Source organism: Pseudomonas sp. CP-1, assembly GCF_021213715.1.
GTDB lineage: Bacteria > Pseudomonadota > Gammaproteobacteria > Pseudomonadales > Pseudomonadaceae > Pseudomonas > Pseudomonas aeruginosa.
On sequence record NZ_JAJQKY010000016.1, the window covers coordinates 57,403 to 114,165 of the forward strand.

Annotated in this window: 49 protein-coding genes (1 of these 49 only partly in view); 28 read left to right on the top strand and 21 right to left on the bottom strand. The window is 68.8% G+C overall.

Features of this window, described 5'->3' with window-relative positions; translation table 11 throughout:
- From LT948_RS25155 to LT948_RS25185, 7 genes are all read left to right on the top strand, one after another.
- Positions 1 to 567 carry the 3' end of an ABC transporter substrate-binding protein gene (locus tag LT948_RS25155; protein ID WP_003105362.1) on the top strand. The gene continues 744 nt to the left of window position 1, outside the view, so only the last 567 of its 1,311 coding nucleotides appear in the window; its start codon lies off the left edge, out of view; its stop codon occupies positions 565 to 567.
- A gap of 75 nt (positions 568 to 642) precedes the next feature.
- Positions 643 to 1,575 carry a carbohydrate ABC transporter permease gene (locus tag LT948_RS25160; protein ID WP_003105364.1) on the top strand — a complete coding sequence of 311 codons (933 nt, stop codon included), beginning with the start codon at positions 643 to 645 and terminating at the stop codon, positions 1,573 to 1,575.
- Between the two features lie 10 nt (positions 1,576 to 1,585).
- A complete protein-coding gene (locus tag LT948_RS25165; RefSeq protein WP_003105365.1) occupies positions 1,586 to 2,419 on the top strand; it encodes a carbohydrate ABC transporter permease in 834 nt (277 codons plus the stop codon).
- A gap of 39 nt (positions 2,420 to 2,458) precedes the next feature.
- Positions 2,459 to 3,571: an ABC transporter ATP-binding protein gene (locus LT948_RS25170; protein ID WP_003089446.1), complete on the top strand. Its 1,113-nt coding sequence runs from the start codon at positions 2,459 to 2,461 to the stop codon at positions 3,569 to 3,571.
- Between the two features lie 22 nt (positions 3,572 to 3,593).
- Positions 3,594 to 5,069 carry a mannitol dehydrogenase family protein gene (locus tag LT948_RS25175; RefSeq protein WP_023095593.1) on the top strand — a complete coding sequence of 492 codons (1,476 nt, stop codon included), beginning with the start codon at positions 3,594 to 3,596 and terminating at the stop codon, positions 5,067 to 5,069.
- Positions 5,066 to 6,574, top strand: a complete 1,509-nt coding sequence (xylB, locus tag LT948_RS25180; protein WP_073657437.1) for a xylulokinase — start codon at positions 5,066 to 5,068, stop codon at positions 6,572 to 6,574. The genes LT948_RS25175 and xylB overlap by 4 nt, the downstream gene beginning before the upstream one ends.
- 41 nt (positions 6,575 to 6,615) lie before the next feature.
- Positions 6,616 to 7,548: a carbohydrate kinase family protein gene (locus LT948_RS25185; RefSeq protein ID WP_023095591.1), complete on the top strand. Its 933-nt coding sequence runs from the start codon at positions 6,616 to 6,618 to the stop codon at positions 7,546 to 7,548.
- A 30-nt stretch (positions 7,549 to 7,578) separates the two neighbouring features.
- Here LT948_RS25185 and LT948_RS25190 read toward each other — a convergent pair whose 3' ends face one another.
- Positions 7,579 to 8,814, bottom strand: a complete 1,236-nt coding sequence (locus tag LT948_RS25190; RefSeq protein ID WP_015502896.1) for an NAD(P)/FAD-dependent oxidoreductase — start codon at positions 8,812 to 8,814, stop codon at positions 7,579 to 7,581.
- 418 nt (positions 8,815 to 9,232) lie between these two features.
- Here LT948_RS25190 and LT948_RS25195 point away from each other — a divergent pair, with 418 nt between their 5' ends.
- From LT948_RS25195 to LT948_RS25225, 7 genes are all read left to right on the top strand, one after another.
- Positions 9,233 to 10,468 (top strand): SfnB family sulfur acquisition oxidoreductase, encoded by a 1,236-nt coding sequence (locus LT948_RS25195; protein WP_003089455.1) that lies wholly within the window; start codon positions 9,233 to 9,235, stop codon positions 10,466 to 10,468.
- Between the two features lie 10 nt (positions 10,469 to 10,478).
- On the top strand, positions 10,479 to 11,696 hold the full coding sequence (locus tag LT948_RS25200) for an SfnB family sulfur acquisition oxidoreductase (RefSeq protein ID WP_003089457.1): 1,218 nt from the start codon (positions 10,479 to 10,481) through the stop codon (positions 11,694 to 11,696).
- Between the two features lie 17 nt (positions 11,697 to 11,713).
- Positions 11,714 to 13,102 carry an LLM class flavin-dependent oxidoreductase gene (locus LT948_RS25205; protein ID WP_023091765.1) on the top strand — a complete coding sequence of 463 codons (1,389 nt, stop codon included), beginning with the start codon at positions 11,714 to 11,716 and terminating at the stop codon, positions 13,100 to 13,102.
- 31 nt (positions 13,103 to 13,133) lie between these two features.
- A complete protein-coding gene (locus tag LT948_RS25210; protein ID WP_003139343.1) occupies positions 13,134 to 13,928 on the top strand; it encodes a MetQ/NlpA family ABC transporter substrate-binding protein in 795 nt (264 codons plus the stop codon).
- On the top strand, positions 13,925 to 15,034 hold the full coding sequence (locus LT948_RS25215) for a methionine ABC transporter ATP-binding protein (protein WP_073657436.1): 1,110 nt from the start codon (positions 13,925 to 13,927) through the stop codon (positions 15,032 to 15,034). Before LT948_RS25210 ends, LT948_RS25215 begins: the two co-directional genes overlap by 4 nt.
- The gene (locus tag LT948_RS25220; RefSeq protein WP_003111646.1) at positions 15,018 to 15,671 is read left to right on the top strand and encodes a methionine ABC transporter permease; all 654 of its coding nucleotides are present in this window, start codon (positions 15,018 to 15,020) and stop codon (positions 15,669 to 15,671) included. The genes LT948_RS25215 and LT948_RS25220 overlap by 17 nt, the downstream gene beginning before the upstream one ends.
- A gap of 177 nt (positions 15,672 to 15,848) precedes the next feature.
- Positions 15,849 to 16,976 (top strand): glycerophosphodiester phosphodiesterase, encoded by a 1,128-nt coding sequence (locus LT948_RS25225; protein ID WP_003122702.1) that lies wholly within the window; start codon positions 15,849 to 15,851, stop codon positions 16,974 to 16,976.
- A gap of 65 nt (positions 16,977 to 17,041) precedes the next feature.
- Here LT948_RS25225 and zapE read toward each other — a convergent pair whose 3' ends face one another.
- The 12 genes from zapE to LT948_RS25285 all read right to left on the bottom strand — a co-directional run bounded on the left by zapE (position 17,042) and on the right by LT948_RS25285 (position 31,788).
- Positions 17,042 to 18,196 (bottom strand): cell division protein ZapE, encoded by a 1,155-nt coding sequence (zapE, locus tag LT948_RS25230; protein WP_073657435.1) that lies wholly within the window; start codon positions 18,194 to 18,196, stop codon positions 17,042 to 17,044.
- 126 nt (positions 18,197 to 18,322) lie between these two features.
- The gene (locus tag LT948_RS25235) at positions 18,323 to 19,453 is read right to left on the bottom strand and encodes a sigma-54 interaction domain-containing protein (protein WP_003131577.1); all 1,131 of its coding nucleotides are present in this window, start codon (positions 19,451 to 19,453) and stop codon (positions 18,323 to 18,325) included.
- The gene (locus LT948_RS25240) at positions 19,450 to 20,634 is read right to left on the bottom strand and encodes an acyl-CoA dehydrogenase family protein (RefSeq protein ID WP_003089464.1); all 1,185 of its coding nucleotides are present in this window, start codon (positions 20,632 to 20,634) and stop codon (positions 19,450 to 19,452) included. The genes LT948_RS25235 and LT948_RS25240 overlap by 4 nt, the downstream gene beginning before the upstream one ends.
- Positions 20,635 to 20,663: 29 nt before the next feature.
- A complete protein-coding gene (gene ssuD / locus LT948_RS25245) occupies positions 20,664 to 21,809 on the bottom strand; it encodes an FMNH2-dependent alkanesulfonate monooxygenase (RefSeq protein ID WP_003104713.1) in 1,146 nt (381 codons plus the stop codon).
- 9 nt (positions 21,810 to 21,818) lie between these two features.
- Entirely contained in the window at positions 21,819 to 22,379 is a 561-nt protein-coding gene (gene msuE, locus LT948_RS25250) for an FMN reductase (RefSeq protein ID WP_003089470.1), read from the bottom strand.
- Between the two features lie 159 nt (positions 22,380 to 22,538).
- Complete coding sequence (locus LT948_RS25255; RefSeq protein WP_003089476.1) at positions 22,539 to 22,805, bottom strand: hypothetical protein; 267 nt, start codon at positions 22,803 to 22,805, stop codon at positions 22,539 to 22,541.
- Between the two features lie 235 nt (positions 22,806 to 23,040).
- Positions 23,041 to 24,126 carry a sigma-54 interaction domain-containing protein gene (locus tag LT948_RS25260; RefSeq protein ID WP_012614153.1) on the bottom strand — a complete coding sequence of 362 codons (1,086 nt, stop codon included), beginning with the start codon at positions 24,124 to 24,126 and terminating at the stop codon, positions 23,041 to 23,043.
- A 109-nt stretch (positions 24,127 to 24,235) separates the two neighbouring features.
- Entirely contained in the window at positions 24,236 to 25,336 is a 1,101-nt protein-coding gene (gene tssA / locus LT948_RS25265) for a type VI secretion system protein TssA (RefSeq protein WP_031634405.1), read from the bottom strand.
- Positions 25,333 to 29,148 carry a type VI secretion protein IcmF/TssM N-terminal domain-containing protein gene (locus LT948_RS25270; RefSeq protein ID WP_073657434.1) on the bottom strand — a complete coding sequence of 1,272 codons (3,816 nt, stop codon included), beginning with the start codon at positions 29,146 to 29,148 and terminating at the stop codon, positions 25,333 to 25,335. The genes tssA and LT948_RS25270 overlap by 4 nt, the downstream gene beginning before the upstream one ends.
- Complete coding sequence (locus LT948_RS25275) at positions 29,145 to 29,903, bottom strand: DotU family type IV/VI secretion system protein (RefSeq protein ID WP_031692931.1); 759 nt, start codon at positions 29,901 to 29,903, stop codon at positions 29,145 to 29,147. The genes LT948_RS25270 and LT948_RS25275 overlap by 4 nt, the downstream gene beginning before the upstream one ends.
- Before the next feature lie 17 nt (positions 29,904 to 29,920).
- Positions 29,921 to 31,252: a type VI secretion system baseplate subunit TssK gene (tssK, locus tag LT948_RS25280; RefSeq protein ID WP_023094023.1), complete on the bottom strand. Its 1,332-nt coding sequence runs from the start codon at positions 31,250 to 31,252 to the stop codon at positions 29,921 to 29,923.
- Between the two features lie 59 nt (positions 31,253 to 31,311).
- Complete coding sequence (locus LT948_RS25285; protein ID WP_003089492.1) at positions 31,312 to 31,788, bottom strand: hypothetical protein; 477 nt, start codon at positions 31,786 to 31,788, stop codon at positions 31,312 to 31,314.
- 207 nt (positions 31,789 to 31,995) lie between these two features.
- On the opposite strand from LT948_RS25285, the gene tssB reads away from it, so the two are divergent.
- The 11 genes from tssB to LT948_RS25340 all read left to right on the top strand — a co-directional run bounded on the left by tssB (position 31,996) and on the right by LT948_RS25340 (position 44,668).
- Entirely contained in the window at positions 31,996 to 32,541 is a 546-nt protein-coding gene (gene tssB, locus LT948_RS25290) for a type VI secretion system contractile sheath small subunit (RefSeq protein ID WP_003089493.1), read from the top strand.
- Between the two features lie 22 nt (positions 32,542 to 32,563).
- A complete protein-coding gene (gene tssC, locus LT948_RS25295) occupies positions 32,564 to 34,048 on the top strand; it encodes a type VI secretion system contractile sheath large subunit (RefSeq protein WP_019486281.1) in 1,485 nt (494 codons plus the stop codon).
- 73 nt (positions 34,049 to 34,121) lie between these two features.
- Entirely contained in the window at positions 34,122 to 34,619 is a 498-nt protein-coding gene (locus LT948_RS25300) for an Hcp family type VI secretion system effector (RefSeq protein WP_003089495.1), read from the top strand.
- Between the two features lie 12 nt (positions 34,620 to 34,631).
- Positions 34,632 to 35,057, top strand: a complete 426-nt coding sequence (gene tssE, locus LT948_RS25305; RefSeq protein WP_073657433.1) for a type VI secretion system baseplate subunit TssE — start codon at positions 34,632 to 34,634, stop codon at positions 35,055 to 35,057.
- Positions 35,041 to 36,834: a type VI secretion system baseplate subunit TssF gene (gene tssF, locus LT948_RS25310; RefSeq protein ID WP_073657432.1), complete on the top strand. Its 1,794-nt coding sequence runs from the start codon at positions 35,041 to 35,043 to the stop codon at positions 36,832 to 36,834. Before tssE ends, tssF begins: the two co-directional genes overlap by 17 nt.
- Complete coding sequence (tssG, locus tag LT948_RS25315) at positions 36,798 to 37,814, top strand: type VI secretion system baseplate subunit TssG (RefSeq protein ID WP_003114517.1); 1,017 nt, start codon at positions 36,798 to 36,800, stop codon at positions 37,812 to 37,814. The genes tssF and tssG overlap by 37 nt, the downstream gene beginning before the upstream one ends.
- Position 37,815: 1 nt before the next feature.
- Positions 37,816 to 40,365 carry a type VI secretion system ATPase TssH gene (tssH, locus tag LT948_RS25320; RefSeq protein WP_003104929.1) on the top strand — a complete coding sequence of 850 codons (2,550 nt, stop codon included), beginning with the start codon at positions 37,816 to 37,818 and terminating at the stop codon, positions 40,363 to 40,365.
- Between the two features lie 73 nt (positions 40,366 to 40,438).
- A complete protein-coding gene (locus LT948_RS25325; protein WP_003089506.1) occupies positions 40,439 to 40,972 on the top strand; it encodes a hypothetical protein in 534 nt (177 codons plus the stop codon).
- Between the two features lie 38 nt (positions 40,973 to 41,010).
- The gene (locus LT948_RS25330) at positions 41,011 to 42,078 is read left to right on the top strand and encodes a M91 family zinc metallopeptidase (protein ID WP_022580990.1); all 1,068 of its coding nucleotides are present in this window, start codon (positions 41,011 to 41,013) and stop codon (positions 42,076 to 42,078) included.
- Between the two features lie 36 nt (positions 42,079 to 42,114).
- Positions 42,115 to 44,121: a type VI secretion system tip protein VgrG gene (tssI, locus tag LT948_RS25335; protein ID WP_073657431.1), complete on the top strand. Its 2,007-nt coding sequence runs from the start codon at positions 42,115 to 42,117 to the stop codon at positions 44,119 to 44,121.
- Between the two features lie 10 nt (positions 44,122 to 44,131).
- Positions 44,132 to 44,668, top strand: a complete 537-nt coding sequence (locus tag LT948_RS25340) for a toxin-antitoxin system YwqK family antitoxin (protein ID WP_023103147.1) — start codon at positions 44,132 to 44,134, stop codon at positions 44,666 to 44,668.
- A gap of 22 nt (positions 44,669 to 44,690) precedes the next feature.
- On the opposite strand, the gene LT948_RS25345 is transcribed toward LT948_RS25340, so the two are convergent.
- Complete coding sequence (locus LT948_RS25345; RefSeq protein WP_003089513.1) at positions 44,691 to 45,086, bottom strand: DUF4280 domain-containing protein; 396 nt, start codon at positions 45,084 to 45,086, stop codon at positions 44,691 to 44,693.
- A gap of 275 nt (positions 45,087 to 45,361) precedes the next feature.
- Here LT948_RS25345 and LT948_RS25350 point away from each other — a divergent pair, with 275 nt between their 5' ends.
- Positions 45,362 to 46,003, top strand: a complete 642-nt coding sequence (locus LT948_RS25350; RefSeq protein ID WP_003110901.1) for a LuxR C-terminal-related transcriptional regulator — start codon at positions 45,362 to 45,364, stop codon at positions 46,001 to 46,003.
- 200 nt (positions 46,004 to 46,203) lie between these two features.
- Positions 46,204 to 47,409: an ABC transporter substrate-binding protein gene (locus tag LT948_RS25355; protein ID WP_170869329.1), complete on the top strand. Its 1,206-nt coding sequence runs from the start codon at positions 46,204 to 46,206 to the stop codon at positions 47,407 to 47,409.
- Positions 47,410 to 47,825: 416 nt separating this feature from the next.
- On the opposite strand, the gene LT948_RS25360 is transcribed toward LT948_RS25355, so the two are convergent.
- From LT948_RS25360 to LT948_RS25370, 3 genes are all read right to left on the bottom strand, one after another.
- Positions 47,826 to 50,141 (bottom strand): xanthine dehydrogenase family protein molybdopterin-binding subunit, encoded by a 2,316-nt coding sequence (locus LT948_RS25360; protein WP_031692923.1) that lies wholly within the window; start codon positions 50,139 to 50,141, stop codon positions 47,826 to 47,828.
- A complete protein-coding gene (locus LT948_RS25365) occupies positions 50,138 to 50,608 on the bottom strand; it encodes a (2Fe-2S)-binding protein (RefSeq protein ID WP_003089521.1) in 471 nt (156 codons plus the stop codon). Before LT948_RS25365 ends, LT948_RS25360 begins: the two co-directional genes overlap by 4 nt.
- A 265-nt stretch (positions 50,609 to 50,873) precedes the next feature.
- The gene (locus LT948_RS25370) at positions 50,874 to 51,110 is read right to left on the bottom strand and encodes a hypothetical protein (protein ID WP_003104944.1); all 237 of its coding nucleotides are present in this window, start codon (positions 51,108 to 51,110) and stop codon (positions 50,874 to 50,876) included.
- 294 nt (positions 51,111 to 51,404) lie between these two features.
- On the opposite strand from LT948_RS25370, the gene LT948_RS25375 reads away from it, so the two are divergent.
- Positions 51,405 to 51,647, top strand: coding sequence for a DUF1654 domain-containing protein (locus LT948_RS25375; RefSeq protein WP_003089526.1), 243 nt, complete (start codon positions 51,405 to 51,407; stop codon positions 51,645 to 51,647).
- 66 nt (positions 51,648 to 51,713) lie between these two features.
- Here the strand turns inward: LT948_RS25375 and lldA are convergent, their stop codons facing one another.
- The 4 genes from lldA to pvdQ form a co-directional block, all read right to left on the bottom strand.
- A complete protein-coding gene (gene lldA / locus LT948_RS25380) occupies positions 51,714 to 52,865 on the bottom strand; it encodes an L-lactate dehydrogenase LldA (protein ID WP_003104946.1) in 1,152 nt (383 codons plus the stop codon).
- 96 nt (positions 52,866 to 52,961) lie between these two features.
- Positions 52,962 to 53,882: a LysR substrate-binding domain-containing protein gene (locus LT948_RS25385; RefSeq protein WP_003114511.1), complete on the bottom strand. Its 921-nt coding sequence runs from the start codon at positions 53,880 to 53,882 to the stop codon at positions 52,962 to 52,964.
- Between the two features lie 41 nt (positions 53,883 to 53,923).
- The gene (locus tag LT948_RS25390) at positions 53,924 to 54,247 is read right to left on the bottom strand and encodes a transcriptional repressor (RefSeq protein ID WP_003089535.1); all 324 of its coding nucleotides are present in this window, start codon (positions 54,245 to 54,247) and stop codon (positions 53,924 to 53,926) included.
- Between the two features lie 180 nt (positions 54,248 to 54,427).
- Positions 54,428 to 56,716 carry a bifunctional acylase PvdQ gene (gene pvdQ / locus LT948_RS25395; protein WP_023125922.1) on the bottom strand — a complete coding sequence of 763 codons (2,289 nt, stop codon included), beginning with the start codon at positions 56,714 to 56,716 and terminating at the stop codon, positions 54,428 to 54,430.
- Positions 56,717 to 56,763: the final 47 nt, after the last annotated feature.

The following is a 56,763-nucleotide window of genomic DNA, read 5'->3' on the forward strand; positions in this document are numbered from 1 at the left end:
GCGCTGTTCAACAGCGGCAAGTGCGCGATCTGGGTGGACGCCAGCGTCGCCGGTTCGTTCGTCACCGACAAGAGCCAGAGCAAGGTCGCCGACGCCACCGGCTTCGCCTTCGCCCCCCGGGAAGTCACCGACAAGGGCGCCTCCTGGCTGTATTCCTGGGCCCTGGCGATTCCCGCCAGCTCGCGCGCCAAGGACGCGGCGAAGGCCTTCGCCACCTGGGCCACCTCGCAGGCGTACGGCAAGCTGGTGGCGGACAGGGAAGGCGTAGCCAACGTGCCGCCCGGCACCCGCGCCTCGACCTACAGCGAGGCCTACCTGGCCGCCGCGCCGTTCGCGCGGGTCACCCTGGAATCGCTGAAGCGCGTCGATCCCAACCATCCGACGCTGAAGCCGGTGCCCTATGTCGGCATCCAGTTGGTCACCATCCCCGAGTTCCAGGCCATCGGCACCCAGGTCGGCAAGCTGTTCTCCGCCGCCCTCACCGGGCAGATGAGCAGCGACCAGGCGCTCGCCGCCGCGCAGCAGAGCACCGCCCGCGAGATGAAGCGCGCCGGCTATCCGAAGTAGTCCGCCGCCGGGCGCAGCCGCGCCCGGCGCGGCGCTGCTCGAGCGCTTGCCCTTGAAGATCCAGACGGAGTCGCCATGAACACCTCGGCCCTCGATACCCCGCTCCCGGCCCGTCCCGCCCGCCGCCGTCTCCAGCGCCGCCGGCGCGGCCCTGGCTGGCTCCTGGTCAGCCCCTCGGTGGCGCTGCTGCTGTTGTGGATGATCGTGCCCCTGGGCATGACCCTGTATTTCTCGCTGATCCGCTACAACCTGCTGTATCCCGGCGAGAATGCCTTCGTCGGCCTGGAGAACTTCACCTTCTTCGTCACCGACGCCGGCTTCCTGCCCGGCGCGCTGAACACCCTGCTGCTGGTGGGCAGCGTGCTGGCGATCAGCGTGGCGTTCGGCGTGCTCATCGCCGCGCTGCTGGAGGCCGGCGAGTTCTTCGGCCGCGGCGCGGTGCGGGTGTTGCTGATCTCGCCGTTCTTCATCATGCCGACGGTGAGCGCGCTGCTCTGGAAGAATCTGATCTTCCACCCGGTCTCGGGCATCCTCGCCGCCGTCTGGCGCCTGTTCGGCGCCGAGCCGGTGGATTGGCTGGCGCACTATCCGCTGCTGTCGATCATCCTCATCGTCTCCTGGCAATGGCTGCCCTTCGCCATCCTGATCCTGATGACCGCCATGCAGTCCCTCGACCAGGAGCAGAAGGAGGCTGCCCGCCTCGACGGCGCCGGTCCGCTGGCGATCTTCTGGCACCTGACCCTGCCGCACCTGGCGCGGCCCATCGCGGTGGTGCTGATGATCGAGACGATCTTCCTGCTCTCGGTGTTCGCCGAGATCTTCACCACCACCAGCGGCGGCCCCGGCTACGAATCGACCAACCTCGCCTACCTGATCTACAACCAGGCGCTGCTGCAGTTCGATGTCGGCATGGCCTCGGCCGGGGGCCTGATCGCGGTGCTGATCGCCAATATCGCCGCCATCGTGCTGGTGCGGATGATCGGCAAGAACCTTACCGAGCGCAGCTGAGGAACCCGCCATGCTGACACTCAAGCAATCCCGCCGCCTGCGCAATGCCCTGCTCGGCCTGCTCTGCTGGGGCATCGCCCTGCTGCTGTTCTTCCCGATCTTCTGGATGCTGCTGACCAGCTTCAAGAGCGAGATCGACGCCTTCGCCACGCCGCCGCAGTTCATCTTCCAGCCGACCCTGGAGAACTACCTGCACATCAACGAGCGCAGCGACTACTTCGCCTACGCCTGGAACTCGCTGCTGATCTCCTCCTCGGCGACTCTCCTGTGCATGCTCGTCGCGGTGCCGGCGGCCTACTCCATGGCCTTCTTTGAGACCCGCCACACCAAGCGCACGCTGCTCTGGATGCTGTCGACCAAGATGCTTCCGCCGGTCGGCGTACTGATGCCGATCTACCTGCTGGCCAAGCAGTTCGGCCTGCTCGATTCGCGGCTGGCGCTGATCATCGTCTACACCCTGATCAACCTGCCGATCGTGGTCTGGATGGTGTACACCTACTTCAAGGACATCCCCGTGGACATCCTCGAAGCAGCGCGCCTGGACGGCGCCGGCACCTGGCAGGAGATCGTCCGCGTACTGCTGCCGATCGCCCGCGGCGGGCTCGCCTCGACCCTGCTGCTGTCGCTGATCCTGTGTTGGAACGAGGCCTTCTGGTCGCTCAACCTGACCTCCTCGGCCGCCGCCCCGCTGACCGCCCTGGTCGCCTCCTATTCCAGCCCCGAAGGACTGTTCTGGGCCAAGCTCTCGGCCGTCTCCACCCTCGCCTGCGCGCCGATCCTGGTCTTCGGCTGGATCAGCCAGAAGCAGCTGGTACGCGGCCTTTCCTTCGGCGCCGTGAAATGAAGCGCATCCCCATCCTTTCGTCCACGGAGGTATTCCGCCATGGCTGATCTCAAGATCCGCAACCTGCAGAAAGGCTTCGACGGCCAGGCCATCATCAAGGGCATCGACCTCGACGTCCGCGACCGCGAGTTCGTAGTCTTCGTCGGCCCCTCCGGCTGCGGCAAGTCGACCCTGCTGCGCCTGATCGCCGGCCTCGAAGAGGCCAGCGGCGGCAGCATCGCCCTCGACGGCACGGACATCACCGACACCCCGCCGGCGAAACGCGACCTGGCGATGGTCTTCCAGACCTACGCGCTGTACCCGCACATGACGGTGCGCAGGAACCTCTCCTTCGCCCTCGACCTGGCCGGCGTCGACAAGCGCGAGGTCGCCGCCAAGGTCGACGCCGCCGCACGCATCCTCGAACTGCAAGCGCTGCTGGAGCGCAAGCCGCGCCAGCTCTCCGGCGGCCAGCGGCAGCGGGTGGCGATCGGCCGGGCGATCGTGCGCAACCCGAAGATATTCCTCTTCGACGAACCGCTGTCCAACCTCGACGCCGCCCTGCGCGTGCAGATGCGCCTGGAACTGGCGCGGCTGCACCAGGAACTGGCGGCGACCATGATCTACGTGACCCACGACCAGGTCGAGGCGATGACCCTGGCGGACAAGGTCGTGGTGCTCAACGGCGGGCGCGTCGAGCAGGTCGGCTCGCCGCTGGAGCTTTACCACCATCCGGCCAACCTGTTCGTCGCCGGCTTCCTCGGCACGCCGAAGATGGGCTTCCTGCGCGGCCATCTCAGCCGCAACCAGGGCGAGCGCTGCGAGGTCGCCCTCGAATGCGGCGCGCGCGTCGGCCTGCCGCTATGCGCCGGAGAGCTGGCCACCGGCAGCCCGGTGACCCTCGGTATCCGCCCGGAACACCTGAACATCGCCCGCCCGGGCCATGCCTTCCAGGGCCTGCTGCGGGTCGCCGCCGACGTCAGCGAGCGCCTGGGCAGCGACAGCTTCTGCCATGTCCGCGCCGACTCGGGGGAAATGCTCACCCTGCGCGTGCGCGGCGATTTCGCACCGGACTACGGCGCCCCCCTGGAGCTGGGCTTCGATCCGGCGCACTGCCATCTGTTCGACAGCAACGGCCAGGCCCTCGACAAACGACTGCAACAGGCGGCCTGAAGCCGCCAGCGGGAACCCACCGATGAAACTCAACCGGCAGCACCTCCCCCTGCTGGCGACCGCTGTCGCCCGCCCGTCCTACGACCCCGCGCAACTGCGCCAGGGCATCGTCCACATCGGTGTCGGCGGCTTCCACCGCGCGCACCAGGCGGCCTACACCGACGCTCTGATGAACCGCGGCGAAGCCCTCGACTGGGCGATCTGCGGCGCCGGCCTGCGCAGCGACGACCGCGCCATGCGCGACGCCCTGGCCGCCCAGGACTACCTCTACACCCTCTACGAGCTGGGCGACCAGCCGGACACCGAGGTCCGCGTGATCGGCGCCATCAGCGGCATGCTGCTCGCCGAGGACGGCGCCGAGGCGCTGCTGGAAAAGCTTGCCGAGCCGGCCATCCGCATCGTCTCGCTGACCATCACCGAAGGCGGCTACTGCATCGACGACGGCAGCGGCGAGTTCCTCGCCGAGTTGCCGCTGGTGCGCCACGACCTGGCCAACCCGCGGACCCCGCGCGGGGTCTTCGGCTTTCTCTGCGAGGCTCTGCGGCGGCGCCGCGACACAGGCGTGCCGGCGTTCACCGTGATGTCCTGCGACAACCTCCCGCACAACGGCGAGGTGGCGCGCAAGGCGCTGCTGGCCTTCGCCGAACGGCTCGACCCGGGGCTGGCGCGCTGGATCGCGACGCACGTCAGCTTTCCCAACGCCATGGTCGACCGCATCACCCCGATGACCAGCCCCGCCCACCGCCGCCAACTGGCCCAACGGCACGGCGTGGAAGACGCCTGGCCGGTGGTCTGCGAACCCTTCGTGCAATGGGTGCTGGAAGATCGTTTCAGCGCTGGGCGCCCGGCCTGGGAAAAGGTCGGCGTGCAGTTCACCGACGACGTCACGCCCTACGAGGAGATGAAGATCGGCCTGCTCAACGGCAGCCACCTGGCGCTCACCTACCTGGGCTTCCTGCGCGGCTACCGCTTCGTCCACGAAACCCTCGGCGACCCGCTGCTGCGCCGCTACGTGCGGGCCTTCATGGACCGCGACGTGGCCCCACTGCTGGCGCCGGTACCGGGGATCGACCTGGAGCGCTACAAGGACAGCCTGGTCGAGCGCTTCGCCAACCGCGCCATCGCCGATCAACTGGAACGGGTCTGCTCGGACGGCTCGTCGAAGTTTCCCAAGTTCATCGTCCCCACCGCCAATCGGCTGATCGCCGCCGGCCGGCCGCTGGAACGGGTGGCCCTGGTGGTGGCGGCCTGGGCGCTGTACCTGGGCGGGGTCGACGAGCATGGCGAGCACTACCCGATTCCCGATCCGCGCGCCGCCGAATGCCAGGCGCTGGTTGTCGAACGCCACGGCCTGGGCCGGCGCCTGCTCGGCGTGGAGACCGTGTTCGGCCCGGCGATCCCGGCCTCGGCGGCCTTCGTCGAGGCCTTCGAGCGGCTCTACGACAGCCTGCGCCGACACGGCGTCAGCGAAACCCTGCGCCAGGTACTCGGCGAATGACTCCGGAGGGCCGCATGCACGGATTGTTCCTCGGCATCGATTGCGGCACCCAAGGCAGCAAGGCGCTGCTGCTCGACGCCGGCAGCGGCTGCACGCTGGGCCTGGGCAGCGCCGCGCAGCGCCCGCCGGAAGGCCGCGACGGACGCCGCGAGCAGGACCCGGCGGACTGGCTGGAAGCCATGGCCAGCGCGGTACGCATGGCCCTGGAAGAAGCCGCGGTGGACGGCCGCGAGGTCCGCGCCCTGGCGGTTTCCGCCCAGCAGCATGGGCTGCTCCTGCTCGACGCCGAGGGCCGGGCGCTGCGCCCGGCCAAGCTCTGGTGCGACACCGAGAGCGCGGCGGAGAACCGCGAGCTGCTGGAAGCCCTCGGCGGCCCGGCCGGCTCGCTGGAACGCCTGGGGCTGGTGCTCGCGCCGGGCTACACGCTGTCCAAGCTGCTCTGGAGCAGGCGCCGCTTTCCCGAGCTGTTCGCCCGCGTCGCGCACATCCTCCTGCCCCACGACTACCTCAACCACTGGCTCACCGGCCGCGTCTGCAGCGAAGCGGGCGACGCCTCCGGCAGCGGCTACTTCGACGTGCGCCGGCGCACCTGGGCCAGCGACGTGCTGGAGCTGATCGAGCCGGGCGGACGCCTGGCGGCGGCGCTGCCGGAGCTGATCGAGCCCGGCGCCTGCATCGGCAACCTGCGCCCCGAAGCGGCCGCCGCCCTCGGCCTGGCTCCCCACACGCGGGTCGCCGGCGGCGGCGGCGACAACATGCTCGCCGCCATCGGCACCGGCAACATCCGCCCCGGCCTGCTCACCGCCAGCCTGGGCACCTCCGGCACCCTGGCCGCCTATGCCGAGCGGCCGCTGGTCAGTCCGCACGGCGAGCTGGCGTCCTTCTGCGCCTCGTCCGGCGGCTGGCTGCCGCTGGCCTGCACGATGAACCTCACCGGCGCCTGCGGCCTGGTACAGGACCTGCTGCACCTCGATCTCGACGAATTCTCCCGGCTGGCCGCCCAGGCGCCGGTCGGCGCCGAGGGTCTGCTGATGCTGCCGTTCTTCGACGGCGAGCGGGTTCCGGCGCTACCGTACGCCAGCGCCAGCCTGCATGGCATGACCGCGGCCAACCTGAGCCGCGCCAATCTTTGCCGGGCGGTGCTCGAAGGCACCGCCTTCGGCCTGCGCTACGGCCTCGACCTGCTGCGCGCCAGCGGCCTGCCGGGCGAGGAAATCCGCCTGGTCGGCGGCGCGGCGAAGAGCCCGCTGTGGCGGCGGACGCTCGCCGACCTGCTCGGCCTGCCGCTGGTCTGTCCACGGCAGACCGAGGCCGCCGCCCTTGGCGCGGCGCTCCAGGCGGCCTGGAGCCTGGGCCGCGAAAGCGGCGCCGGTGAAAGCCTGGAAGCCCTGTGCCGGCGCTGCGTGGCGCTCGACGAGGCGACCCGCACCCAGCCCCAGGCGCGACAACAGGCAGCCTACGAACAGGCCTACCGGCGTTACCTGGAGCACCTGCCTCCGCGATAATGGCCGGCTTTCCTTCCTCTTCTGGCGTTTTGGAGATCTGCATGTACCTGGTGTGTGGCGAGGCCCTTTTCGATGTCTTCAGCCTGGAAAGCGCTGCGCGCAGCAACGAGCTGGGCTTCACCGCGATCGCCGGCGGCTCGCCGTTCAACGTCGCCGTCGGCCTGCGCCGGCTGGGCGTAGAGGTGGCGCTGTTCGGCGGGCTGTCCAGCGACTACCTGGGCGCGCGGCTGCGCCGGGTGCTCGAAGAAGAAGGCGTGGACTGCGGCTTCCTGGTGCCCAGCGACGCCCCGACCACCCTGGCGATGGTCGGCCTCGACGCCAGCGGCTCGGCGCAATACCAGTTCCGCGGCGACGGCTGCGCCGACCGCCAGGTGCGCCTGGAACACCTGCCGACGCTGGATGGGCGGATACGCGGGCTGCACGTCGGCTCCTACACCCTGGTGGTGACGCCGGTGGCCGACACCCTGCTGGCGCTGGTCCGGCGCGAGAGCGACCGGCGCCTGGTCAGCCTGGACCCCAACGTGCGCCTCGACCCGCAACCGGACATCGACCTCTGGCGGCGCCGGGTCGAGGCCTTCGCCAGCCACGCGCACCTGATCAAGGCCAGCGAGGAAGACCTGGCCCTGCTCTACCCCGACCGCGATCCCGGCGAGGTGGCCCGCGGCTGGCTGAACCCGCGCTGCCGGCTGGTCTTCGTCACCCACGGCGGCGCCGGCGCCAGCGTGCACTGCGCCCACGGCAGCTGGAGTCGCCCGGCGGATACCGCCCTGGCGCTGCGCGATACGGTCGGCGCCGGCGATACCTTCCAGGCGGCGACCCTCGCCTACCTCCGCCGCCTCGACGCCGACAGCCCGGCCAGGCTAGCCGCGCTGTCGCGGGAAGCGATCGACGCGATGCTCGCCTTCGCCATCCGCGCGGCGGCGGTCACCTGCTCGCGGGTGGGGCCGGACCTGCCGTTCGCCCACGAGCTTTGAGGCCGGTCAGGCCGAGGGCTGCCGCCCGGTCTAGCGCCCCGGCCGCGCCAGCCACTCCCGGCCCTTGAGCATGGCGTTCCAGTACACCCAGGGCAGTACGTGGCGCTTGAGCAGCCAGGCGAAGCGGCTGGCCGCGGTGGGCTCCAGCGGGAAGGTCGGCAGCAGCTTGCCGGCGTAGCCGAACTCCGCCAGCACCACCCGGCCGCGCTCGACGGTCAGCGGGCAACCGCCGTAACCGTCGTAGCGCAGCGGCAGGCCACGGCCGCTGCGCAGGCCGAGAAGGTTCTCGGCCACCACCACGATCTGCTTGCGCGCCGCCGCCGCGGTCTTCGCGTTGGCGGTGCCGCAGACATCGCCGAGGGCGAAGATCTCGCCATGGCGGACATGTTGCAGGGTCGCCGGGTCGACTTCGCACCAGCCGGCCGCGTCGCCCAGGCCGCTGGCGGCGACGAAGGTCGGCGGCAGCTGCGGCGGCACCACGTGCAGCAGGTCGAAGTCCTTTTCCGCCAGATTGGTGTTGCCGTCGGCGTCCTTCACCTCGAACCAGGCCTTGCGCGCCGCGCCGTCGACCTTCACCAGGTTGGAATTGAACGCCAGCTCGGCCGAATACTTGCGCACGTACTCCATCAGCGGCGGAACGAAATCGGCGACACCGAACAACGCCGCGCCGGCCAGGTCGAACTCGACCTCGATGTCCTGCAGCACGCCCTCCCGCAGCCAGTGGTCGCAGGACAGGTACATGGCCTTCTGCGGCGCCCCGGCGCACTTGATCGGCATCGCCGGCTGGGTGAACAGCGCCTTGCCGCCGCGCAGGCCGCGCACCAGCTCCCAGGTGTAGGGCGCCAGGTCGTAGCGGTAGTTGGAGGTGACGCCGTTGCGCCCGAGGGTCTCCTCCAGGCCCTCGATGCGCTCCCAGGCCAGGCGCAGGCCGGGGCAGACGATCAGGTTGCGGTATTCCAGGCTGCCGCCACTCTCCAGCAGTAGCCGGCGCGCCTCGGGGTCGACCCGCTCGACACGGGTGCGCAGCCACTCCACGCCGGCCGGGACCAGCCCGGCCATCGGCCGCGCGGTGTCGCCCTGGGCGTAGGCGCCGCCACCGACCAGGGTCCAGCCCGGTTGGTAGTAGTGGGTGTCCGCCGGCTCGATCAGGCTGATACGCAACCCCGGCGAACGTTTCAGCAGGCTGGCGATCACGCCGATGCCGGCCGCGCCGCCGCCGATCACGGCGATGTCGGTGGTGAGTTCTGAAGCGTTAGCGCTCTGCATGGGAGTTCCTTCGACGATCCGAGTGGGTGGGCGCGCGCCAGGCCGCCGCGCGCGAAACCCTATCACCCTAGCAGCACGGCGCCGGCGCGCGGCATCCGGCTGTAATCCGCCGGTAACTGTTGCCCTGGCAACAGCGGAGCAACAGGCAGCGCCCGCGGACCAGCAGAAACTGTTGGAGCAAACCTCCAACTCTTTGATTTTTCTATTGATTAGCAAACGGCACGGCTTGTGCAAACAGACCTGGCAGAGGCTTGGCGATCGCGCCAGCCACCTATCCGAACTGCCAGAGGTGCCCAGCGAGCATGTCGTTACCGCCTGTTTCCCCTCCCTCCTCCAGGCGTTCCACCCGCACCACCGAACCCGCGAGCCGCGCTACACCGATGCCGCTGGCGGAACCACCACGCTGCAAGGCTGAACCATGACCGACGAAACCGCACCCAAGGATCTTCGTGACCAGGCGCCCCGGCTACTCCCGGCACGCCTCATCGAGAACGACGCCCAGGCGTTGCAGGCCGCCCACGAGGTAGCCGGGCTGGCCCGTCGCGAAGCGGCGCTACGCGACCGCGAACGACGCCTGCCCTGGCAGGAACTGGAACTCTTCACCCGCCTCGGCCTGGGCGGCATCGGCATTCCCCGCGCCTATGGCGGCGCGCAGGTTTCCCACGTGACCCTGGCCGAGGTGTTCCGCGTCATCTGTGCCGCCGACCCGGCCCTCGGACAGATTCCGCAGAACCAGTTCGGCCTGCTCAGCGTGATCGACAACGTCGCCAGCCCGGCGCAGAAACGCAAGCTGTTCCGTGGCATCCTCGACGGCCGCCGGCTGGCCAACGCCGGCCCGGAACGCAATACCCGCCACACCCTGGAGCTGAAGGCGCGGGTCCGTCGCGACGGCGACGGCTACCGGGTCAGCGGCGAGAAGTTCTACTCCACCGGCGCCTTGTTCGCCCACTGGGTGGCGGTCAAGGCCATCGACGAGGAAGAGCGCGCGGTGATGCTCTTCGTCGAGCGCGGCGCTCCCGGCCTGCGCATCGTCGACGACTGGTCCGGCTTCGGCCAGCGCACCACCGCCAGCGGCACGGTACTGCTGGACGAGGTTCCGGTAGCCGGCGACATGCTGATCCACAACGGCCTGCTGGCCGAGATCCCGAGCCTCCAGGGCGCCGTCTCGCAACTGATCCAGGCCGCCATCGACGCCGGCATCGCCCAGGCGGCGCTGGACGACGCCCAGGCGTTCGTCCGCGAACGCAGCCGGCCCTGGATCGACGCCCAGGTCGAACGCGCCAGCGACGAGCTTTACAGCATCGCCGAGGTCGGCCGCCTGCAAATCGAGCTGCACGCCGCCAACGCCCTGCTGGAGAAGGCCGGCCAGGTCCTCGACGAGGTGGCCGCGCGGCCGGTGGACGCCGAGTCGGCGGCACGCGCCTCGATCGCCGTGGCCGAGGCCAAGGTGCTGAGCACCGAGATCAGCCTGGCCGCCAGCGAGAAGCTCTTCGAGCTGGCCGGCAGCCGCGCCACGCTCGCCGAGTTCAACCTCGACCGGCACTGGCGCAACGCCCGCACCCACACCCTGCACGACCCGGTACGCTGGAAGGTCCACGCGGTCGGCGACTACTACCTGAACGGCGCCCGTCCGGCGCGTCACTCATGGATCTGAGGAGCGCCCGATGAGCCTCGCACACGCTACGCGCGACAATCCCACGGCCGCTGCCCATCGCATCGGCAGCGACGACGAAGCCCTGGAAACGGCCCGCGAGCTGGCCGCCCTGTTCGCCCGCGAAAGCATCCAGCGCGACCGCGAGCGGCGCCTGCCGCTGGAAGAACTGGAACTGTTCTCCCGCTCCGGCCTGTGGGGCATCGCGGTGCCCCGCGAATACGGCGGGGCCGGCGTCTCGCGGGTGACCCTGGCGAAGGTGGTGGCGATCGTCAGCGCCGCCGACAGTTCCCTGGGGCAGATTCCGCAGAACCATTTCTACGCCCTCGAAGTGCTGCGGGTGAACGGCTCGCCGGCGCAGAAAGGTCGCCTGTTCGGCGCCGCCCTGGCCGGCGAGCGTTTCGGCAACGCCCTGGCCGAGATCGGCACGCGTACCGCCAGCGAGCGCCGTACCCGCCTGCGCGCCGACGGCGACGGCTACCGCCTGGACGGGCGCAAGTTCTACTGCACCGGCGCACTCTACGCGCAGCGGGTGCCGACCCTGGCGGTGGACGACGAGGGCCGCCAGCAACTGGCCTTCGTCCCGCGCGACAGCGCCGGGCTGGAAATCGTCGACGACTGGTCCGGCTTCGGTCAACGCACCACCGGCAGCGGTTCGGCGCTGTTCGACCGGGTAGCGGTGGCCGCCGAGGACGTGGTCTCGTTCCAGGACGCCTTCGAGCGCCCGACCACCGTCGGCCCGCTGGCGCAGATCCTCCACGCGGCGATCGACGCCGGGATCGCCCGCGGCGCCTTCGAGGACACCCTGCGTTTCGTCCGCGAGCGCGCCCGGCCCTGGGTCGACTCCGGCGTCGACAAGGCCAGCGACGACCCACTGACCATCCACGAGATCGGCCGCCTGGCGATCCGCCTGCACGCCGCCGAAGCGCTGCTGGAGCGTGCCGGGCGGGTGCTCGACCGGGCCACCGCCGAGCCGGACGCGGAAAGCGTGGCGGCCGCCTCGATCGCCGTCGCCGAAGCCCGCGCGCTGACCACCGAGGTCGCCCTGCTGGCCGGCAGCAAGCTGATCGAACTTGGCGGCAGCCGCGCCTGTCTCGCCGAACTCGGTCTCGACCGCCACTGGCGCAACGCCCGCGTACACACCCTGCACGACCCGGTGCGCTGGAAGTACCACGCGGTCGGCGACTACTACCTCAACGGCCGCCTGCCGCCACGCCGCGGCACGCTCTGAACGCCGAAGGAACCGCCATGAGCAAGAAGCAGATTCTCCTAAACGCCTTCAGCATGAATTGCGTCGGCCATATCAACCACGGCCTCTGGACCCACCCGCGCGACCGCTCCAGCGACTACCGCAAACTGCGCCACTGGACCGAGCTGGCCCGGCTGCTGGAGCGCGGCCTGTTCGACGGCCTGTTCATCGCCGATATCCTCGGCGTCTACGACGTCTACCAGGGCGGCATCGAGGTGACCGCCCGCGAAGCCGTCCAGTTGCCGGTGAACGACCCGCTGATGCTGGTCTCGGCCATGGCCGGGGTCACCGAGCACCTGGGTTTCGGCGTCACCGCCAACCTCACCTACGAGGCGCCCTACCCGTTCGCCCGGCGGCTCTCGACCCTCGACCACCTGAGCGACGGGCGGATCGGCTGGAACATCGTCACCGGCTACCTGGAAAGCGCGGCCAAGGCCATGGGCCAGTCCGCGCAGATCGAGCACGACCGCCGCTACGACCGCGCCGACGAGTACCTGGAGGTCCTCTACAAGCTCTGGGAGGGCAGCTGGGAAGACGACGCGGTGCTCGCCGACCGCCAGCGACGGGTCTACGCGCGGCCGGAGAAGATCCACAAGGTCCGTCACCATGGCGAGTTCTACCAGGTCGAGGGCTACCACCTCGCCGAGCCCTCTCCACAGCGCACCCCGGTGCTGTTCCAGGCCGGCTCCTCGGAGCGTGGCCTGGCCTTCGCCGCGCGCCACGCCGAATGCGTGTTCGTCTCCGGACAGACCCGCGAGGCCACCCGCCAACTGGTGCAGCGCATCCGCGCGGCGGTGGTCGGCGCCGGCCGTCGCGCCGAGGACATCAGGATCTTCATGGGCATCAACGTGATCGTCGCCGCCACCGCGGCCGAGGCCCGCGACAAGCATGCCGAGTACCGCCGCTACGCCAGCCCCGAGGCCGGCCTGGCGCACTTCGCCAGCTCCAGCGGCATCGACCTGTCGCGCTACGGGCTCGACGAACCGATCCGCTACGAGAAGAACAACGCCATCGAGTCGGTGGTGAAGAACCTCACCGTGGCGCGCACCGACTCCACCGTGCGCAAGCTCCTCGACCAGTTGGCCCTGGGCGGCCGCTACGTGACCCTGGTAGGCGACCCGCGCCAGGTCGCCGACGATCTCGAAGGCTGGATCGCCGATACCGGCCTGGACGGCTTCAACCTGACCCGCACCGTGGAGCCGGAGAGCTACGCCGACTTCATCGACCTGGTGGTGCCCGAGTTGCAGGCACGCGGCAGCTACAAGACCGCCTACGCCCCCGGCACCCTGCGGGAGAAGCTCTTCGGCGGCGGCCGCGCGCGCCTGCAGGCGGAACACGCCGGCGCCGCCTTCCGCCAGCCCCCGGCCGCGCACCAGCGCCAGGCCTGACCCCAGTTTCCCTTTCGTTCAGGAGCCCACCATGCTGAACACCCTGAAAACCCTGAGCCTGGCCGTCCTCCTCGGCAGCGGCCCGGTCCAGGCCGCCGACGCCCCGCTGAAGATCGGCACCACCGCCGCCTTCGCCCCGCCGCTGGAAGTCGCCGTGAGCGAAGCCGGCAAGCAGGGACTGAAGGTCGAACTGGTCGAGTTCAGCGACTGGAACGCCCCAAACATCACCCTCGCCCAGGGCGACATCGACGCCAACTATTTCCAGCACGTGCCCTTCCTGGAAAACGCCAACCGCGAAGGCGGCTTCCAGTTGAAGCCGTTCGCGCCGGGGATCATCAACAACGTCGGGCTCTATTCGAAGCGCTACGCCAGCCTCGCAGAGTTGCCGGAAGGCGCCAGCGTGGCCATCGCCAACGACCCGATCAATGGCGGCCGCGGCCTGCAACTGCTACAGAAGGCCGGCCTGCTGAAGCTCAGGGACGGCGTCGGCTACAAGGCGACCCTCGACGATATCGTCGACAACCCGAAGGACATCCGCATCACCGAGCTGGAGGCGGTGCAACTGGCGCGCGCCCTCGACGATTTCGACCTGGCCCAGGGCTACCCGCACTACCTGCGCCTGGCCGGGACCATCGACCCGACCCGGGCGCTGCTGTTCGACGGGATCGACAACCGGGAATACGTGATCCAGTTCGTCACCCGCGGCGACTACCAGGACCGCGACGGCCGCCTGGCGCGCTTCGTCGACATCTACCAGCATTCGCCGGTGGTTCGCGCCGCGTTGGACAAGGCCCATGGCACGCTGTACCAGCCGGGCTGGGAGTGACGACCATGACCGTTCCCCCGAGCCTGCTACCCCTCGAACCGTTCCCGACGGCGCCCGACACGCGCGCCTCCACGCCGCACATCCGCCTCCACGGCCTGGGCAAGCGCTACCCCGGCGGGGTCCAGGCCCTGCGGGAGATCGACCTGGAAATCCGCCGCGGCGAAGTGTTCGGCATCATCGGCCGCAGCGGCGCCGGCAAGTCCTCGCTGATCCGCACCCTCAATCGCCTGGAGCGTCCCAGCGAGGGGCAGGTGCTGATCGACGATGAAGACATCGGCGGCTACGACGGCCAGCGTCTGGTCGCCCTGCGCCGACGCATCGGCATGATCTTCCAGCACTTCAACCTGATGTCGGCCAAGACCGTGTGGCAGAACATCGCCCTGCCGCTGCGGGTGGCCGGGGTGCCCCGGGCACGGATCGAGGAGCGGGTCGCCGGGCTGCTGCAACTGGTCGGCCTGGAGGAAAAACGCGACGCCTACCCGGCGCAGCTCTCCGGCGGGCAGAAACAGCGCGTCGGCATCGCCCGCGCGCTGGTGCACCAGCCGCAGATACTGCTCTGCGACGAAGCCACCTCGGCGCTGGACCCGGAGAGCACCCAGGCGATCCTCGCGCTGCTGCGCGACATCAACCGCCGGCTGGGCCTGACCATCGTCCTGATCACCCACGAGATGGCGGTCATCCGCGAGATCTGCGACCGCGTGGTGGTCCTCGAATGCGGCCGCATCGTCGAACAGGGCGAAGTCTGGGAAGTCTTCGGCGATCCGCGCCATGCCGTCACCCGAAGCCTGCTCGGCAGCCTGCGCGCCGCCCTCCCGGCCGACCTCCAGGCGCGCCTGCGCCAGGCTCCCGGCGCCAGCGACCCGGTGCTGCTCGATCTCCAGTACACCGGCGCCAACCGACGGGTGCCGGACCTGCTGGCCATCGCCAGGGCCATCGGCCAGCGCGTCGACCTGCTCCACGGCGGCATAGAGCGGATCCAGGGCCGCGCCCTGGGGCGCCTGCTGCTACAGGTCGGCGCGCCGCCCGGCGAGCTTCCCGGCGTGCTGGCCAAGGCCGCGCTGGTGGCGGACAAGGTGGAGGTGCTCGGCCATGTCGCCCATGCTTGAACGGCTCTGGCAAGGTTTCCTCGATACGCTGCTGATGATCGGCGCGTCCTCCGCCATCGTCCTGCTGGTGGGTATCCCGCTGGCCCTGGTGCTGGTCACCACCGGGCCGGGCGGGATCTTCGAGGCGCGCCTGCTCAATCGCATCCTGGGCGGTCTGGTCAACGTGCTGCGCTCGGTACCCTTCCTGATCCTGATGGTGGCGCTGATTCCCTTTACCCGGATGATCGTCGGCACCAGCTATGGAGTCTGGGCCGCGGTGGTGCCGCTGACCATCGCCGCCACGCCGTTCTTCGCGCGGATCGCCGAGGTCAGCCTGCGCGAAGTCGACCACGGCCTGGTGGAGGCGGCCCAGGCGATGGGCTGCGAACGCCGCCACATCATCTGCAACGTACTGTTGCCGGAGGCGCGACCGGGCATCGTCGGCGGCTTCACCATCACCCTGGTGACCATGATCAATTCCTCGGCCATGGCCGGCGCGATCGGTGCCGGCGGCCTCGGCGACCTGGCCTACCGCTACGGCTACCAGCGCTTCGACACCCAGGTGATGCTCACCGTGATCATCGTCCTTGTGCTGCTGGTCACGTTGATCCAGTTCGGCGGCGACCGCCTGGCCCGCCTGCTGAACAAACGCCTGTAGAATCCGCCCTCCCGGCCTGGGAGGGCTGGCGCTTTACCGAGGGCGACAGGAACCAGCGTCGCCGCGACAGCGCATCTTTCCCCGCGCCGGACAGACCTGTATCTGTCGTCCTGCGGTCATCCGGCGACGCCAGACTGGTCGGCAATCCCGTGAAAAAGAAAGAAGGAAAGGCGCCTCATGCGGCAAAGATTCTGGCAAGGAACATTCAAGACCCTGGGCCTCCTCGGCCTAACGGCGGGGCTCGCCGCCCAGGCCGCGGAGCCGTCCGGCAAGGCCCTCAGCGCCGCCGCCGGCGTGCCCTGGCCGGCGGTCATCGCCCACCGCGGCGCCTCGTACGACGCCCCCGAGGAAACTGCCGCGGCCTACCTGCTGGCCCGCGACCTCGGCGCCGACTACCTGGAAGCCGACGTGCAGCGCAGCCGCGACGGCGTGCTGGTCGCCCTCCACGACGACACCCTGGAGCGCACCACCGACGTCGCCGAGGTCTTCCCGGAGCGCGCCAAGGACCCGGTGAGCAGCTTCACTCTCGCCGAACTCAAGCGCCTGGACGCCGGCTCCTGGTTCAATCGCGCCTTCCCCGAGCGCGCCCGGCCCGGCTTCGTCGGCCTGCGCATCCTCACCCTCGACGAGATGCTCGACATCGCCGAGGGCGGCGCCAACAAGCCGGGCCTGTACCTGGAGACCAAGGTACCGGCGCAATTCCCCGGCATCGAAGACGACCTGCGCAAGCTGCTGGAACGCCGCGGCTGGCTGCAACCCCGCGAGCGCGCCGCCGCCGGGCATGTCGACGTGGCCCACGGCAATGGCCGGGTGATCCTGCAGACCTTCGAGAAGAGCAGCCTGGAACTGCTGCAAGAAAGCATGCCGCAAGTGCCGAAGATTCTCCTGCTGTGGCTCGGCGACGGTTACCTGGAAGCCCGTTCGCCAGTGACCTTCAAGGAATCCGGGGAAACCGACAAGGCGGCCTTCTATGCCAGGCAGGAAGTGAAGTCCGAAGCCGAGTTCGGCGCCTGGCTGGACTGGGCCAAGGCCCACGGCGCGCTGGGCACCGGGCCCTCGGCGACCCTCAGCGAACGCGGCGAACAGAGCTACGCCGACCTGGTGAAACCCTGGATGAACCGCATGACCCACGCGCGCGGGTTGTTCATCCATGCCTACTCGGTGGACTCGGCGGAAGACTTCAAGGCCCTAGGCGCGGCCGGCGTCGACGGTTTCTTCACCAACCGCACCTCGGAACTGCTGAAGTTCCAGGGCCGCCCGGCGGCGCAAGACATGGACGCGCTGCTGCGCCGGCACGGCTACTGAGCCTCGGCCTGGCCGGCGGATGAGCGCGGGCGGCCATCCGCAGTTCCCGCTTCGGCGGCGCGGCGCTAGCCGGCGCTGTCGCTGCCGAAGCGTGCCAGCTGCATCTCGCGCAGCCGGCTGAGGGTGCGACGGAAGGCGAAGGCCAGGTAGCCCTCGGTATAAAGTGCCTCCAACGGCACCCTGGCCTCCAGGTAGAGCGGCACCTTGCGGTCGTAGCATTCGTCCACCAGGGCGATGAAGCGCCGCACGCCGTCGTCGTGCACCGACAACTGCGGCAATTCGCGATCCCCCGCCTCCACCAGTTGCGCGCCGTCCTCGGTGCCACGGGCTATGCGGTCTTCGCGCTGGCTGGCGCTCAGGCACGGCAGGTCGTCCATCAGGATCGCCCGGTAGCGGTCGCAAAGGCCGATGAAGTCCAGCGCCGACAGCGGCGCCTCGCAGAGCTGCGCATAGCTGCACCAGAGCACCGATTCGCTGTGCCGGTGCACCGCCAGCGGGCGGTGCCCCAGTTCGATGGGCTGCGTGGATGCCGCTTCGCCGGCACTCAGGCGCGCGAAGAGTTCGGCGAAACCGCTCGCCTGCCCCGCCTCCACCACCCAGTAGCGTTGCTCGGCCCGGCCGGGATGCAGGCGGTGGTCCTGGCCGCCATCCACCGCGACCACCGCCATGTGCCGCTGGATCGCCTCGATCGCCGGGAGGAAGCGTTCGCGGTTGAAACCGTCGGCGTACAACTGCTCCGGTGGCTGGTTGGAAGTGGCCACCAGCACCACGCCCTCCTCGAACATGATGCGCAGCAGGCTGCCGAGCAGGATGGCATCGCCGATATCGCTGACGAACAGCTCGTCGAAGCACAGCACCCGCACGTCCCGCGCCAACTCGCGGGCCAGGGCGCGCAGCGGGTCGGCGGTGCCGGTCAGTTCGAACTGGCGCTGGTGCACCCACTGCATGAAGTGGTGGAAGTGCTGGCGCCGCGCGGGCACGCGCAGGCACTGGTAGAAGTGGTCCATCAGCCAGGTCTTGCCGCGCCCTACCGGCCCCCACAGGTAGACGCCCTGGATCGCGCCGTGGCGGTGCGGCTCATGCAGGGCCTGGAAACAACGCTCCAGCGCCTCGGCGGCGCGCCGCTGCGCCTCGTCGGGAGCGAAACCGCGCTGTTCCACGGCCTGGCGATAGGCGGCGAGCGGCGACGTGGCCGGCAGATCGGGAGAGGTATCGGGCATCGGGCAGTTCCACCTGGCGCAGAACGCGGAGCCAGACGCTCCGCAAAGCGCCGAGTCTACTGCGCCCGACTGGGTTTGGGCGAATAACCGCTTGCGCTTATCCGCCGCGATCCCGAGCGCCTGAACTCAGATCGACAACCGCACCGCGCGCTCACCATCGATCCGCTGGCCACCGCGCTTGTTCACCACCAGCTCGCCGATGGCGATCAGCCGCGTGCGCGTGACGTTGCGGCTGAGTCCCAGCAGGTTGGCGGTATGCACCTGGTTGCCGTGGCAGAAACGGTACGCCGCGCGCAGCAGGGCATCCTCGACCCGCCCATGGAGGTTCTCGCCCTGCTCTTCGAACAGCCGCTGGAAAGCCTGCTGCAACAAGTGCTCGGCGGCGCCGCTCGCCGGGCCCCCGCGCGCCAGCTCCTCGCCACGCTCCAGGCGCAGGTTGGACAGGTGCAGGTCATCCGCGCGGATCAGCCCGTCGCGGCAGATCAGCAAGGTATGGTGGATGACGTTCTCCAGCTCGCGGATGTTCCCCGGCCAGGAATAGGCGCGCAACTTCTGCGCCGCCTCCGGGCTCAACTGGCTCTGGCCGTAGCCCAGGCGACGGCTGTACTCGGCGATGAAGTGGCGGGTCAGCGGCAGGATGTCGCCGGGTCGCTCGCGCAACGGCGACAGCTCCAGGCTGACGACATTGAGCCGGTAGTACAGGTCCTCGCGGAAGTGCCCGGCGTTGATCGCCCGCTCCAGTTGCACGTTGGTCGCCGCCAGCACGCGCACGTCGATGGGGATGCTCTTGCGCGACCCCAGGCGCACCACCTCGCGCTCCTGCAACACACGCAGCAGCTTGACCTGGATCGGCATCGGCAGGTCGCCGATCTCGTCGAGGAACAGGGTGCCGCCGTTGGCTTCCTCGAACCAGCCGGCCTTGGCCGCCAGGGCGCCAGTGAAGGCGCCCTTCTCGTGGCCGAACAGCTCGGCTTCCACCAGCGACTCGGAGAAAGCCCCGCAGTTGACCGCCACGAACGGGCCGTTGCGCCGCGCGCTGAGGTTGTGGATATGCCGCGCCACCAGTTCCTTGCCGGTGCCGGTCTCGCCGATCACCAGCACGCTGGCCTCGCTCGGCGCCACCTGGCGCAGGTGTTCGAGCAGGGCCTGGGACTTCGGGTCCTCGAAGACCTGGGCGGTGGCGCGGATCGAGGTCGCCAGGTTCGGCGAACGTGGCAGCGTCAGCAGCCGGTCGGGAGTATGGGTAGAAGCGTTCATGAGTAGAAGGTCGGTTGCGGCGGTGACTGGTTCAGCGCCCAGTCGCCCAGCTCGCGGATCTTGTAGTCCAGCGGGTCGTGCAGGGTCTGGGTGCGCAGGTTGCGCCAGTAGCGGTCCAGGCGCAGGGCGGCGTGAGTGGAGCGGGCGCCGGTGACTTCGAACATGCGGTTGCACAGGTCGAGGCCGTTGCGCGTCGCGGCGACCTTGGCGGCGGCGATGGCCAGGGCCAACTGGCCGCGCTCGCTGGCGTCCAGCGCCGGGCCCTTGGACCAGGCGGCGTCAAGGCGTTGCGCGGCGCGCTCGACCAGCGCCCGGGTGCTTTCCAGGCCGACCCAGAATTCGCCGTAGCGCGCCAGCACATAGGGGTCGGCATTGGCCTCGGCGACCTCGGAGCGGAACCACGGTCGCGCTTCGCGCAGGGTGTACTGGCGAGCCTCCTCGAAGGCGCCTTCGGCGATGCCGAGGAACACCTCGGTGAAGATCAACTGGGCGATCAGCGGCCGCAGGCAGGCGAACGGCGTGCTCAGCGGCCCGGGATCGAGCAGCAACTCGCTCTCCTCCACCCGCACTCGCTCGAAGATCGCGCTGCCGCTGTCGGTCTGCCGCTGGCCCATGTTGTCCCAATCCTGGCCCAGGCTGATACCGCTGCGCGCGGTGGGGATGGCGGCGATCAGCAGCGGCCCGCCCTCGCCGTCCAGCGCCGAGGCGATGAGCATCTCCGAATCGCGGGCGCCGGAGCAGAAGCTCTTCTTCCCGGAGAACTCGCGCCAGCCGTCGAAGCGCCGGGCCACGGTACGGTTGTCCAGCGGGTTCAGCGCGTTGCCCCAGAACCAGCGGTTGCGCGCGGTCAGCTCGAACCACGGCTGCCATTGCTCGGGCCGCGAGAACAGGCGCACGGTGGCCAGCATCAGGTGCTGGAAGCCGTAGACGTGGGCGATCGAGCTGTCGACCCGGGCCAGTTCGCGCACGGTTTGCAGGGTTTCGCTCCAGCTCGCCCCCAGGCCGCCGTATTCGCGCGGAATGATCAGCGACAACAGGCCGCTGCGGCGCAACGCGTCGCGCTCGGCCTTCGGGGTGCCGCCGGCGACGTCGCGCTCGGCGGCGTTCTCGGCGAAATCGGCGGCCAGGCGCCGGGCAATCTGCAACGGCGTTTGCGCCTCGGGGCGGGTCTTCGCATTCACAGGGCGTTTCTCCTCGGGGGCACGGCCGCTCAAGCGCCGGCGCGAGCCGGCAGCACGTCGTTGGCAATCATTTCGCCGAACGGCCCGGTCAGGTTGGTCAGCCCACGGCCGGCCAGGCTGGCGTAGGGTTCGGGCAGCAGCGGGAAGACCAGTTCGGCGAAGCGGTAGGCCTCTTCCAGGTGCGGATAGCCGGAGAAGATGAAGCTGTCGATGCCAAGCTCGGCGTACTCCCCGATCCGCTCCGCCACCTGCCGCGGATCGCCGACCAGCGCGGTGCCGGCGCCGCCGCGCACCAGGCCGACCCCGGCCCAGAGGTTCGGCTGGATCTCCAGGCGATCGCGGCGGCCGCCGTGCAGCGCGGCCATGCGTCGCTGGCCTTCGGAGTCGAAACGGGCGAAGGACTGCTGCGCGGCGGCGATGGTCTCGTCGGAGATGTGTTCGATCAGCCTGTCCGCGGCGCGCCAGGCTTCTTCGGCGGTTTCGCGGACGATCACATGCAGGCGGATGCCGAACTTCACCGTACGCCCATGGCGAGCCGCTCGCTGGCGCACGTCGGCGATCTTCGCCGCCACCGCCGGCAACGGCTCGCCCCAGGTCAGGTAGACGTCCACCTGTTCGCCGGCCAGTTCGTGGGCGGCCTCCGAGGAACCGCCGAAGTACAGCGGCGGATACGGCCGTTGCAGCGGCGGATAGAGCGCCTTGGCGTTCTCCACGTGGATGTGCTTGCCGTGGAAGTCCACCGCCTCGCCCTGCAGGACGCGCCGCCAGACCCGAAGGAACTCGTCGGTGACCTCGTAGCGCTCGGCGTGGCCGAGGTGGATGCCGTCGCCGCGGTTCTCGTCGGGATCGCCGCCGGTGACCACGTTGATCAGCAGGCGCCCGCCGGACAGGCGGTCGAGGGTCGCCGCCATCCGCGCCGAGACGGTCGGCGAAACGATTCCCGGACGGATCGCCACCAGGAAGCGCAGGCGCTCGGTCAGCGGCGCCAGCGCCGAGGCCACCACCCAGGAGTCCTCGCAGGAGCGTCCGGTGGGGATCAGCACGCCGTGATAGCCAAGGCTGTCGGCCGCCTGTGCCACCTGCTTCAGGTAAGGCAGCGAGACCGGCCGCGCGCCCTGGCTGGTGCCGAGGAAGTGGCCATCGCCGTGGGTCGGGAGGAACCAGAACACGTTCATCGGCGCACCTCAGGCGATCTTCAACAGTTCGGAGCGTCCGCCGAACAGCGGCGCGGCGCGCTCGGCGGCGAGGCGGATGCGCGCCTTCAGCGGCTCGCTGACGATCCGGTAGTTGTCGAAGTCGGCCTCGCTGGCATAGACCCCGATGGGCAGGGTGATCGCCTGGAAGAAGCTGAACAGCGGGCGCAACTGGTGGTCGAGGACCAGCGCGTGGCGCTCGGTGCCGCCAGTGGCGGCGAGCAGCACCGGGGTGTCGATCAAGGCGTTGAGGTCGATCAGGTCGAACAGGTGCTTGAGCAGGCCCGGATAGGAGCCACGGTAGACCGGCGAGGCGACCAGCAGCAGGTCGGCGCTTTCGATCTCGTCGAGCACCGCCTGCAGTTCCGCCGGCGCCTGGTTGCGCGCCAGGGTAGCGCCCAGCGGCGCGGCGATGTCGGTCAGCTCGATGACCCGGCTGTCGATCGGCAGCGACTGGCCAAGCTCGGCGATCAGGGCCTGGGTGAGTACCAGGGTGCGGGACGGGCGATAGGTGCCGCCGGAGACGGCGACGACTTTGAAGGGGCTGGTCATGGGATTTCCCTGTGGACTGTTGCGCTAGGTGCAGTGCCCTGGAGCAAGGGCCGTACCAACGGGGAAATGTGCGTTTTCCGGGCAGTTGCGGCGGGTTTCCGGCCTCGGCCTGTCAGCCACGCAACAGCGCTGCTGTCCGACTGTTGCCCGGGCAACAGTTCAGTTCAGCTTGTAGGCCTGGAGCAGGAATATCTGGAATGCCCGCGCCGAATACTGGTCGCCCGGCGGCAGGACGAACGGCGGCAGGCGCCCCTTGCGGCGCTTGACGTCGGCCCAGCGCTGGCCATTGCGCGAATGGAACTGGCAGAACGGCTGGTCGCCCAGGTAGAACACCCCCGGCCGCGGCTCGCGGATGCGCGGCCAGCGGCGCAGGCAATCCAGCAGCGGGCCGAGGTCGGCGAGTTGTTCCGGCGAACAGTACGGCATGCAGCGATCCTCTTCGCCGGGTCGGGAAACCAAGGTTGCTGTGACTGGAGGACCGGGCGGACTCGGCGCGGCCGGGAAAGCGGCTACCGGGAGCGAGCGACACAGGCGAGCGGAGCGAGGCATGGCGACGTCCCTGGTCCGGCCAACGAGATTCACCGCTCCGTTGTAGAACAGCCGCCGTCCGGGTTCTTGCCGGTTTTGTGGGGGAATTGTGAAAGACTGTAAAGCACCACGCTCACTTGCCCACCAGCGAGACCACGTTGTGTCGTGGCGAGGTTTCCAGCTCGCCGATCTTCTCCAGGCGGGCGCGCACGATGTTGCGGCTGATCCCCAGCAGGCGTCCGGTCTGCAACTGGTTGCCGTGGCAGAAGCGATAGGCGGCACGGAACACGGTTTCCTCGATGTGCTCGTAGAGATCCTCGCGGTTTTCCTCGAACAGTGCCTGCAGCGCCGCTTCCAGCGCCGAGCCGGCGGCGCTCTCGGGAGCGCGGCGCAAGCCGCTCGGCTCCTGGCGCGCACGCATGTCGATGAGGTGCAGGTCGGCCGGCTGGATCAGACGGTTGCGGCAGACCAGCAGCGCGTGGTGGATGGCGTTCTCCAGCTCGCGGATATTGCCCGCCCAGGAATGCCCGAGCAGCTTGCGCTCGGCTTCCGGACTCAGGCTCGCGCTGGTGTAGCCGAGGCGCCGGCAGTGCTCGACGATGAAGTACTCGGCCAGCGGCAGGATATCGCCGCGGCGCTCGCGCAACGGCGGCAGTTGGATGGTCGCCACGTGCAGGCGGTAGAACAGGTCCTCGCGGAAGTGTCCGGCGACCACCGCGTCAGCCAGGTCGACGTTGGTCGCCGCCACCAGCCGCACGTCGATGGGGATCGGCCGGCGCGAACCGAGCCGCACCACCTCGCGTTCCTGCAGCACGCGCAGCAGCTTGACCTGGATGCTCGGCGGCAGGTCGCCGATCTCGTCGAGGAACAGGGTGCCGCCGTTGGCTGCCTCGAACCAGCCGGCCTTGCTCTGCAACGCACCGGTAAAGGCGCCCTTCTCGTGACCGAACAGCTCGCTCTCCACCAGGCTCTCGGCGAAAGCACCGCAGTTGACCGCGACGAACGGGCCGCCGTTGCGTCCGCTGAGGGCGTGGATATGGCGCGCCACCAGCTCCTTGCCGGTGCCGGTCTCGCCGATGACCAGCGCGTTGGCCTCGCTGGGCGCCAGGCGCTCGATGCGCTCCAGCAGCTCGCGGGAACGGGGGTCGTTGAACACCAGCACGGTGGCGCGCACCGATTTGGTCAGCTCGCGGGCGTGGGGATGGGTGATGACGGACATGCTGGGTTCCGAGCCGGGGAATGTGCGCCCATCTTGCCCCAGGAACCCATAGATTAAAAAATTCTGAATTCGTATTTATATATTCGAATAAAAAATATAACCCCGCTCATTAGGGCAGTACGCCAAGCAGCGACCAGACTCGGCGCGCCTCCGAGTCCGCATTGATCAGCTCCGCCAGCAACTCGCTCAGCGGCTTGTTGCCCCACTCCACCGCGCGCTTGATCAGGTAGGGAACCGGGCTGTGCGGCTCGGTGCGCGCCAGGTAGTCAGCGATCAGCAGCAATTGCCGGTAGGCGTCCTCGCGACTGGTCGGCGCGCCAGCCGGCCCGCTCGGCGCGCTCGCCGGGACGCTTTCCTCGCCGTCCGTGTCGCCTTCGCTGGCATCCGCCTCCGCGACCGGGGGCTGTTCTTCGGACAGCGGCGCTTGCGGGTGCATGGCGATGAACTCCTTGAGCAAGGCCAGCCATTGCGCGATGACCTCGCGCAATGGCTGGCAACTGGGGGCGAGTTCGCCCAGGCAGCGGTCGCACCACTGTTCCAGGCGCAGTAGTTGCTGCTGGCAGGCGAGCAGGCTGGCCTGCTTGCGCTGCCATTGCACCAGGGGCTCCGCGCGCAACGCTTCGTCTAGCTTCTTCTGCTGAAGTTGCGCCGCTTCCAGCGCCGCCTTGGCGCTCTTGCTGTCGCCGCTGGCGACCTGCTGGCGCTGCAACCTCTGCCAGGCATAGAGGGTGATCTCGGCGAACGCGCCCTGCCCCATCAGCGGCAGGCGCGTGTGCAGCAGCTCGGCATAGCGGCGCAACAGCCAGTCGATGGGCGGCACCCGCCACGACTGGTCGCCGTCCTGGGCTTGCGGATGCACCTCCTCGGGGTAGCGCTCGCAGAGTTCCGCCAGCAGCACCAGCGCGCGCTGCAATCCGCCCAGCCCGCCGCGTTGCAGCCAGGCCTCGCCGAGCCAGGCGGCGAGCATCAGGTCCTTGCTGCGCCGCTGCAACAGTTCGCTGGCCAACTGCTCCACCGCGGCCCAGTCGGCGCGCTTGGCCTCCGCTTGCCAGACGCCGGTCGGCAGGCTGCTGTCGTCCTCCCGGCGCAACTCGCGCAGGCGGTCGTAGTCCGGGTCGTAGCGCAGGCTGGGGCCGCACGGCTGTCCGGGGTCGATCGGTTCGAGCAGCACTTCCAGGGACAGGGCGTTGCCGGAAAGAGGCAGGGTCATGGGGTACCTCCGGTGCTGGCGACGGTGGCCGGCAACAGCGTCGCAAACGGCGATTGCGGCGCGCGCACCGGCAGCGGCTGGATGGACAGCGGGGTCTTGCCGCCAAGGCTCATCAACGACAGGCGGAGGAACATCCGCGCCTCGTTTTCCGGGCTGTAAGGCGCATACACCGGCAGTTGCAGGACCAGCGGAAACTCCGTGTAGTCGACGTTCGGCGGGCGCTGCCGGGAGAAGTGCGCGCGCATCATGCGCAACAGCGCCCAGGAGCCCTGGTAGCTCCAGCCGGCCTCGAGGTCGGCCACCGCCAGGCTGGCCTGGCGCGGGTCGTCTGCCGGACGCTGCGAGCCGTTCTTCGCCCAGCGCAGCATGATTTTCAGCGGATCGCCGACATTCCAGGTCAGGCCCTTGTCCTGCGCGCCGGGGAAACGGCTTTCCTGGTCGCCCGAGTATAGGCTCCAGGCGATCACCTGGTCGGCGCCGCGTTCCAGGCTGCGGTCGCTGCGCCAGTCGATGTCCAGGGCGACGCCGAGCAGGCCCGACTTGTCGCGCTCGAACAGCGGGCCGAGCCAGCGCTGCGCCTGCTCCAGGCGGCGGACGAAGTCCTCGGCGGCCGGCAGGTCCGGCGAGCGAACCTGGGCCAGCCCTTCGCGCACCTGCGGCAAGCGCGTCTCCATCAGTTGCAGCAGGTGCCGCACCCGCCCCGGCTCGGCATCGGCCGCTTCCAGGCTGTAGGCGAACGGGAAGCGTCCGGCGAGGTACTGGTTGAAGTAGTCGGCGAGGTCCTTCCAGGCCTGCGCCGCCTGCTGCTGTTGCAACGACTGGCAGCGCCCGAGCGCGCCCTGGCGCAGGTCCACCAGGCGCGTCGCCAGGTCGCTGCGGCTGGACGGCAGGAGCACGCCGTTGAGAATGTCGGCGCAACTGCCGATGTCCATCTGGTTGAAATCGTTACCCACCAGCTTCGCCAACTGCGCCGCGGTGCTCGCCGGGTTGTCGGCCTTGAATTTCTGCAGTTCGGCGTTGAGCGCGCTGAAGCGCACGAACGCGTTGTAGTCGGCGGTGGCCAGGCTGGATTGCTGCGCCTGCAACCACTCCAGCGCCGGGGCGTGGCGTTCGGCGACGGCCGCCATGGCATTGAACTGGCTGTTCAGGCTTTGCTTCAGCTCGGCACTGTCCTGGGCGCGGAACATCTGCAGGCCGAAATTCGGCGCGCCCGACCAGCGGCTGAAATCGACCGGCTCGCGCAGCACCGCCTGCTCGTCGATGTCGCGCAGGGCCTGGCCGATATCGGCCACGGCCAGCGCGTTGAGGCTGAGCAGCAGGCGCGCGCCGGCCTGCAGGTCCTGCAACTCCAGCAGCGCCGCCTGCAACACCTGGACCTGCTTGACCTGCACGTCGAAACGCGAGGCATTGCGACTGGCCAGGCTACGACTGCGCGGCCCGAGGCTTTGCCACATGGCCTCGGTCGCCGCGCTGGCGGCGGCGTGCAGGACCGAATAGCGATAGCGCGGGTTGAGCGATGGCAGGGTGCTCTCGTAGTAGCCGGTGAAGTCGTTGAAGAAGCTCAACGCCTGAGTCACGCCGATATCGTCGATGCTCAGCAAGGAGTGGTCCGCCAGTGTCTTGTCCGCCAGGGCCACGGAGACGAAGTCCTTGGTCTTCAGGTCATCGATGGCGCGTTTCAGACCGAGCAGGTCATCGGCCAGCTTGAGCGTCGCCCCCTGTTTCACCAGCAGGCCGTCGCCGGCAGCCTCCGGAGGCGCGATCCATTCGCTGCGAAACTGCTGCTGCAACTGCACGGTGAGGTTCTGCAGTTCCTCCACGCGGTTTCCCAGCAAGCTGCTTTGCTGGGCGCTCTTGAGCAGGTTCTGGTAGCCAGGGACGAGATCCTGGCCGACGCCATTGCCCCAGATCAGGTTGATGCGGTTGACCTGTTGCTGCAGGTGGTTGATCAATTCGCCGATCCCCAGCAACTGGGCCGCCGTGGCGTCTCGTTCCTGGCCGAGCTGCGCGAGTTCCTGGGTCAGGGCATTGCCGGTGCGTTCCAGGCTGTCGGTGAGGAAGTAGGCGTTCAGCCAGCGTGCCATCAGGTCATGGAAGTTATCCGCCGCCGTGGCGCCGACCCGGCCCAGGTCGAGGGCGGCGAGATCGGCCGGACGCTCGGCGAACAGCGTGCGGTTGTAATAGGCCAGGCGCGCCAGGCTGCCGGCGTTGTAGCTGCTGCCCAGGGCGTCGTTGCTCAGTTGCAGGAGATCGTCGAGCGGCGTCTTGCGGTTGTCGATGGCCTGGGCGAACAGGCGATTGTGGCGCTCCAGGGTAGTGGCGCGGGCGACCAGGTCCTTCGCCGCCAGGTAGTCCTTCCACTGGCTGGGGTCGTCGCCCTCCTTCAGGCCGGGTTGGCCGTCGCTGCGGATCGCCCGCAGGTCGCTCGCCTCGCCTTCCAGCAGGCTGCGCAGCGGGCGTACCAGCAGGCGCTCGGAAACGCGGCGATACGCGCTGTCGATGCGTGCGTCCAGGGAGGAAAACCAGGAACTGGGGAATGCCAGCGAGGTGAAGCGCCAGCGCGGCGCCTGTGCCACCAGTTGCCACCAGGCCTGGACGTTCTGCCGGACCTGGGCGGCGCGCCGGGTGTCGTCGTCGAGCGGCTGGTAGCGCTCGCTGGCGCCATGCAGCAGTTGCGACAGTTCGCCGGCGTCGCGCAGCGCGTCGCGCCAGACCCAGGTCATCAGGCCGCCCCAGAGCAGGCACAGGCACAGCGCAGCGAGGCCGATACCGCGCTGCCAGCGCTGGCGCAGCTGGAGGATGCGCGGCACCGCCTGGGCCAGGCCTTCCTCGGCAAGGATCCGCCGTGCCCACAGTTGGCTGGCGAAGCTGCTGCGCCGACGCGGCGCGTCGACCGCCGGCAGGGCTTCGTCGCTTGCCGCCCCCGCCGCCTCGCTGCCGCTCAGGTAGAGACCGCGAAAGCGCGGCGCCTCGCCCCTGGCGTTGCCCTGGAAGACCGGTTCGAGCAGCGCCTGCAACGAACCGCGGAGGCTTTCCAGGCGTGGCGGCAGGCAATACAGGTCGTTGTTCACCTGGCCGCGCAAGGTACCGAGTTCGACGATCGACTCGGTCAGGGTGACGGTGATTTCCTCCAGCGCCTGCTCGCACCAGCGCGACTGCCAGGCCGCCTCGGCGGCGAACGGCGAGGACCAGCCGAGGGCGCGCTCGCGCGCCTCCTCGGGCAGCGCCGCGAGAAGTTCCTGGAAACCCGGCAGGTCTTCCAGGCCAGTGATCACCACGTACACCGGCAGGCTCAGGCCAAGGCGCTGGGTCAGCTCCACGTAGCGACGACGGGCGGCGAGGCCGAGGGCGGCCGCCTGCTCGCCATCCTGCAACCGCGCCAGCGGAATGTTCCAGACCACCCCGTCCAGCGCGCGCCTGCCGCGCAGGCGCAGGAACAGACGCAACAGGCGCAGCCAGGCGCCGCTTTGCCGGCGCAGGCCCTCGTCGGGCAGGAACACCGACTCCGGCACCAGCAGGATCGCCCCCTCGCCGTCCGACCACCAGCGGCCGAACCAGGCCGGACGCGCCACCGGCAGCAGGCGCCAGGTGGCGCACAACTGCTCGCCCTCGGTCTCGTTGCCGAGCATCAGCAGCCAGGGCGCTTCGTAGCGGCCCTGCCAGCCCTGCTCGCGCTCCATCTGCCGGACCGCCGCGTAGAAGCTGCGGATCTCCGTACCGCCCCGGGTCCGCCACCACCAGCCCAGCGCCCCCAGCAGCAGCGCCAGCAGCACCAGGAGGAGAACCAGCATGAACAGCGTCGCGCCGCTCATGGCGCCTGCTCCGCATCGGCCAGGTGGGTCACCGCCGCCATTTCATGCTGGATGTCGCGCCAGAACAGGTGCCCGATGCCGCTCATCAGCAGCACCAGGCCGAGCACCGCCAGGCCCAGGCGGAAACCGTCCGGCAACGCCGCGCGCACCGGCAGGCGCCGTGGCGGCGCGGCGGCAGGCTGCTCAAGGCGACGGCCGAGGTCGGCGGCGTCCGCCTCGCGCTGCCAGGCGAAGGCGAACAGCGCCTGCCGCCACTTCTCGTGCAGCGCCTCGCCGCGCGGCCCGCGCAGGCGACCGCGGAAGCCGAGGATCAGACATTGCAGGTAAACGTTGGCCAGGTCGCGACTGGCCGGGGCGCGTTCGTCGAGCAGGCGCTTGATCGCCAGCGGCAGGTATTCGCCCGCCTGGCGACTGCCGTAGAGATGCGACTCCAGCGGTTTTTCCTGCCAGGCGCCCTGTCCCGGCCAGGCGCTGAAGACCAGAGTCTCGTCGACCAGGGCGACGAAGGCATAGACCATCGCCTTGACCTGCACGCCCGCCGCGTCGCCGACGCTGGCGAAGGCGCTGCGCCACAGACGCCGGGTGATGCGGGTGGACAGTTCGAGGGCGCGCTCGACCATCCGCGGCACATCCTGGGCGTCGCGGTCGAGGGCGCCCCAGGCCTCCAGCCATTCCTGCCAGGCCTGGCGGAATGCCGTGCTGAGCGGCTGCTCCTGGTACGCCTGGGAAAAAAGCCCTGCACTCCCTTCGGGCATTGGCGGCTCCTTCCTGTCTAGGTGTTGTCGCTGCCGTCGGCGACGAACAGCACGATCTGCCAGGGACTGCTGGCGACCCCGCTGACCGGCGCGACGATGCGCAGCGGCTGGCCGGCATCGAACCAGTCGCCGGCGCCCTGCACGACGAACAAACGGGTGTCGTCGCCGACGCTGTAGGCCACCTGTTCCTGGCGATTCATCGGCTGCCGCGCCAGCCCGCTCATGCGCTGCCGGGCGAGCAACGGCAGGTGCGGATCGGAGGCGACGATGGCGCGCTCCAGCCAGTCAGCCGCCGCCTGTTCGCCGGCGCCGGCGGGCATCCGCAGGCCGACCACCAGGCGCTGACGCGGCGCCGGATCGGGCAGGCGTACGGAAAACACCTGTTCCTCCTGCTCGAACGGCAGGCAGCGGTAGCCCGCGCGGATCGACTCGATGGCCCGCTCCAGCCAGTCCAGCAGCGGCTCGTAGCCACGCCGCAGGTCGAGGAAGTCGAGCGCTTCGAAGGCCGGCACGCCGGCCAGCGGATCGAGCGCCGCCCAGGCCCCGGCCAGGCCCAGCAGGCTGCCGTGCAGGGCCAGCGGCGAGGCCGCGCGGCTTGCCAGCAGGCCTTCCACCTCCGGCAGGCGGGTCCAGAGCGCGGCGAGCTGGCGACGGACTTCCACCGCGTCGTCCTGGTTACCCGCCTGCTGCGCCAGGCGCAGGCGCCCGCCGAGGAACAGCGCCTTCTCCCGGGCCCGCGCGCAGAGCGACTGCACGCGCCTGCCCAGGGGCGATTCCGGCAGCACCAATGGCGTCGGCGGGACGTAGGGCAGGCTGACGTAGGCGCCGCCCTCCTTCGCCACGCGCAGCAACGGCAGACACACGGAGTCGGCCTTGCCGTCGTCGCCGACCAGCCGCAGCGACGCTCGCCAGACGGTGATCGGCTCGGGGTGCTCGCCGCTGGCCAGGTCCGGCAGCGGCGCGCCGACCCGCGATTGCAGACGGCCCTTCAGCGGCAGCAACTGACCCGCCCGCCACAGCGGACTGACCGCCAGGTGGACGTTCAGCAGCGGCCCTTCGGCGGCCGCCAGCGCTGTCTCCAGGTCGAACTCCAGCGGCGCGTCGACACCAGCCTGCACGCTCACCGGCAGGCCGTCGGGCAGGATCGCTTCGAGGTGCAGGACCCGCACCTGGCCGGCGCACAACGCCGAGGGGTCCAGTTCCAGGGCGGTCACGCCCCAGAACCAAGGGTTGCAGGCCTGTCCGGTGCGCGCCGCCAGCGCCTCGGCACGCAATCCCTGCAACTGGAAATGCTGGGGAAGCAGTTGCATCCCTTCGTGCCAGCACACCGCGTCAGGCAGAACACTCATACGACTCCCCTTCGACGTCCTACGTTGTCGTGCACGACGGTCGCTCGCCTGCCCCTTCGCTAGGGCGCGGCGGGATCGTTGACCAGTCGCATTTCCCGGGTATCCAGACGCAGCCAGACGCGCTGCTGCTGGTCGAGGCGCAAGCGGTGCGCGCCGGGTGTGTTATAGCCGGCGAAGACCAAAAGTCCAGTTGCGCGGTCGCCGCGCAAGGGGAACGACTCCGACTCGATGAACTGCCCCGGGACCAGCTCCAGGCTCCACACCGCGAACTGCTGCCGGTAGTCGCGGCGGTACTGCTCGCGATTGGCGAACCACTGGCTGGCCGGCAGTCCGGCCAGTTCCTTGAACAGCTCCGCATCCTTCACCGCGACGAAGTCCACGGCGATCGGCGAGTCGTCGTTGGCGCGCGCGGCGACATCCAGGGTCAGCCGCTGCAACTCGACCCGCGGCGCGAAGAAATACGAGCAGCCGGCCAGCGCCAGGATCGCCAGCGCCAGGGAGAATTTCCGACATATGGTGAAACATCCGTGCTTCATGGGAGTCCAACGAAAATTTTATTTTGCAAATCCATAGACCTGTTCTAGCGTCTTTTGTAGTTCGTCGCCAGTGACGGACCAGAGGGATCGCCAAGGACAGGTTCTGCGCCGTTTTCCCTGTCATGCCTGTGATCCAGCAAGGGACTGCGATGATCAGGGCATCCCCCGATGCATTGCGCCCCCACCATTGCATCGGAGTCAGCCGCCATGGCCGAGAGTACGCAGCACAAGCTGGACCGGGTGCGCCCGCCGCGCGTGCAGATCACCTACGACGTCGAGATCGGCAACGCCATCGAGAAGAAGGAACTGCCCCTGGTGGTCGGTATCCTCGCCGACCTCTCCGGCAAGCCGGATACCCCGCCGGCGAAGCTGGTCGAACGGCGTTTCGTCGACATCGACCGCGACAACTTCAACGAGATCCTCTCCTCCATCTCTCCCCGCGCCACCCTGCAGGTCGACAACACCATCAGCGGCGACGACAGCAAGCTGAACGTCGAGCTGCGCTTCAACCACATCGAGGACTTCGACCCGGTCAACCTGGTGAAGCAGGTGGTCCCGTTGCGTCGCCTGTTCGAAGCGCGCCAGCGCCTGCGCGACCTGCTGACCAAGCTCGACGGCAACGACGACCTCGACCAGTTGCTGCAGGACGTGGTGGCCAACACCGAAGGCCTGCAGGAAATCAAAGCGGCCCGCCCGGAAGCCGAAGCGGCCCCGGCCGGCGACAGCGAACCCCCGGCCGACCAGCCAGCCTGACCCTCTTCCCGGAGAAGCCGCCATGCCCAAGTCATCCGCCGCCGGACAATCCGGCGAGAGTTCGACCCAGACCCTGTCCCTGCTCGACGAGATCATTGCCAAGGGCCGCATGGCCCACGACGACAGCCAGCAGGACTACGCCCGCGACATGCTCGCGGAATTCGCCACCCAGGTCCTCGACGAGGGCATGGCCGTCGACAAGGACACCGTGGCGATGATCAACGACCGCATCAGCCAGATCGATGCGCTGATCAGCGACCAGCTCAACCAGATCATCCACCACCCCGAGTTGCAGAAGCTGGAAGCCTCCTGGCGTGGCCTGCACCAACTGGTGAGCAACACCGAGACCAGCGCGCGGCTCAAGCTTCGCCTGCTGAACGTCGGCAAGAACGAACTGCAGAACGATCTGGAGAAGGCGGTCGAGTTCGACCAGAGCGCACTGTTCAAGAAGATCTACGAAGAGGAATACGGCACCTTCGGCGGACACCCCTTCAGCCTGCTGATCGGTGACTTCACCTTCGGCCGCCATCCGCAGGACATCGGCCTGCTGGAGAAGCTGTCGAACGTCGCCGCGGCTGCCCACGCGCCGTTCATCGCCGCCGCCAGCCCACGCCTGTTCGACATGAACAGCTTCACCGAACTGGCCGTGCCGCGCGACCTGACCAAGATCTTCGAGAGCCTGGAGCTGATCAAGTGGCGCGCCTTCCGCGAGAGCGAGGATTCGCGCTACGTGTCCCTGGTGCTGCCGAACTTCCTCCTGCGCCTGCCCTACGGCCCGGAGACGCGACCGGTGGAAGGCATGAACTATGTCGAGGACGTCAACGGCACCGACCACTCCAAGTACCTCTGGGGCAACGCCGCCTGGGTCCTGGCGCAGCGCATCACCGAGGCCTTCGCCAAGTACGGCTGGTGCGCGGCGATCCGCGGCGCGGAAGGCGGCGGCGCGGTCGAGGGCCTGCCGGCGCACACGTTCCGCACCAGCTCCGGCGACCTGTCGCTGAAGTGCCCGACCGAGGTGGCGATCACCGACCGCCGCGAGAAGGAACTCAACGATCTCGGCTTCATTTCCCTGTGCCACAAGAAGAACAGCGACGTGGCGGTGTTCTTCGGCGGCCAGACCACCAACAAGGCCAGGCTCTACAACACCAACGAGGCCAACGCCAACGCGCGCCTGTCGGCGATGCTGCCGTACGTGCTGGCGGCATCGCGCTTCGCCCACTACCTGAAGGTGATCATGCGCGACAAGGTCGGCAGCTTCATGACCCGCGACAACGTGCAGACCTACCTGAACAACTGGATCGCCGACTACGTGCTGATCAACGACAACGCACCGCAGGAAATCAAGGCGCAGTACCCGCTGCGCGAGGCGCGGGTGGATGTCAGCGAGGTGGCCGGCAAACCGGGGGCCTACCGCGCCACGGTGTTCCTCCGGCCGCACTTCCAGCTCGAGGAACTCAGCGCGTCGATCCGCCTGGTCGCCAACCTGCCGCCGCCGGTAGCGGCGTGAGTCCGCCCCCGCCGGCAGCGCCGGCGGGGCGCCCTTCCCGTTCCAGACAGCCCCTCTCCAGGAGTCAGATGCGATGGATGCGATCATTCTCGATTTCGGCAGCGACATCAAAGGCGACAGCCTGCTCGTCGGCTACGAAAACAAGATCGAAATCATGTCCTACAGCCACAACGTGGCGATGCAGGTCACCAACGACGTCAGCAACTCGGAGCGCACCTCCGGCAAACCCCACGTCGGCGAATTCACCCTCACCAAGTTCATCGACACCTCGACCCCGACCCTCAACGAATACTGCTGCGCCGGCAAGCCGATCGCCGAGGCGACCATCACCATCGGCCGCAACGCCGCCGAGGGCAACGGGCAGATCATGCCCTTCATCGTCTACACCCTGAACAACGTGGTGCTCTCCAACGTCAGCGTCAGCGGCGGCGCCGGCGGCAAGCCGGTGGAGACCCTGTCGCTGAACTTCACCAAGATCAAGTGGGAGCTGACCGCGCAGAAGGACGACGGCACCAAGGAAGGCACGGCCGCCTCGACCTGGGACCTGGCCGCCAACCAGTTGGTCAAGTGACCGGGCGCCGACATGTCCGGAGCCCTGCCGCCGCTGTTCGAGCGCCTCAGCGCCGAGGCCGACGAACGTCCCGCGTTCGACGACCGGGCGCTGGCCGAGTCGGTCCGCGGCGAGCTGCTGCGCCTGCTCAACACACGGCGCCCGGCGCATGCGCGCAGCGGCATCCTCGCCTACGGGCTCGCCGACTGGACCGCCGTGCAACGCCTGCGCGCCGAGGACCGGCGCCAGCTGGCACGCGAGGTGCGGGCGGCGGTCGAGCATTTCGAGCCGCGCCTGCAACTGGCCAAGGTCGAGGTCGAACCTGACCCGGGCAATCCGCAGCGCCTGCGTATCCAGCTCGGTGGCCGCCTGCGCAGCGGGTCGCGCCTGATGCCTGCGCTATTCGTCATCGAACAGGGCAACGATGGCCTCGAGGTGCGCCATGAGCGATTCGATTGATGCCGACCTGCTCGACTACTACCAGCGCGAGCTGACCTGGCTGCGGCATGCCGGCGGCGCCTTCGCCGAGCGCTATCCGAAGGTCGCCCGGCGCCTGCAACTGGCCCCCGGCGAATGCCCCGACCCGCACGTCGAGCGTCTGCTGGAAGGCTTCTCGCTGCTCACCGCGCGCCTGCAACGGCGCCTCGACGACGACTACGCAGAGTTCAGCGACGCCCTCCTCGAACAGCTCTACCCCCTGGCGCTGCGCCCGCTGCCGTCCTGCGCGATCGTCCAGTTCGAACCGGACCCGACCCAGGGCAACCTCGCCGAGGGCTACCGGCTGCCGCGCGACACCGCGCTGTTCGTCACCACCCGTGGCGGCGACAGCGTGCATTTCCGCAGCAGCGCCGAGGCGACTTTGTGGCCGCTGGCGATCGACGAGGCGACCCTGCTCGGCGGCGAGGAGGCGCAAGCCCTGACCGGAGTCGGCGCCGCCCGCTCGGCGTTGCGCCTGAGCCTGCGCTGCCTGGGCGAGTACCGCTGGGACGAACTGTCGATCGAGCGCCTGCGCATCCACCTGGCGGCTTCGCCGATGGGCTGCGCGATCCTCTACGACCTGCTCGCCGCGCATGCCGTGCAGGTCATGGCGGGGGCGCCCGGCACGCCGCCGGCGGCGCTCCGTGGACTGCCGGAGATCGTCGGCTTCGCCGCCGACGAGGCGCTGCTGCCGGAGAAAGACGGCGGACATCCGGGCCTGCGCCTGCTCGCCGAGTACTTCGCCTTCCCCGACAAGTTCCACTTCTTCGACCTGCCGCTGTCCGGCGCGCTCGCCGACGGACAGACGCTCTACCTGTACCTGGTCTTCGATCGCGCACCGACGGCACGCCTGCATTTGCAGGCGGAAGACTTCCAGCTCGGCTGCGCACCGGCGATCAACCTCTTTCCGCGGACCTCGGAGCCGCTGCGCCCGGACGGCACCCGCAGCGAGTACCGCCTGGTCGCCGACAGTCACCGCGAGAACAGCGTGGAAATCCATAGCATCCGCGCCGTGCGCTCGGTTGCCGGGAGCACCGTGCAGCCAGTCCCGGCCTACTATGGCTGCCGCCACGACAGCCACCTCGGCACGCTCTACTGGCACGCCCGGCGCATCGCCGGGCTGACCCCGAACCGGCTGGGCAGCGACCTGCTGCTGAGCCTGGTGGATACCGGCTTCGACCCGTTACGCGAGGCCCCGGCCTTCAGCCTGACCGCCGAGCTGCTATGCACCAATCGCTATCTGGCCGAGCGCCTGGGTGCCGGCACCGCGCTGGGCTTCGAACGGCCCGGGCCGGTCGCCGCCGCACGCCTGCGCAACGCGCCCAGCGCGCAGAGCCAGCCGCGCCTGGACGGCCAGTCGCGCTGGAGACTGGTCTCGCAGCTGACCCTCAACCACCTCTCGCTGGTGGAAGGTCCGCGCGCCCTCGAAGCCCTGCGGGAAATCCTCGCCCTGCACAACCTGCGCGACGATGCCAGCGCCCTCCGGCAGATAGAAGGCCTGCGGCAACTCGACTGCCAGCGGGTGGTGGCGCATGTCGGCGAGGATGCCTGGCGCGGCTGGCGCAATGGCCTGGAGATCCGCCTGCGACTCGATCCGCAACACTTCGTCGGCGCCAGCGGCGTGCTGTTCTCCGCCGTGCTGGCGCAGTTCTTCTCGCTGTATGCCACCGCCAACCGCTTCGTGCGCACGGTCCTGGTGGAAGCCGACAAGGAGGTGAAGACATGGCAACCCCAGGCCGGCTCGCCGCTCTCCCTCTGAGCCAACGGCTGCGCCGCACGCCGCAGCGCTTCGAACTGTTGCAGGCGCTGCTGCTGCTCGAACGCGAGCGTCCCCAGGCGTTGCCGCTGGGCACCGGCAACGCGCCGCGGGCGGAGGCCCTGCGCCTGCGCGGGCCGCTGTTGCCGCTGTTCGCCTCGAGCGAGGTGGAAAGCCTGCTCGACGACCCGCAGCAACCGGTGCTGTCCACCCCGGTGTTCGGCCTCGGCGGCCCCGACGGCCCGTTGCCCTATGCCTACCAGGAATGGCTGCAACAGCGTGCCCGGCAGAAGGACCATGCCCCCGCCGAGTTCCTCGACCTGTTCCAGCACCGCCTGCTCAGCCTGCTCTACCGGGTACTGCGCAAGCATCGCGTGGCGCTCGGTTTCGCGGTGCCGGCGGCGACCCCGGTGCAGGCGCAGCTACGCGCCCTCAGCGGCCTGTTGCCGAAAGCCCTGCAAGAGCGCCTGGCGCTGCCGGACAGCGCGGTGCTGGCACGCACCGCGCTGTTCGCCGGCGGGCGTCGCTCCCTGGCCGGCTTCGCCGGCCTGGTGCGCCAGCACTTCGGCGTGGAGGCACGGCTGGACGCCTACCAGGGCGCCTGGAAGGAAATCCCCGCGGCCAGCCGCAGCCGGCTGCAACGCGGCGGACGCAACCTGCGCCTGGGTCGCGACGCCATAGCCGGCACGCGCACCTGGGACGAGCACGCCGGCATCGCCCTCAGTCTCGGTCCGCTGGATGCCCGCGAAGCCGCCCGCTTCTTCCCCGACGGCGACGCCCATGGCCAGTTGGCCAGCCTCGCCGCGCTGTACTTCGGCCCCGACCTGGATTGTCGCCTGAGCCTGCTGGTGAGCGGCGGCGCGCCGCTGCGCCTGGAGCGCGGTGCACCGCCCAGGCTGAGCTGGAACACCGGCCTGCGGCGCGTCGAAGACGGCCAGCGGCAGCGCATCGATCTTGACCTGCGGCAGCCGGAGGTAGCCTGAAATGGAACTCGCCGCCCTGATCGGCCGCCTCAACCCGGACTGTCGCCGCGCCCTGGAGCGCGCCGCGCAACGCTGCCTGCAACGCACCCATCATTACGTAGAGATCGAGCACCTGCTGCTGGAGCTGCTGGACATCGACGGCGGCGACTTCGCCTGCCTGCTGCCGCGCTTCGGCCTGGAGCGCGACGCCCTGGTCGCCGAGATCAACCTGTCGCTGGAGCTGTTCAAGGCCGGCAATACCCGCACTCCGGCGCTGTCCGCGCACACCATCGGCCTGCTCGAGGACGCCGTGGTCCACGCCAGTGTGCTCGGCCAGGCGCAGATCCGTTCCGGCCTGCTGCTGCTCGCCCTGCTCGACCGCGAGGAGCGCCGCGCCCTGCTGCTGAACAGCGCGTCGTCGCTGCTGCGGATTCCCCACGAGGCCTTGCAGGCCAACCTGCTGGAGTGGATCCAGGCCTCCCGCGAACAGCCGCCCGCGCCGAACCGCCCGGCGGCAGGCGGCGACAAGCCGGAAAGCGCCCCGGACCCGCTGCTCGACCAGTACACCCAGGACCTCACCGCCGAGGCCCGCGCCGGGCGCATCGACCCCATAGTCGGGCGCGACGGGGAGATCCGCCAGTGCGTCGACATCCTCCTGCGCCGGCGGCAGAACAACCCGATCCTGGTCGGCGCGCCGGGCGTCGGCAAGACCGCGGTGGTCGAGGGCCTGGCCCTGCGCATCGCCGCCGGCGAGGTGCCGCCGTCGTTGCAGGAGGTAATCCTGCGGGTGCTCGACCTCGGCCTGTTGCAGGCCGGCGCCAGCATGAAGGGCGAGTTCGAGCAGCGCCTCAAGGGCGTGATCGACGCCGTGCGCAACAGCGCGCAGCCGATCATCCTGTTCATCGACGAGGCGCACACGCTGATCGGCGCCGGCGGCGCGGAAGGCGGCAGCGACGCCGCCAACCTGCTCAAGCCGGCCCTGGCGCGCGGCGAGTTGCGCACCCTGGCGGCCACCACCTGGCTGGAATACAAGAAATACTTCGAGAAGGACCCGGCGCTGACCCGGCGCTTCCAACTGGTCCAGGTCGAGGAGCCGGACGAGGCCACCGCCGTGGAGATGCTGCGCGGCGTCGCCGGCAAGCTGGAACTGCATCACGGCGTGCAGATCATGGACGCGGCCATCGTCGATGCGGTGAAGCTGTCGCACCGCTACATCTCCGGCCGCCAGTTACCGGACAAGGCGATCAGCGTGCTCGACACCGCCTGCGCGCGGGTCGCCCTCGGCCAGCACGACGTGCCGCCGCCGCTGGAAAGCCTGCGCCACCGCGAGCAGGCGCTGGAAGAGGAATTGCAGCGGCTGCGCCGGGAACAGGCCACCGGCCTCGACCACAGCGCGCGTATCACCGCCCTGGAAAGCGAGTCGGGCGATAACCGCCGGACCATCCGCGAGCTGGAGACCCGCTGGGACGAGGAACGCGAAGCGGTGCGCGAACTGCTCGACACCCGCCGCGAATTGCTGGCCCTCAGCGAAAGCGCCGACGCGGCCAAGCCCGACGAGGAACTGGACGGTCGCATCGACCACCTGGCCGCCGAACTGGCGCGCCTGGCGGCCGGCCTCGAAGCCATCCGCCAGGACGACCCGCTGGTTCCCGAGCAGGTGGACTCGCGTACCGTGGCCGCGGTGATCGCCGGCTGGACCGGCATCCCGGTGGGCAAGATGCTCGCCGACGAAGCCCACGCCATCCGTTCCCTGGCGCAACGAATGGGCCAGCGGGTGATGGGCCAGGAGGCCGCCCTGGGTGCCATCGCCCAGCGCATCCAGGCCTATCGCGCCGGACTCAGCGACCCGGCCAAGCCGGTCGGCGTATTCCTCCTGCCCGGCCCCACCGGCGTGGGCAAGACCGAGACCGCCTACGCCCTGGCCGACGCCCTCTACGGCGGCGAACGCAACCTGATCAGCATCAACCTCTCCGAGTACCAGGAGGCCCACACCGTCAGCCAGCTCAAGGGCGCCCCGCCCGGCTACGTCGGCTACGGCAGCGGCGGCGTGCTCACCGAAGCGGTGCGCCGCAAGCCCTATTCGGTGGTGCTGCTGGACGAGATCGAGAAAGCCCATCCGGACGTGCTGGAAGCCTTCTACAACGTGTTCGACAAGGGCGTGATGGAAGACGGCACCGGCCTGGTGGTGGACTTCAGGAACACCGTGATCCTCGCCACCAGCAACGTCGGCGCCGAACTGCTGCTGGACAGCCCGGCCGAACAGGTCGCCACCCCGGCCTTCGACGAGCGCCTGCGCAAAGTCTTGCTGCAAACCTTCCGCCCGGCGTTCCTCGCGCGCATGACCGTGGTGCCTTACCGGCCGCTGGAGGAAGCCACCCTGGAAGGCATCGTCGTGGCCAAGCTGGAAAAACTGCGGGAACGCTACAAGGCCGCTACCGGCAAACAGTTCGACTTCGACCCGGCCATCGTCAAGGCCGTGCTCGCCAAGTGCAGCGCGGCGGGCGCGCGGGATATCGAGAACGTGCTGATGGCGCAGGTGACGGGGAAGTTGGCGGAGTGGGTACTCGAATGAGCGTCCCGAGGCATCGCGGCATCCGCCCGTTTCCGATGGAGAACGTATCGGCTAGAGAACAGCGGACGAATTCATGAACTGGAACGATCTTTGCGGAATAAACACGGTAGCCGGAAAAGCCATAGACATCCCGACCCTGGTCGGTCCCGGCGTCGACCACGACCGACGTGGAAGGACCGGAATGCCCAACGGCGCGACGCTGACCGCCATGATGAACGCTGCCGACGCCCTACGTCTGACCGAGGCCCCGAGGACCAGGCGCGGTGGTGTGTCCGACGGTATTTCCTTCCACATCGCCCAATACGTGCCCGGTGGCGCGTCTCTGACCATCACCAGCCAGTTCGTCGGTCAGAAAGCCGGCTCCGCCGTGTGCTACGAGAACACACTGTTCAACGATGCCCTGGTCGGTCGCATCAACGCCATCGTTGGCAACATCATCGTGCGCCAGAGCGTCGCACCCTGTACGCGCTGCCGCGCCGGCTACCGCCAGCTCGCCCAGAACGGACCACATACTATCGTCGTCTCCAGCGATGACGGCTACGACGGCGCCCCCGACAACACCATCTTCCTCTTCGCACCCACCGGGCTGGTGTTCTACCGACGCTGAACGCCCGCCGAACTGCCCCACCTTCGAGGACTGCCGTCATGCCCCGAACCATCGAATACTGGCGCCCCACGAACGGCCTGTATCATGCGACCCCGCCCGGAATCGCCGTGCTGACCCAGGACAGCGATTGGGAGGTGCTCAACGAAGCCACCGGCTTCTACGAGGAAAGCCCGTATCCCTCCGCCTTCAAGGGACAGGTGTATCGCGCGCTGAACTACATAAACGCTACGCCGACGGGCGCATCGCTGCTCTGGAACCTCTACACGACGAACAATTTCGTCGACATCACCCCCTCGTCGCTGGGCAACAATGTCCAGTCCACCAATCAGCCCATGGCGCTCAATCAGGTCGCCAGAGAAATCATCGTAGGAACCGGTCCCGGCCCCCAGACCCAGATCGCGCTCAATCAGACAGGCATCGCCCCGCAGGCGCAGACCCAGTGGCTGACCTATGTCATCAACAGTTCGCCGCATTGGGCCCTGGACGGCGTGCCGGGCAACGGTGGTGGCCTTTACGGCTATCTAGAGCACGCCCGCCAGTATGCCAACCGCTGGATGCTGCTGTTCGACCACCGCTACTTCCGCTGGAGCGACAGCAATGAAGGCTATTTCAATGAGCAGAGCTACAGCGGACATTTCGGTATCTCCGCCCACAACATCGCCATCACCAACCACGAAGTGGCGGCCTGGCTTGCCGGACAGCCGCTACCCCACCGCCTCAGCGATGCCCAGCAGAACCATGCGCGGCTTGCGACCATAGTTGCCCTTAAGGACGTTTCGCCGCCTTCGGCTGGCTGTTCCGCCCATGTGAGATGGAACCCCACAGCGACCAACCCGCTGAACCGGATACGTCCTCCGGCAATCGGCCTGGCTCATGAGCTGCTGCATGCCTACTACAGTTGCCGAGGCGCACAACCCGGCTACGACGACAACCACTACTCCACGGTACTGTTCGAATACCGCTGCGTCGGCCTCGGCCCCTGGGACGAAGCACCATTATCGGAAAATGCCCTACGCAAAGAATGGTGGAGCTATGCCTGCCAGCAGGTGCCCGGAAGCGACCCAGAGAACAGGAAGGCCATCGGCAAACGCATCAGTTACATGTAGTCGTCGCCGCTGTCCCGACAGAAACGAGGGACCCAGATGCCCCGTCCCACCGATAGCAATACCAGCCTCTCCCTGACCGCCTCGGCGCTGGCAGCCCTGTTCCCGGAGCGTCTGGCCGGGGAAGAACGCCTGAACGCACTGCCCGGTTGGGAACTGCTGGGCTACAGCGCCAGCCCCTTAGCCCTGGACGGCGCAATCGCCACCCATCTCACCGCCACCCTGCACAACGACGCCGACCAGCGTCCGCTCGACGGCCTGGTCGCGGAGATCCGCCAACTCCCCGGCGATGCCAGCGCCGAGCGCTACCAGGTGCTGTTGCGCCCCTGGCTCTGGTGGCTGACGCTGGCCAGCAACAACCGGGTGTTCCAGAACCTCGCCACCAGCGACATCGTCACCCAGGTCTTCGACCAGCACGGCTTCAGCGACTACCAGTTGCAGCTCAGCGGCAGCTACCAGCCCCGCGAATACTGCGTGCAGTACGGCGAGAGCGACCTCGCCTTCGTCTCGCGGCTGCTGGAGGAAGACGGCATCTTCTGGTTCTTCACCCATGCCGCCGGCAAGCACACCCTGGTGCTGGCCGACAGCAACGACGCCTTCCCGCCGATTCCCAACGGCCCGCAAGTGGCCTACCTGGGCCAAGGAATCGGCGTGCGCGAGTTGCAGGGCGTGCGTTCGGCGCAGTACAGCCTCCAGGCGGTATCCGGGACCTACAGCGCCACCGACTACGAGTTCACCACCCCGAGCACCTCGCTGTACTCCCAGGCCGAGGCGGTTTCCGGCGCCGCCGGCGTCTACCAGCACCCCGGCGGCTACACCGCCAAGGCCCAGGGCGACAGCCTGACCAAGCAACGCATCGACGGCCTGCGCAGCCAGGAGACGCGCCTGATCGGCGAGAGCGACTGCCGCTGGCTGGTGCCCGGCCACTGGTTCACCCTCAGCGGGCATGACGACGATTCGCTGAATATCGACTGGGTGCTGACCTCGGTCACCCATGACGCCAGTCACGCGCACTACCGCAACCGCTTCGAGGCGATCCCCAAGGCCACCGCCTACCGCCCCGCGCGGGTCACGCCCAAGCCGCGCATGCACACCCAGACCGCCCTGGTGGTGGGCAAGGCCGGCGAGGAGATCTGGACCGACCAGTACGGCCGGATCAAGATCCAGTTCCCCTGGGACCGCGACGGCAAGAACGACGAGACCTCCTCCTGCTGGGTGCGCGTGGTGCTGCCCTGGAGCGGCAAGGGCTTCGGCATGCAGTTCGTGCCGCGCATCGGCCAGGAAGTGATCGTCACCTTCATCGACGGCGACCCGGACCGCCCGCTGGTCACCGGCTGCGTCTACAACGGCGACAACGCCCTGCCCTACGCGCTGCCGGACAACCAGACGCAGTCCGGGATCAAGACCAACTCGTCGAAGGGCGGCGGCGGTTTCAACGAGCTGCGCTTCGAGGACAAGAAGGACGCCGAGGAAGTCTTCCTCCAGGCGCAGAAGGACCTCAACGTCAACGTGCTCAACGACAGCACCGCCAGCATCGGCCACGACGAGACCCTGACGGTGCAGAACGCCCGCACCCGCACGGTGAAGGAGGGCGACGAGACCGTCACCCTGGAGAAAGGCAAGCGCAGCGTGACCATCCAGACCGGCAGCGACAGCCTGGATGTGAAGGACACGCGCACGGTGACGGTGGGCGCCGACCAGACTCACAGCACTGGCGGCAACTACAACCACAAGGTCAGCGGCAACTTCGAGCTGACGGTGGACGGCAACCTGACCATCAAGGTCAGCGGCACCCTCGCCCTGCAGAGCGGCGGCAGCCTGACCCTGAAGAGCGACGCCGACCTCGCCGCCCAGGCCGGCACCTCGCTGACCAGCAAGGCCGGGACGTCGCTGACCAACCAGGCCGGCACCTCCCTCACCAACAAGGCCGGCACCAGCCTGACCAACGATGCCGGCGTCAGCCTGACCAACAAGGCCGGCGCCGAACAGACGGTGGACGGCGGCGGCATGCTGACCATCAAGGGCGGTCTGGTAAAGGTCAACTGAGGAGAAGCGCATGGCGGCATCCGGCAAGCTCGACCTGGTTCGTGGCGACAGCCATCTCGCCGGCAATCTGCTCGACGGCAGCCTGGAAGGCCCGTTGCGCATCGACGAGCACGACAGGCCGCAGGCCAGCCTCGGCTACCGGCAGGGCCAGTTGCACGGCGCCAGCACCCTGTTCCATCCCAACGGCAAGGTCTCCGCGCAACTCGCCTTCGTCGACGGCAAGCTGCACGGGCCGGCGAGTTTCCATGCCGCGGAAGGCTGGTTGCAGCGCAAGGCGCACTACCGCAACGGGCTGCTCCACGGCGAAGCGCTCAACTATTTCGCCAACGGCCAGGTGGCCGAGCGCGAGCATTACCGCGACGGCGTGCGCGACGGGGTCTACCAGCGCTTCCATGGCAATGGCCAACTGGCCTTCGACGGACGCTACCTGAACGGCCAGCTACTGGACGGCGCCCAGCCGTTCGCCGATGACGGCCGGCCGCTGGACAGCGAGGGCAGGCCCATGGCGCGCTGGCGCTGGTGGTGGATCAGGCTGGCGGAGCCCTAGGCGCGCATCGGCCAGGCGGCGCTCAGGGAATCAGCATCTGCACCTGTCCCGGCACGCTGATCTTGATCACCCCGCCCCAGGTGCAGATCAGCGTGCCGTTGGCGTCCAGCGCGGGCATCCCGCCCAGCAGCAGGGTCGGCGGACCGCCGGGGATCCACGGGCTGGCGGTGGCGGGAATGCACGGCATCGGCGTCAGTACGCCGAGGGCGGCGGCGGTGGCGGCGGCCACCACGGGGTTGGCCGGACTCTGGCAGAGGCCGAAGGTGGGAATGTTCAGCAGCGGGATGTGGTCCATGATGTTCGCCGCCGGCATCCCGCTGGTCAGGGTGCGGTTCTGCGGCAACACGTTGAGCACCGTCGGCGCCGCCCCGAAGCTGCATTGCAGGGTGGCGCCGGCGCAGACCTGCGGGCAGCCCATGCCGTCCTCCCGAGCGCGATGGCGTTGTAGCAGGATAGACCAGCCCATCGCGCTCGCCGTGGGGCTGGCTGCTGTTTTTCTGACGAATGCCCGACATGCGTGTCGCCAGCGGCGCTAGAATTCCGCTGTCATGCGGGGCGGAGCCCCGCGACAGGGATCGACGAAAAAGGATTTTCGGCGGATCGAACGGTGCCCGCAGCGCCCTCGCCGGCCGGCCTGCGGCCGGTCGATGCAGGGGTTGCCGCACCCTGGCCGCCCCCAAGGACGGGACGACAATGCCTAGCACAAGAAGCCTCCCCGCACGGGTCATCGTCGCCGATGACTATCCCCTGTTCCGCGATGGCCTGAGACGGGTCGTCCGCCGCTACCTCCCGCAAGCCGCCGTAAGCGAAGCGGGCAGCTTCGACGAGGTGCTGCGCCTGGCCTCGAGCGTCTCGCCGGAACCTCCCGCCCTCTTCGTCCTCGACCTGCTGCTTCCCGGCTTCGCCGCCTCCCAGTCCATCGAGCGCTTGCGTCGCGCCTATCGGCACAGCGCAATCGTCATCGTCTCGATGCTCGACGACCCGCGTCTGGTGGACGAGGTGCTGGCCGCCGGCGCCGACGGCTACCTCGGCAAATCCCTGGAGGCCGGGGAGATCGGCACGGCGTTGCAGACGCTCGGCAGCGGCGAACCGGTGGTGCGCCTGCGCGGCGGGTCGAGCGCCGGCAGTCGGCAACGCGCCCTCCTGGACGCCCTGACCCCACGGCAGCAAGCGGTACTGCGGCTGATCGCCGATGGCCTGTCGAACAAGGAAATCGGCCGCGCGCTGTCGATCTCGCCGTTCACCGTGCGCGTGCACGTTTCCTCGCTGCTGCGCGCCCTGGAAGTGAACACGCGGACGGCCGCCGCGGCGCTGGCGGTGAAGGCCGGCTTCTAGGCAGGTTCCACGCGGCCGTACCCGGAGTTCCCGCGCAAGCATCCGGGAATGCCGAAACGAGAAGTCTGCCGCGATTTTCCGCGAAGTCTCCTCGCGGCGCTGAAGCCCGGCGCAGCGGACCAGTCCCATCCATGAGGGGCGCGCCTGCGCGCCGGCCTCACCGGGAGCGGCGACGCTCGTTTTCAGCAGAGGAACGGCACATGATCGACAGGGTGAAGCCGCTGATGGCGGCATGGGTTCTGATCTTCGCATCTTCTTCGTTCGCCGGCGAAACGGCGGGAAAATTGCCACGAAAGCCAGCTTTAGGGCCGGAAACCGCGGGGGCGACCCTGGTCATTCCCGGCGAGACCGACAGGCTCGCTTCGCTCTACGCCCGCGCACGGAGCGAAGGCGGCAAGGTGGTGCTCTGGGCCGGCGGCGACGCGCCGAACCAGATGGACTGGTTGAAGACGGCCTTCGAGAGCCGCTTTCCCGGCGTGATCCTGGACGTCACGGTGGACCTCTCCAAGTTCCACGACCTGCGCATCGACCAGGAACTCGCCGCCGGCACCCTGACGCCGGACGTGGCGATGCTGCAAACCACCTTCGATTTCGACAAATGGAAGGCCCGCGACGTGCTGCTGCGCTACAAGCCGGTCGGCTTCGCCCGGCAGAAGAAAGGCTACGCCGATCCCGACGGCGCCTATGTCACGGCCTACAACAACGCCTTCGTGCCGACCTACGCTTCCGTCCGGCTGCCAGCGGAGCACTATCCGACGCGCTTCGCCGATTACCTGAAGCCGGCCTTCAAGGGCAAGCTGGTGCTGACCTATCCCCATGATGACGATGCGGTGCTGTACGTCTACGACAAGCTGGAACGGCGCTACGGCAGCGGTTTCCTGCGCGCCCTGGCGGCGCAGAAGCCGAACTTCCTGCGCGGCACGGCGGCGCCGGCGGCCTCGGTGGGCACCGACTCCATCGGTTCGCTGGGCAACCTGACCGGCTATGCGACCGACAGCGATACGCCGGCCGGCTACTTCATCCCGACCGACGAGCCGTTCATCGTCTGGAACCAGCGCGCGGCGATCTTCAAGGCCGCCCGTCATCCGGCCACGGCCAAGCTGCTGCTGTCCTACCTGGGCTCGGCCGAGTTCCAGTCCAGCTACGGCGGCTGGCGCGCCCGCGCCGACGTCGGCGAAGCGCCTGGGCTGCCGCCACTGGAGTCGCTGAAGAACGTCGACGTGCACGATTTCACCCGCTGGATGGCCGATCGCCAACGGGTGGCCAGCCTGCGCAGGCACATGGCGGAAATCTTCGGCCCGGTACGCGGCGAGTCGCCGTTGCGCGACCCGGCGCTGATGAGCCTGCTGGGGCTGACGGCGAACGACATCGTCGCCCTGCCCGAACCGGACCTGCCGATCTACTGAACCGCCATGACGGCCTCGCGCACGGACGACGCGGGGTCGTCGATCCTGGAGAATTGCGCATCCGGTTTCGACGGCAAGCAGGCGGCCTGGAGCGGCTGGGAAGACGCCCACTTCTTATAAAATACTTTTAATAAACGATTTATCCTACTGATTAATAAGATAAATAAAATACTAGAATTCACTTTAAGTTGAGACGACAAGGCGGCGCATAACGCTACCCGTTGTCCGCCCTGGCATCCGCTTACCGCCTTCGCTGCGCAGGGCGAACGAGGCCACGCGCGTTATCCGCCGGCAGACCTCTGCCAGGGAGGGACGACGGCACGGAAAACTCTTCTTCGACAACGACTTCCGCGTAGAACCTAATCCATCGCCTGCGCTCGCGCGAACTCACGCAGGCGACGATCAGGACCTAGGACCTAGGCCTTCCGCCACCCCTGCAACTGATTGCGGATCGGCAACTCGCGGATGCGCTTGCCGGTGGCGGCGAAGATCGCGTTGCACAGCGCCGGCGCTATCGGCGGCACGCCGGGCTCGCCGACCCCGCCCAGCGGCAGGTCGCCGTCCGGCTCGAGCAGATGCACCGACACCGCCTTGGGCGCCAGCGGCATGCGCGCCAGCTCATACTGGTGGAAGTTGTCCTGCTGGACCTTGCCATCCTTGAAGCTGATCTCGCCCAGCGCCGCCAGGCCCAGGCCCATCACGCAGGCGCCTTCGAGCTGCGAGCGGATGCGCTCGGGGTTGATCTGCGGACCGCAGTCGGCGGCGATGGTGGCCTTGTGCACCAGCAGCGCGCCGTCGTCCTTCACCTCCACCTCGATCACCACCGCCACGTAGGTGACGAAGCTGTAGTGCGCGGCGATTCCCCGCGCCCTGCCCCTGGGCAGCTCGCCGCCCCAGCCGGACTGGCGCGCCGCCTCCTCGATCACCCCGCGCAGGCGGCCGACATCGAGCGGGTAGCGCTCCGGCGACTCGCCGTAGTTCCAGCTGTCGCCGAGTTCGGCGGTGTCGATCCGCCGCGCCGGGCCGAGCAGCTTGAGCAGGTAGTCCTTCGGGTCCTGGCCGGCCTTCGCCGCCAGTTCGCCGACGAAGCTCTGGATGGCGAAGGCGTGGGGGATGTTGGAGACCGAGCGGAACCAGCCGACCCGGGTGTGCGCCGGGGCCTCGGGGTTCTCCAGGCGCACGTTGGGGATGGCGAACGGCAGGTTGGTCAGGCCCATGCCCAGTTCGAAGGCGCCCTGGTGCTTGCTGTCCGGGCCGAACAGTGCGGTGATGCTCGGCGCCACCGAGCGATGCAGCCAGGCCTGCGGCAGCCCGTCGGCGCCGAGCACGGCCTGCAGGCGCTCCACCGAGACCGTGTGGAAATAGGAGAAATGCAGGTCGTCCTCGCGGGTCCACTGCACCCGCAGGTGGCGACCGGGGAACGCCTTGGCCAGGATCGCCGCTTCCAGCACGAAGTCGGGCTTGGACTTGCGGCCGAAACCGCCGCCGAGCAGGGTCACGTTGACCGTGACCTTGTCGAACGGCAGTTTCAGGCGCTCGGCGATGCGCTCGCGGGTCACTTGCGGCGCCTGGGTCGGGGCCCAGACCTCGCAGGCGCCGTCCTTGTACCAGGCGGTGGAGACCGGCGGTTCCATCGGCGCCTGGGCCAGGTGCGGCAGGTAGTACTCGGCCTCGACGATATCCCCGCCCTTGGCGAACAGCGCCGCGGCATCGCCGCTGTCGCGCACCACCTTGCCCGGCTTGCGCGCGGCCTCTTCCAGTTGCTTGCGGTAGGCCACCGAGTCGTAGCCGCCGTTGACCCCGGCGTCCCACTCGACCACCAGCGCCTCGCGCCCCTTGATCGCCGCCCAGGTGTTCTGCGCCACCACGGCGACCCCGCCCAGCGGCTGGAACTCGGACGGGATCGGCCGGCCCTCGATCTCAATCACCTTGACCACCCCGGGCACCTTCAGCGCCGCGGCGGCGTCGTAGCGCTTGAGCTTGCCGCCGTAGACCGGCGGCCGGGCGACCACGGCGTAGAGCATGTCGTCGAAGCGCGCGTCGAAGCCGAAGCCGGCGCGGCCATTGACGATATCGGCGCCGTCGATGGCGCGCGCCACGTCCTTGCCGATGTAGCGGAACTGCTCGGGCTTCTTCAGCAGCAGCTTGTCGCGCGCCGGCACTTCGAGGCCCGCGGCGGCCTCGGCCAGTTCGCCGAAGGACAGCGAACGGCCGCTGGGCGCATGCAGCACCTTGTTCTGTTCGGCGCGGCACTCGCCCAGCGGAACCTTCCACTGGTTGGCCGCAGCCTGTTCGAGCATCTGCCGTGCCGCCGCTCCGCAGCGGCGCATGGGTTCGAACCAATGGCGCATGCTGCGCGAGCCATCGGTGTCCTGGTTGCCGTAGCGCGCTTCGTCGCCGGGCGCCTGGATCACCTTGACCCGGCTCCAGTCGGCCTCCAGCTCGTCGGCCACCACCATCGCCAGGCTGGTGCGCACGCCCTGGCCCATTTCCGAGCGGTTGCAGACGATGCCGACCGTGCCGTCCCGGTCGATGCTCACGTAGATCTTCGGGTTGTCCACCCAGCCGTGGGGCATGGCGTCGGCGCCGAAGGCCTTCTTCTCGGCGGCCAGGGCGTCGCGCCAGCCCCAGTTGGCAGCCACCAGCAGCACGCCGGTGGCGCCGACGCCCTTGAGGAAACCGCGGCGGCTGAGATTGCCGATGACCAGATCGTCGGGGTACGAGCGCTTCATGCCTTGGCCTCCTGCAACTTGGCGGAGGCGTTGTGGATCGCCGTCTTGATCCGGTTGTAGGTGCCGCAGCGGCAGATGTTGCCGGCCATGGCCGCCTCGATCTGCTCGTCGCTGGGCGCGGGGTTGCTCTTCAGCAACGCCGTGGCCGACATGATCTGCCCGCCCTGGCAGTAGCCGCACTGCGCCACGCCGATGTCCAGCCAGGCCTGCTGGACGACTTCGCCGACCTTGTCGGTGTGCAGGTGGTCGATGGTGGTGACCTTCCTGCCCTGCGCCAGGCTCACCGGCGTGATGCAGGAACGGGTGGCCTGGCCGTCGATATGGATGGTGCAGGAGCCGCACAGGCCCATGCCGCAGCCGAACTTGGTCCCGGTATAGCCGACGACGTCGCGGATGGCCCAGAGCAAGGGCATATCCTCGGTGACATCGAGCTGATGATCCTTGCCATTGAGGTTCAGGGTAATCATCGGTGCACGCCTTTTCTGGTTTCTGGTTATGGAGTCGCACGGCGACTGCGCCGCCCCCATGGGCGCGGCGAGTCTCTCATCGGACTGAAGGGAGATTATTGGCGAGAGGACTGCGGCGGATAACCTGGCAGAACTGAACGTATCGTTGAATGGAATTCAACGATACCCAAGCCGGGCGGAAATCGCCCGGGCGAGGCCGCATTCCTGGTGGCCCGCTCCTCGCCGCTTCGCCGGAAAGCGAGCGGCTCGGCCAGGGGCAACGGCGCTAGCCGCGCCGCACGCGCAGTCGCTCGGCGTGGTAGATCAACGGCCCATGCTGGTCCTCGGCACCGCTGGGGTCGTCCAGCAGCACGCCGGTGATGCGGCCCTGGCGGAACAGCAGGCGGATCGCCAGCAGGTTGGCCCTGGGGTCGCCCTTGAGATCATGGAGGGAACGCGGGGTGTCGGCATCCAGCTGACAAAACACCGATTCGAGCAAAACATCGGAAGGTTCTAACGCCATGCAGTCGTATCCGTCGAGAAGTACCGGTCACCTTGCCTTGCACTGGGTGCCGGTCAAAGCCCATCCCTGGAAAAACGCCTTTCCGCGAATTGAAACAATGCGCAACGATTTTCCTCGCGACGCAGTGTCGCCTACCGCCAGAGCCGTTGCCAAGAGCCGTACATCCCTGCGGCGCGCCCCTGCGACAACGTTGCAATACTTTCTTCACACGAGTTCCGCTACAAAGGTATCTCGCCGGAACCGAGGGTTCCTTTGTCCACCCACCCATAACCGAGAAAGCAAGCGGAGGCACCCATGAACCACACTGCATCGATCCCCGCCCTGCCCACGGCCTATGACCTGCTGAACACCCGCATCCAGCGCATCATCCACGCCCCGGCCGCGCAACAGGCCTGCCAGGCCTGCATTTCCCGATTGCCCGGCGAAGACGAGGGCGACTGGGCCCACCTGCTGGAAAGCTTCGACCGTTCCAACCAGTGGCTGCTCGACCCGCAGCGCGACGGCAGCATCGTCCTGCGCTGGAGTTCCGCCGCCTGATCCTCTTTGCCGCGCGGCCGTCGAGCCGCGCGGCTTGCGCTCTTCCCTCCCCTTCGCCGTTCGCGGCTATCGCGGATAGCTTCCCGGCAACAGGATGTCCCGGCCAACCTCGCGGATGTCGGTATGGCCGCAGAAGGCCATGGTCAGGTCCAGTTCACGAGCGATGATCTCCAGCGCCCGCGTCACTCCGGCCTGCCCCAGCGCACCCAGCCCATAGAGATAGGGACGGCCGATCATGGTCCCGCGCGCACCGAGGGCGATGGCCTTGAGCACGTCCTGCCCGGAACGGATGCCGCTGTCGAGCCAGACCTCGATGCGCTCGCCCACCGCCTCGACGATCGCCGGCAGCGCGCTGATGGTCGAGGGCGCGCCATCCAGCTGGCGTCCGCCATGGTTGCTGACGACCAGCGCATCGGCGCCGGAGTCGGCGGCCAGCCGCGCGTCCTCGGCATCGAGAATGCCCTTGAGCACCAGCTTGCCGCCCCAGCGGCGTTTGATCCATTCGACGTCGCCCCAGTTCAGCCGCGGGTCGAACTGGCGAGCGGTCCACTCGGACAGCGAGCCCATGTCGTCGACGCCCTTGACGTGACCGACGATGTTGCCGAAACCGCGACGCCGGGTGCCGAGCATGCCCAGCGCCCAGCGCGGCTTGGTGGCGATGTTCAGCAGGTTGGCCAGGGTCGGCCGCGGCGGCGCCGAGAGACCGTTCTTCAGGTCCTTGTGGCGCTGGCCGATGATCTGCAGGTCGAGGGTCAGCACCAGCGCGTCGCAGCCGGCGGCCTTGGCGCGGTCGATGAGGCGTTCGATGAAATCGCGGTCGCGCATCACGTAGAGCTGGAACCAGAACGGCTGGCCGACTTCCGTGGCGATGTCCTCCAGGGAACAGATGCTCATGGTCGACAGGGTGTAGCGCACGCCGAACTCGGCGGCGGCGCGGGCGGCGAGGATCTCGCCGTCGGCATGCTGCATGCCGGCCAGCCCGGTGGGCGCGATGGCCACCGGCATGGCCATCTCCTGGCCGAGCATGCGGGTGCGCAGCGAGCGGTTCTCGATATTCCGCGCGACCCGCTGGCGCAGCTTGATCGCGGCGAAGTCGTCCTGGTTGGCGCGGTAGGTGCCTTCGCTCCAGGAACCGGAGTCGGCGTAGTCGTAGAACATCCGCGGCACGCGCTTGCGCGCCAGGCGGCGCAGGTCTTCGATATCGGTGATGACGCTCATGCAGTCCACTCCTTCGGGGGTGGCTGGATGGTAGAGCGCGACGTACCGCCGCAGGCGGAATAATTGTCGGCATCGGCGGAAGGAAATTCCGCCGTTTCAGTCGTCCGCCGCCGGAAGGAACTCCCTGCCCTGGACCACCGCCTCGCGGCAGATCGCCGCCAGCCAGGCGGCGAAACGCTGGCTGGCCGGCGAGGCCTGGTGGCTGCGCAGGTGGTAATGGTGGGTCGGCGCCGAACGCAGCGGGAACAGCACCACCAGCCGCCCCTCGGCAAGCCAGGCGCGCGCCAGCGAGGGTCGCGCGAGGGCCACGCCCTGGCCGTTGGCGGCGGCTTCTAGGGTCATGCCCAAATCGAGCAGGCGCGGCCCGGCGCAGGGCTCCGGCCAGTCCAGCCCGGCCACGCGGAACCACGGCTGCCAGGGCTCCAGCGGCGAGCGCAGCAACGGCAGGCCGGCGAGCATGGCTGGCGTCCAGGGCCGCGGCAGGCCGAGCAGCAGCCCCGGCGCGGCCATCGGCAGCACGCGCTCCTCCAGCAGCCGCTCGCCGGCCGCCACGCCATGGCTGTCGCCGCGCACCTCGACGTCGGCCAGCGGCAGGTCCTGGCCGTCCGAAGGACTCGACAGGAGAATCTCCAGCTCGATTTCCGGACAGGCCTCGGCGAAGGACGCCAGGCGCGGAATCAGGATCTGCCGGGCGAAGGTCGGCGGCGTGCGCAGGGTCAGCCGCTGCTGGCGCTGGACCTGGCGACGATGCAGCGGAACCGCCGCGAGCTGGGCGAGGATCGGCGCAATCTGTTCGAGGTACTCGCGGCCGTGGGAGGTCAGCGCCAGCGAGCGGCCGTCGCGCTGCAACAGGCTCACCCCGAGCATCCCCTCGAGACCGGAAACCCGCTTGCTGGCGGCGCTGCCGGTGATCGACAGGAGTTCGGCGGCGCGCTCGAAGGTACCCAGCCGGGCAGCCGCTTCGAACGCCTGCAACGCTTCGATGGAAGGAAAACGGAAATCGTCGGGATTGAGCATGGGGCAGACTTTACCCGCTGCCCGAGATCAGGGATACCGCGTCAGAGCCGCTGCTCGTTGGCCGCGGCGCGGCGCTCGGGCGCCGCGGAACCGGCGGCACCGCCCCAGGAAGCCTTGCCGGGGCTGTAGACATCCTGTTCGTCGAGGGTCACCAGGCCGCTTTCCACCAGGCGCCCGAGGACCTGGCGGATGCTCACCAGGGACAGCGGCGTACCGGTTTCGGAGAGACGCCGGTGCAGGGTGCGGATCGGCACCCGGCCCTGCTCCCCCGAGGCTTCCCAGAGCGCATCGATCACTTTCAGCCGGGCCAGGCTCATCTTCAGGCCGGCCTCCTTCAACATCTGTTTGACGGGCGAATGGGTCATCGTGACGCTCCTTTCGTGGACGAGTGGGTAGCGGGTCCCCGCCGAAGCCGAGCATCCCTGCTCGCTGCCTGCACGTGTTCCCTGAAACCGGGCGGCTGTGGGCCGCCTCTATGGTTAAAGACGAACGAGCGCGGAAAAACCGTCAGTTTTTTTCCCATCAGATCTGATAGGCATTGCTTATCATTCGCGAATGCTTAGCCGTTGCAGTTGCGGGTCGGCGTCGATCTGCCTGTCGCTGAACGGCAAGGTCTGCCATTGCTGGCGGGAAAACAGCTCGGTCTGGTCGCGGTAGTGCGGCGAGCGCGGATCGCTGGACTGGGAGAAAGCCAGCAACCCGCGAGCCTTGGGCCCTTCCTCGGGGAAGGTCACCAGCTGGATGTAGCTGGTGCCGCCGACCACCTCCAGGTGGTCGCCCTTGCGGACGCTCTGGATCGCGTTGTAGACCCCGAAATGGCCATCGCCGCCGGGAATCGCGATGCGTTCCTGGCCACGGGTGCTCACTTGCAGGTCGCCCCAGCGCGCGCCGTCGGGAATCCCGCTCTTCTCCACCTCCGCCGCCGCGTCCGCCAGCGCCTGGCGCACCTGGGCCGCCACCTGCGGCCGGTCGAGGGCGATGCCTTGCGGCGTATCCAGGGGACGTTGCGCATCGAACGGTTCCTTCCACGCGCCGTCGAGTTCGGCGAAGCGTTGCATGAAGCGCTGGAAGTAGACGAAGCCGCTGCCGCTGTCGAGGTTGGCGCCACGGTCCCACTGCGCCAGGGCCGCGCAGGCACGGGCAAGGGACTTCTCGCCCTGGTTGTCGCGGCACAGGCGGAGCAGGTCCGGCAGCACCTGGTCGGCGCTGAAGACATGGTTGGCGGTGACCATCTCCTCGAGCGTCTTCGCCTCCAGCGGCTGCTTGCCCTGTAGCCGGCTCAGGGCGTAGCGCGCCCGCGGACCGATGGGCTTCTCCTGGCTGACCAGGGGCGAGAAGCCCTGCAGCGGGCTCGCCGGGTTGGTCAGCCAGGCGCTGTCGTTGGAGTTCTGCACGAAGTCCCTGCGCAACAGCACCGGCAGTTGCGCCGCCGGGGTGATGCCAGCCTGGGCCGCGGCCGGGTCGCGGCTCCAGGCACAGCGGCTGTCCTGCCCCTGGAGGGCCGGCAGGCCTTCGGCGACCAGTTGCGGAATGGCGCAGGCGGGAATCAGTTCCGGCTTCAGGTAGGGCACCACCGACTGGTTCATGTACAGGGCGTTGCCCTGCTCGTCCGCGGCCAGGGTGTTGACCCAGGGGATCCCCTGTAGCGCCTCGACGCGCCGGCGCAGGTCGGCGACGTCGCTGGCCTGGTTGATCGAGTACCACTGTTGCAGTACCCGGGTGTTCTCCAGGTTGGCGTCACGCAGCGCATAGGCCTCGCTGCGGTTCCAGTCCAGCTTGCCGGGCCAGACCACCAGCGGGCCGTAGATCGACTGGTAGACCTTGTGCTCGACGCGCGACAGCTTGCCGTCGGCGCCGCGCACCTCGATCGCGACGGACTTCTCCTCCAGCGGCAGCGAACGACCGTCGACCAGGTAGCGCCGCGGGTCCTTCGGGTCCAGCGCCAGGCGATACAGGGTGAAGTGGCTGGAGGTATCCACCGTGTGGGTCCAGGCCAGGTGGCGGCTGAAGCCGATGTTGACCACCGGCAGGCCGGGCAGCGAGGCTCCCATCACGTCGAGCCGGCCGGGAATGGTCAGGTGCATCTGGTAGAAACGCATCGCGCCGTTCCAGGGGAAGTGCGGGTTGGCCAGGAGCATGCCCTTGCCGTCCGCCGAACGTTCGCTGCCAACGGCAATGGCGTTGCTGCCGCGCTCCAGGCGGAAGCGCTGGCGCCGCTGCTCGGCGACCTGGAACGCCTGCTCGCCGCTCAGGGCGACCTTCTCCGTGCCGGGCGGCGCGGCGGCCACCAGCGCGTCGGCGAACTGGCCGACCCCGCCTTCGACCAGCAGGCGCCGGGTCAGGCGCAGCAGGTCATCGGTCGCGATGGCCCGCAGCCAGGGCTGGCCAAGGCAACTGGTGGTCTTGCCGTCGGCCTCGCGGAGGAAGCGGTTGAAACCGGCGGCGTAGCCTTCGAGCAACTGGCGCACCGCGGGCGTCTGCGCCTGCCAGAAGGCTTGCAGCGCCTCGGGTTGGTTGAGCCAGGCGTAGAAGATGTCGGACGGCAGGTTGTCCAGCTCCGCCGACGACTTGCCCTCGCTGCCGAAATAGCGCGCCCGCTCGCCGCGCGCGGTGACGATCTCCTCGGCCAGCAGGCAGGCGTTGTCGCGCGCGTAGGCGTAGCCGATGCCGTAGCCCAGGCCGCGCTCATCCTTGGCCCGGATGTGCGGCACGCCATAGGCGGTCCAGCGGATATCCGCGGCCAGCCCGGTCGGCCGCGGCATATCGGCCTGGACCGGCATCATCGAACCCAACAGCATGCCGGCCAGGCCGGTCAGTACGGTACGCATCCCCATCGATGTCGTTTCTCTGCAAAGTGGTGGCCGGAACGGCCGGGACATGC

Excerpts from the sequence above, each read along its gene's own strand:
- LT948_RS25160 (WP_003105364.1), top strand. The coding sequence starts at position 643 with ATGAACACCTCGGCCCTCGATACCCCGCTCCCGGCCCGTCCCGCCCGC.
- LT948_RS25165 (WP_003105365.1), top strand. The coding sequence starts at position 1,586 with ATGCTGACACTCAAGCAATCCCGCCGCCTGCGCAATGCCCTGCTCGGC.
- LT948_RS25170 (WP_003089446.1), top strand. The coding sequence starts at position 2,459 with ATGGCTGATCTCAAGATCCGCAACCTGCAGAAAGGCTTCGACGGCCAG.
- LT948_RS25175 (WP_023095593.1), top strand. The coding sequence starts at position 3,594 with ATGAAACTCAACCGGCAGCACCTCCCCCTGCTGGCGACCGCTGTCGCC.
- xylB (WP_073657437.1), top strand. The coding sequence starts at position 5,066 with ATGACTCCGGAGGGCCGCATGCACGGATTGTTCCTCGGCATCGATTGC.
- LT948_RS25185 (WP_023095591.1), top strand. The coding sequence starts at position 6,616 with ATGTACCTGGTGTGTGGCGAGGCCCTTTTCGATGTCTTCAGCCTGGAA.
- LT948_RS25190 (WP_015502896.1), bottom strand. The coding sequence starts at position 8,814 with ATGCAGAGCGCTAACGCTTCAGAACTCACCACCGACATCGCCGTGATC.
- LT948_RS25195 (WP_003089455.1), top strand. The coding sequence starts at position 9,233 with ATGACCGACGAAACCGCACCCAAGGATCTTCGTGACCAGGCGCCCCGG.
- LT948_RS25200 (WP_003089457.1), top strand. The coding sequence starts at position 10,479 with ATGAGCCTCGCACACGCTACGCGCGACAATCCCACGGCCGCTGCCCAT.
- LT948_RS25205 (WP_023091765.1), top strand. The coding sequence starts at position 11,714 with ATGAGCAAGAAGCAGATTCTCCTAAACGCCTTCAGCATGAATTGCGTC.
- LT948_RS25210 (WP_003139343.1), top strand. The coding sequence starts at position 13,134 with ATGCTGAACACCCTGAAAACCCTGAGCCTGGCCGTCCTCCTCGGCAGC.
- LT948_RS25220 (WP_003111646.1), top strand. The coding sequence starts at position 15,018 with ATGTCGCCCATGCTTGAACGGCTCTGGCAAGGTTTCCTCGATACGCTG.
- LT948_RS25225 (WP_003122702.1), top strand. The coding sequence starts at position 15,849 with ATGCGGCAAAGATTCTGGCAAGGAACATTCAAGACCCTGGGCCTCCTC.
- zapE (WP_073657435.1), bottom strand. The coding sequence starts at position 18,196 with ATGCCCGATACCTCTCCCGATCTGCCGGCCACGTCGCCGCTCGCCGCC.
- LT948_RS25235 (WP_003131577.1), bottom strand. The coding sequence starts at position 19,453 with ATGAACGCTTCTACCCATACTCCCGACCGGCTGCTGACGCTGCCACGT.
- ssuD (WP_003104713.1), bottom strand. The coding sequence starts at position 21,809 with ATGAACGTGTTCTGGTTCCTCCCGACCCACGGCGATGGCCACTTCCTC.
- msuE (WP_003089470.1), bottom strand. The coding sequence starts at position 22,379 with ATGACCAGCCCCTTCAAAGTCGTCGCCGTCTCCGGCGGCACCTATCGC.
- LT948_RS25255 (WP_003089476.1), bottom strand. The coding sequence starts at position 22,805 with ATGCCGTACTGTTCGCCGGAACAACTCGCCGACCTCGGCCCGCTGCTG.
- LT948_RS25260 (WP_012614153.1), bottom strand. The coding sequence starts at position 24,126 with ATGTCCGTCATCACCCATCCCCACGCCCGCGAGCTGACCAAATCGGTG.
- tssA (WP_031634405.1), bottom strand. The coding sequence starts at position 25,336 with ATGACCCTGCCTCTTTCCGGCAACGCCCTGTCCCTGGAAGTGCTGCTC.
- LT948_RS25270 (WP_073657434.1), bottom strand. The coding sequence starts at position 29,148 with ATGAGCGGCGCGACGCTGTTCATGCTGGTTCTCCTCCTGGTGCTGCTG.
- LT948_RS25275 (WP_031692931.1), bottom strand. The coding sequence starts at position 29,903 with ATGCCCGAAGGGAGTGCAGGGCTTTTTTCCCAGGCGTACCAGGAGCAG.
- tssK (WP_023094023.1), bottom strand. The coding sequence starts at position 31,252 with ATGAGTGTTCTGCCTGACGCGGTGTGCTGGCACGAAGGGATGCAACTG.
- LT948_RS25285 (WP_003089492.1), bottom strand. The coding sequence starts at position 31,788 with ATGAAGCACGGATGTTTCACCATATGTCGGAAATTCTCCCTGGCGCTG.
- tssB (WP_003089493.1), top strand. The coding sequence starts at position 31,996 with ATGGCCGAGAGTACGCAGCACAAGCTGGACCGGGTGCGCCCGCCGCGC.
- tssC (WP_019486281.1), top strand. The coding sequence starts at position 32,564 with ATGCCCAAGTCATCCGCCGCCGGACAATCCGGCGAGAGTTCGACCCAG.
- LT948_RS25300 (WP_003089495.1), top strand. The coding sequence starts at position 34,122 with ATGGATGCGATCATTCTCGATTTCGGCAGCGACATCAAAGGCGACAGC.
- tssE (WP_073657433.1), top strand. The coding sequence starts at position 34,632 with ATGTCCGGAGCCCTGCCGCCGCTGTTCGAGCGCCTCAGCGCCGAGGCC.
- tssF (WP_073657432.1), top strand. The coding sequence starts at position 35,041 with ATGAGCGATTCGATTGATGCCGACCTGCTCGACTACTACCAGCGCGAG.
- tssG (WP_003114517.1), top strand. The coding sequence starts at position 36,798 with ATGGCAACCCCAGGCCGGCTCGCCGCTCTCCCTCTGAGCCAACGGCTG.
- tssH (WP_003104929.1), top strand. The coding sequence starts at position 37,816 with ATGGAACTCGCCGCCCTGATCGGCCGCCTCAACCCGGACTGTCGCCGC.
- LT948_RS25325 (WP_003089506.1), top strand. The coding sequence starts at position 40,439 with ATGAACTGGAACGATCTTTGCGGAATAAACACGGTAGCCGGAAAAGCC.
- LT948_RS25330 (WP_022580990.1), top strand. The coding sequence starts at position 41,011 with ATGCCCCGAACCATCGAATACTGGCGCCCCACGAACGGCCTGTATCAT.
- tssI (WP_073657431.1), top strand. The coding sequence starts at position 42,115 with ATGCCCCGTCCCACCGATAGCAATACCAGCCTCTCCCTGACCGCCTCG.
- LT948_RS25340 (WP_023103147.1), top strand. The coding sequence starts at position 44,132 with ATGGCGGCATCCGGCAAGCTCGACCTGGTTCGTGGCGACAGCCATCTC.
- LT948_RS25345 (WP_003089513.1), bottom strand. The coding sequence starts at position 45,086 with ATGGGCTGCCCGCAGGTCTGCGCCGGCGCCACCCTGCAATGCAGCTTC.
- LT948_RS25350 (WP_003110901.1), top strand. The coding sequence starts at position 45,362 with ATGCCTAGCACAAGAAGCCTCCCCGCACGGGTCATCGTCGCCGATGAC.
- LT948_RS25355 (WP_170869329.1), top strand. The coding sequence starts at position 46,204 with ATGATCGACAGGGTGAAGCCGCTGATGGCGGCATGGGTTCTGATCTTC.
- LT948_RS25360 (WP_031692923.1), bottom strand. The coding sequence starts at position 50,141 with ATGAAGCGCTCGTACCCCGACGATCTGGTCATCGGCAATCTCAGCCGC.
- LT948_RS25365 (WP_003089521.1), bottom strand. The coding sequence starts at position 50,608 with ATGATTACCCTGAACCTCAATGGCAAGGATCATCAGCTCGATGTCACC.
- LT948_RS25370 (WP_003104944.1), bottom strand. The coding sequence starts at position 51,110 with ATGGCGTTAGAACCTTCCGATGTTTTGCTCGAATCGGTGTTTTGTCAG.
- LT948_RS25375 (WP_003089526.1), top strand. The coding sequence starts at position 51,405 with ATGAACCACACTGCATCGATCCCCGCCCTGCCCACGGCCTATGACCTG.
- lldA (WP_003104946.1), bottom strand. The coding sequence starts at position 52,865 with ATGAGCGTCATCACCGATATCGAAGACCTGCGCCGCCTGGCGCGCAAG.
- LT948_RS25385 (WP_003114511.1), bottom strand. The coding sequence starts at position 53,882 with ATGCTCAATCCCGACGATTTCCGTTTTCCTTCCATCGAAGCGTTGCAG.
- LT948_RS25390 (WP_003089535.1), bottom strand. The coding sequence starts at position 54,247 with ATGACCCATTCGCCCGTCAAACAGATGTTGAAGGAGGCCGGCCTGAAG.
- pvdQ (WP_023125922.1), bottom strand. The coding sequence starts at position 56,716 with ATGGGGATGCGTACCGTACTGACCGGCCTGGCCGGCATGCTGTTGGGT.